Here is a 54,969-nt window from a genome sequence, read left to right as displayed (position 1 = left end):
TGCGTGGGGCGGGACGCGGCGTGCGGGTGAGTCATGGGCGCACTGTACGCGGCGCCGGTGTACGTGCCGTAAGAGGTACCCGTGGGCGGCCCCGGGCGGTCCCCCGCCCGGTCGGGGAGGGGGAGCCGCGCCGAGGGGTGGGGGGTCAGCTGTGGGCCGTGAGGACGCCCGAGGCGAAGGAGGTGTCGCAGACCGGGCGGGCGTAGGACTGCGCGCGTGAGGGGCCGTAGATGCGGACCGCGGCGCGGCCCAGGGCGCGGGCGATGGACGTGCAGTGCCTCGCCAGCGACGGCTTGCCGTTCACGGCGGCCTGGAGGTGGGTCAGGGCGGTGCCCGGGTCCTTCTCCTGGAGCTCGGTCAGCAGGTGGTCGCGCAGGACGTCCTGCGGAGCCTGCGGGGCGCCGTGGGAGGTGCGGTGGGCGGTGGAGACGTCGGAGGCGGTGAGCACCGAGTCCGAGGGGTCTCCCGACCAGTTGACCCGGGTGACCGCGAGGGTTCCCGAGAGCACCATGACGACGGGCAGGACGAGGGCGAGCGAGCGGCCGATCCGGCGGGCTGGGCCGCCCTGGCCGCGTCGCGTGCGCTGGGTGGAGTGGTTCGCGGAGTGCTTCACGCGTGTGAGGGTAGCGCCCCGTAATCATTCGGCGACATTTCGTCACTCGGACGGGGGATGAAGTGGTGTCTCTTGTGGGGTAGTGGGTTGACGGTCACTGGTCCGGTCGGGGGGAAATGTCCGGTGTGCCGGTGTCGGGCCGGGTAGCGAGAAGGGCCCCGCAGCGGTCTGCGGGGCCCTCGTCGTCAACCGGCCCGGAATATCCCGTTTTCTCGGGTTCTCGGGCGCTCGGCTTCTCGGGTTCTCGGGTTCGCCGTTTCTGTGGGTCAGTCGGAGAGGCGCGCACCCGTGGAGGTGGAGAACACGTGGGTCTCGCCGGCGCGCGGGACGACGTGCAGCGTGCTGCCCTTCTCCGGGACCTCGCGGCCGCCGACGCGGACCACGAGGTCCTTGGCCTCGCCGCCGACCTGGGCGGTGCCGTAGACGAAGGCGTCGGAGCCGAGCTCCTCGACCACGTTCACGACGACGCCGAGACCGGTGTCGGAGTCGGTGGTCACGTCGAAGTGCTCCGGGCGGACGCCGACGGTGACCGTCTTGTCGGAGGTGGCGGCGAGCGCGTCACGCTGGACCGGGACGACCGAGTTGCCGAACTTCACGCCGCCGTCGGCGACCGGGACCTCGACGAGGTTCATCGCGGGGGAGCCGATGAAGCCGGCCACGAACAGGTTGGCGGGCTTGTCGTACATGTTGCGCGGGGTGTCGACCTGCTGGAGCAGACCGTCCTTCAGGACCGCCACGCGGTCGCCCATCGTCAGGGCCTCGACCTGGTCGTGGGTGACGTAGACGGTGGTGATGCCCAGGCGGCGCTGGAGGGACGCGATCTGGGTACGGGTCGAGACGCGGAGCTTGGCGTCGAGGTTCGACAGCGGCTCGTCCATGAGGAAGACCTGCGGTTCGCGCACGATGGCGCGGCCCATCGCGACACGCTGGCGCTGACCGCCGGAGAGGGCCTTCGGCTTGCGGTCGAGGTACTCGGTGAGGTCGAGGATCTTCGCGGCCTCCTCGACCTTCTGCCGGATCTCCGCCTTGTTGACGCCGGCGATCTTGAGCGCGAAGCCCATGTTGTCGGCGACGGTCATGTGCGGGTAGAGCGCGTAGTTCTGGAACACCATGGCGATGTCCCGGTCCTTGGGCGGCAGGTGGGTGACGTCGCGGTCGCCGATGCGGATCGCACCGCCGTTGACGTCCTCGAGCCCCGCGAGCATGCGGAGCGAGGTGGACTTGCCGCAGCCGGACGGGCCGACCAGGACGAGGAACTCGCCGTCCGCGATCTCGATGTCGAGGCCGTCGACGGCGGGCTTGGTGGAACCGGGGTAGATCCGGGTCGCCTTGTCGAACGTGACAGTGGCCATGGCTCAGAGGCCCCCTTCTACCGGCAGGAACGTGCCGGACGATCCGTTGTAGGAAGGTGGTTGGTGTAGTCCACACGAGTGAACTGGCTCAGGACGCTACCTCGCGTCCGGCGGATCTGTCAGTACCCGGAGGCATGTGAACTTCGCGGAAATTTTCGACAGACCGCCCCGCCGACCTGGGTACACTGCACGGGCGCGGTCGTGAACCCCGCCCGCGCACGCCTCCTTAGCTCAGCTGGTAGAGCACCGCTCTTGTAAAGCGAAGGTCGTCGGTTCGAGTCCGACAGGGGGCTCTTCCCTCGTTGTGGCGCGGCCCCGGACGTTTCGTCCGGGGCCGTTTTCGTGTGCGCCGACCGGCGCGGCTGCGCTGATTCTTGTGATTATTTGCATAGCTTTGCGGCGATCTGACCGATTCATGAACATGCGTTCGTCGCATGTTCGGAAAGGCTCGTGCCTCAGATGCCACGCATCCGCGTATCCCAGGGACTCGCCGCGCTCGCGGTGGCCGCCGCCGTCCTCACCGCCTCCCCGGCCCTCGCCGCCGGCCGCGCCTTCGACGACCCGCCGCCCTCCAGCGGCGCCGTCGACGGCCAGAAGGACCAGGTGGGCAAGGACACCGCCCAGGCCAAGGAGGACATGGCCGCCGCCAAGGGCCAGGCCACCAAGTGCCCGCCCACCTCGAAGCAGTGCATGAGCGACCTCGCGGGGGAGGGCAAGGAGCAGAAGGAGGGCATGGCCAAGGCCGAGCAGGGCCTCAACAACGTCCACCCCGCCCCCGAGAACAACGCCTCGGCGGTCGTCGACGGCGCCTGCGACGACTTCGCCGCCGGGCTGCCCACCGCGCTCACCTCCTCGGCCGACTCCGGCGAGCTGACCCGTGTCTGTGAGCTGATGACCCCATGACGACGGTCAACCGCCGCCTCCTCGCCCTCGGTGCCGCCGTCGTCGTCTCGCTGAGCGTCCCGGCGTCCCCCGCGGCCGCCGACCCTGGCCTCACCCCGCCCGCCGCCCAGGCGTACGACGGCGACAAGCCGTTGACCTCGACGAAAGCGGTGAGTGACTACTGCGCTGAACACGCCGGAGACTGCCGCTTCACGGTCGACCGGCTCGCCTCCAGCGAGTACAACACCGCCGTCAAGTCGATCGGCAACGCGATCGTCAACTGTGGCAAGAAGGACATCAAGGTCACCCGGCAGGTCTCCCTCCAGGTGTCCAGCTCCGACAACCTCGGAGGCGAGATCACCGGACAGATCACGATCGAGGGGCAGCTCGGAGCCTCGGGCTCGGTGACCGCGGGGGTGAGCGGCGAGGCCGGCGGCAACTTCAAGACACCGGACCAGTCGAAGGGACCGAGCGCCGAGGTCAACGCCAAGGGCGGGGCCAACGCCGGCGGCACGATCGGTGGTTCCGCGTCGCTCAGGGCTGCCTTCGAGGGCGCGTTCAAGCTGGCGTATTCCAAGACCTGGAGCACCCAGCAGAGCGAGTCCACCAGCTACGAGACCCTCGTCGAGCCCGGTGACGCCCTGGTGTTCGGCGCCAGCGCCGCCATGCAGCGCGTCGCCGGGAGCATCTCCACCGGGGGCGGGCTCGGCATCCGCAACGTCTTCGTCGACGGCCCGTCCAGCGTCAACACCAGCACTTTCGTCGCCGACACCTTCACCGTCCCCGGCAACACCTGCCAGCGGCTGCGACCCGGCAGCCAGACCGCCGTGGACAACACCGTCAACGCCCACACCGGCACGCGATCCGCGGTCGTGCCGGTCGTCCGAGAGCTGCCCGAGGGCTCCGAGCTGGTCCGACGGGTCGAACTGGCCGGTGAGCTCTCGTGATCGCCCGTGCGCCGAAGGCACCGCGCGCCCTCGCCTCTGAGGAGACGACTGTGAGAAGACGATCCCACGCCCTGCGTCGTCCGGCCGGCGTCGCCCTCTGTCTCGGGCTGGTCGTCCTGCCGGCCGGCCCGGCATGGGCCGAGCGGGCCCAGCAGGAGCCCGTCGAGGTGATCAACGGGGATCTGTCGCTGCCCGCGTTCACCGGCACCGGCCAGAACAACGCCGACGTCACCGGCTGGTCGGTCGGTTCGACCTCGGCGAACAACGGCGCCGGAACCAGCGGCGGTGTCTGGCGCTACTCCGGCGACGCCTCCGGCCACCCGGACAGGCAGGTCGCCGTGATGCTGCGCGAGAACGGCACCGCCTACGCGTTCACACAGCGGCTGCGCGGCGTCCGTCCCGGCGCCAGGGTCACCGTCACCTTCGACGACAGCCCCGGTGTCTCCATCTACTGCACCGCGCGCACGGTCGAGCAGGGCCAGACCTACACGGTCCAGGGCGAAGGCGGAGCGCCTCAGGAGGAACTGACCGAGCCCGACCCCGACAAGGAGTTCAACACCCTCGGCTCCGGCGTCTGGCGCACGGGACGGACGTACACCTTCACCGCCGACGCGTACGAGCCCCTGCTCACCTTCGCCTCCACGGTCCCCGTGAAGCCGTACGGCGCCGCCGCGGGCACCGGGACGAACGGCGGATACTGCGGCCCGATGGTCGCCGGCATCAAGGCCGTCCAGGTCCCGCCCCCGCTCGACAAGACGATCCGCGGCAACGAACTGCCCCCGTCGGTCGCCTTCCGGGGCAACGACAAACGCACGGTCGCCGACGCCGTCGCCGAGTGCAACAAGGCCGCCGCCCAGTGCGCGTTCACCCCCGAGGGCGACTACTCCTTCGCCTACTACGAGCCCGCGCGCCAGGCCGGTGAGAACTACGTCAACTGCACCCGCGCCACTCTCAATCGCGACCGCCCGCTGAAGTACTCCGCCCGTACGATCAGCGACCTGCCGACCGCCGCCGGGCTGCCCCCGGCCAACGCGACCGCCGCGCCCTCCAACATGAACGGGCAGTTCACCGGGGGCACCGGCACCACCCCTGCCTGGAGCCCCACCGCCGAACGCACCGTCAAGGAGATCATCAGCCCCGGCGAGGTCTCCTGGATCGAGACCCAGACCGGCCGTCAGCGCACCGAGGGCTGGTTCAGGTCCAGTCCCACACCCGCCGACCCGAACCAGGACTGGCGCCTGTACACCGTCGTCGACTACCCCTCCCCGCAGCTCGCCGACCGCTTCTACCAGCGCACCGGCCCCCTCACCCCAGGCGAGCAGGCGCGCTGCCGCTCCAACCGCCCGTCCGCCGAGACCCCCGTCGACGCCGGTGCCCCGGCAGAGGGAGCCGACCGTGGCTGACCCGACCCCCGCGCCCCCGAGCGCCGAGCGAAACGGACGCAATCCCATGCCGACGACCCGACGTCCGTACGGCCGACGCCGCTGGGCGCCACCGGCCGCACTGACCGCCCTGGCCGCGGTCTGCGGACTGCTGACCCTCACCCACCCCGCAACCGCCGTGCCCCGGTCGTCCCTCCAGCGGCTCGCGGCGACCGACTGGGACACCCTCTCCTGGGGCGACGACACCTACGGCCAGAAGACCGTCACCGAGGAGGCGCTGACGGGGGCGAGTGCCGTCTCGGCGGGCGACTTCCACTCGCTGGCGGTCAAGGACGGTGCCGTCCTCGCCTGGGGCAGCGCCCTCTACCGGCAGACCGAGGTGCCCGGCTCGCTCTCCTCGGGGGTCACCGCGGTCTCCGGCGGCTATCTGCACTCCCTCGCCCTGAAGAACGGGTCCGTCGTCGCCTGGGGCAGTGACCGCTACGACTCCACGGTCGTCCCGCCCGCCGCGAAGGCCGACGTCAGCGCCATCGCCGCGGGCCAGTTCTTCTCCCTGGCGCTCAAGAACGGCGCGGTGCTCGGCTGGGGCGACAACCGTTACGGCCAGACGGACGTGCCCGAGACGGCCCACTCCGGCATCACCGCGATCGCCGCCGGCTCCTACCACGCCCTCGCCCTCACCGACGAGGGCAAGGTCATCGCGTGGGGCGACAACCGCAACAAGCAGACGGACATCCCCGCGCAGGTCAAGAGCGGCACCGTCACCGCGATCGCCGCCCGCAAGGACCTCTCGGTCGCCGTGGTCGGCGGCCGGGTCTACGCCTGGGGCGCCAAGGTGGCCAACCAGTCCGTGCCGTCCCTCGCCCAGTCCAAGGTCACCGCGGTGGCCGCCGGATACGGGCACATCGTCGCCCTGCTCGACAGCGGCCGGGCCATCGAGTGGAAGGCGAACAGCACCGCCCTGAACACGGTCCCCGCCACCGCCAACACCAAGGTCCAGGCCATCACGGCAGGCGCCTACCACTCCCTCGCCCTACGCGGCGACCCACCCCCGACGGCCCCCTGACGCCACGTCACCGCCCCATCACCCGGCGGCCGATCTCCCCCTCGGCCGCCGCCCGGCCGTTCGCCGCAGCCCGGTGACGAACGCCCGCCCCGCCGTGCCGTTGATCTTTACCTGTTCTGGCGCCAGTGCGCCCAGGATCCTGATCACCTCCCGGACGATACTTGCGAGTGTGAATCGGCTCCCGCGGTTTTCCGGTGTGCGGCGGGTGGTGTGGGCCTACGTGCGCAGCGCGCCCGGCACCTATGTGTGGCTTGCCGTCCTGTTCTTCACCACGGTTGCGCTGCACCACATGTCCCCGGAGTTCGAGCAGGAGTTCCTGCGGCAGCGGTCGACCAACCTGCACGAGCTGTCCCGGCATCCCGTGCGGGTGCTGATCGCGAGTGCGATGTGGATCGACGGCGGGTACTGGCTGCCGTACGCGGTGCTGTACTCCGTCTTCCACGCCCAGGCCGAGCGCTGGCTCGGGACCTGGCGCTGGCTGACGGTGTGCGTGGCGGCGCATGTGCTGGCGACCCTGGTCAGCGAGGGCACGCTGCTCAAGGCGATCCGGGACGGGATGGCACCGGCGTCCTCGGTCAACACCCTGGACGTGGGCGTGAGCTACGCGCTCGCCGGGGTGGCGGCGGTGCTCGGCTACCGGATCCGCACGCCGTGGCGATGGGGCTATCTGGCCGTCGTGCTCGCCTTCTTCGCGCTGCCGCTGACCGCCGGGCCGACCTTCACCGACTTCGGCCACTTCGTCGCCGCCCTCATCGGTCTCGGCTGCTATCCGCTGGTCAGAGGCCGCACGGGAGGGCGGCCAGGAGCACGGAATCCGAAGGAGACACGGGCCGTTCCGCCGGGTTAACGTCCGGCCATGAGCACCTTGGCGAGCGGTGTCGTGAACGGCGGGATCTCCTACTGGTACGCGGACGACGGACTCCCGGCCGTACGGGAGCCGCTCGGCGGTGACCGGTCCGCCGACGTCGTGATCGTCGGCGGCGGCTACACCGGACTGTGGACGGCGTACTACCTGAAGAAGGCCGCCCCCGACCTGCGGATCACCGTCCTGGAGCAGCGGTTCTGCGGCTACGGCGCCTCCGGCCGCAACGGCGGCTGGCTCTACAACGGCATCGCGGGCCGCGACCGCTACGCCGCCCTGCACGGCCACGAGGCCGCCGTACGGCTCCAGCGCGCCATGAACGACACCGTCGCCGAGGTGGTGCGGGCGCTCGCCGAGGAGGGCGTCGACGCCGACGTCCACTCCGGCGGCGTCCTGGAAGTGGCCCGCACCCCCGCGCAACTGGCCCGTCTGAAGGACTTCCACGCGCACGAGCTGTCGTACGGCGAGACCGACCGCGAGCTGTACGGCGCCCGGGAGACCGCCGAGCGGCTGCGGATCGCGGGAGCCGTCGGCTCGACGTGGACCCCGCACGGGGCGCGGGTGCACCCGGTGAAGCTGGTCAAGGGGCTCGCGGCGGCCGTCGAGGCGCTGGGCGTCGAGGTGCATGAGTCGACGCCGGTCACCGAGATCCACGCCGGACGCGCCGTGACGCCGTACGGCACCGTGCGCGCGCCGTACGTCCTGCGCTGCACCGAGGGCTTCACGGCCGCGCTGAAGGGCGAGCGGCGGACCTGGCTGCCCATGAACTCCTCCATGATCGCCACCGAGCCGCTCACCGACGAGCAGTGGGCGGCCGTCGGCTGGGCGGGCCGGGAGGCGCTCGGCGACATGGCGCACGCCTACATGTACGCCCAGCGCACCGCCGACGGGCGGATCGCGCTCGGCGGGCGCGGGGTGCCGTACCGCTTCGGCTCGCGCACCGACCACGACGGCCGTACCCAGCCCGAGACCGTCGAGGCGCTGCGGGAGATCCTCGTGGCCTTCTTCCCGGCGCTCGCCGGGGTGCGGATCGCGCACGCCTGGTCCGGGGTGCTCGGCGTGCCGCGCGACTGGTGCGCCACGGTCACCCTGGACCGGGCCTCGGGGCTCGGCTGGGCGGGCGGTTACGTCGGCTCGGGCGTCGCCACCACCAACCTGGCCGGCCGGACCCTGCGGGACCTCGTGCTGCTGGACTCGGGCCGGGGCGGCAACACCGACCTCACCGTGCTGCCCTGGGTCGGCCACCGGGTCCGCCGCTGGGAGCCGGAGCCGCTGCGCTGGCTGGGCGTCCAGGGCATGTACGCCACCTACCGCACCGCCGACCGCCGTGAGACGCGCACCCACAGCGCGGGTTCCTCACGGCTGGCGCGGCTCGCGGACCGGGTGGCGGGGCGGCACTGAGGGCTCCGCCGGAAGGGGCTGCTGAGGTGTCGTCGTTCGTCTGCGGCGCGTCGTGGCTGGTCGCGCAGTTCCTCGCGCCCCTTCAGGGCGCTGCGCCACTGGCGGTAGTCAGCCCGCCCGGGCGTTCAGCCCACCGACTCCGGGACCGCCTCCTGGGAGGGGAGTTCGTGTCTCGGGGGTTTCGCCGTCACCATCAGGCCGGCGATCAGGCCCGCCAGGAGCATGATCCCGGCGGCCCACCAGATGGCGACCGTGTAGCCGTGGACGATGCCCTCGCGGGTGACCGCGGCCCGTTCGGCGGGGCCGGTGAAGTGGGCCGTGATGTAGGCGGCGCTGCTGGTGGTGGCGATGGTGTTGAGCAGCGCCGTCCCGATGGAACCGCCTACCTGCTGCGAGGTGTTCACGGTGGCCGAGGTGACGCCCGCGTCCCGGGGGGCGACGCCGGCGGTGGCCGTGGCGAAGACCGGCATGAAGGTCAGGCCCATGCCGAGGCCCATGAGCAGCAGCGCGGGCAGGATCTCGCTGGTGTAGGAGGAGTCCACCGATATCTGGGTGAGGATCACCATGCCGCTCGCGGCGAGGATCATGCCGGGGACCATCAGGGCGCGCGGCTGCACCCGGCTCATCAGGCGGGCCGAGATCTGGGTGGAGCCGACGATGATCGCGAGGGTGAGCGGCAGGAAGGCGAAGCCGGTCTTCATGGGCGAGTAGCCGAGGATGACCTGGAGGTAGTAGGTCATGAACAGGAACAGGCCGAACATGCCGATCACGGCGAGCATCATCGTCAGCAGGCAGCCCGCGCGGTTGCGGTTCCTGAGGATGTGCAGCGGCAGCAGCGGGCTCGGGGCGCGGGTCTGCCACCACACGAAGGCCGCGAGCAGGACGGCTCCGGCCGCGAACAGCGCCAGCACGAACGGATCGCTCCAGCCGCGCGACTCGGCCTCGCTGAAGCCGTAGACGATCGTGAACAGGCCGCCGCAGCCCAGGACCACACCGGGCACGTCGAGCCGGGCCGGGTGGCCGGGGGAGTCGTGCAGCAGGACGGAGGCGCCGAGCACCGCGACGATCGCGATGGGCACGTTCACGTACAGGCACCAGCGCCAGTCCAGGTACTCGGTGAGCACTCCGCCGACGATGAACCCGATCGCGGCGCCGCTGCCGGCCAGGGCGCCGTAGATGCCGAAGGCCTTGCCGCGTTCCTTGGGGTCGGTGAACGTCGTGGTGAGCAGGCTGAGCGCGGAGGGCGCGAGGACGGCGGCGAAGGCGCCCTGGAGGGCGCGGGCGCCGAACAGCATGCCCGGATCGACGGCCGCGCCGCCGAGCGCGGAGGCGCCCGCGAAGCCGATCAGCCCGATGACGAAGGTGCGTTTTCGGCCCACGAGGTCGGCGATCCGGCCGCCGAGCAGCAGCAGACCGCCGAAGGCGAGGGTGTAGGCGGTGATGACCCACTGGCGGTTGCCGTCCGAGATGCCGAGGTCCCGCTGGGCGGAGGGGAGCGCGATGTTCACGATCGTCGCGTCGAGGACGACCATCAGCTGGGCGAGGGCGATGATCACCAGCCCCCACCAGCGGCGGGGGTCCGGCTCGGTCGAGGTTTCACCTGTCCGGGTGACACTCATTTGCCCAGAAGACCATGAATCGGGAGGTAATGCATCCCTGGTCGACGGCTTGGGGGTGAGGTGGCGGGGGTGGCGGCGGTCACTGGGGTGGTGGGGAAGCCGCAGTTCAGGGGCGTTGTCAGTGGTGGGGTGCACGATGGGGGCATGGCGAGGCGAGCGAGCGGTGGCACGGGAGTGAAGGGGGCGCGGCGGCCGGAGGTGCGGCTGCCCACGCTGGAGGCGTACGCCGGAGGGGGACTGGAGCCCGACGGGGACTACGACGGGGTGGAGTTCCGCGAGCTGGACCTCGCCGGGCAGGACGGCGCGGGGGCCCGCTTCATGGACTGCGTCCTGACGGAGTGCGCACTGGACGGCACGGCGCTCAGACACGCCCGCTTCCTCGACTCGGTCCTCACCGGCGTCCGGGGCGTCGGCACCGATCTCGCGGAGGCGACCCTGCGCGACGTCGAGCTGGTCGAGGCCCGGCTGGGCGGTACGCAGCTGTACGGCGCCGTGCTGGAGCGGGTGCTGATCCGGGGCGGGAAGATCGACTTCCTGAATCTGCGGCAGGCGCGGCTGCGGGACGTGGTGTTCCAGGGCTGTGTGCTCGTCGAGCCGGACTTCGGCGGGGCCCGGCTGGAGCGGGTGGAGTTCGTGGACTGCGCGGTGCGGGCGGCGGACCTCACCGCGGCGACCCTCACCGACGTCGACCTGCGCGGCGCGGCGGAACTGGGGATCGCCTCGGGCGTGGACCGGCTGTCGGGCGCGGTGATCAGCGCGGCCCAGCTCCTGGACCTGGCCCCGGTGCTGGCGGCGCAGATGGGGCTGAGGGTGGAGGGCTAGCAGGGGCTGGAGCCGGGGACGCGGGCGCGGACCCGCCCGGCGGGCGCGTCCGGGGACGCGAACAGACCCGCCCGCCGGGCGCGGAGAGGCCCGTGGTCCCTGGGGTCAGCCGATGCGGGGGAAGCGGGCCTGGAGGGTCCAGATCGCCGGGTTCTCGCCCAGGTCCTCGTGCAGGTCGATCAGATCGGCGAGGAGGTCGTGGAGGAAGTCGCGGGACTCGCGGCGCAGCTCGGTGTGGGAGAAGGTCAGCGGGGGTTCCTCGGCCGGCATCCAGTCGGCCTCGACGTCCACCCAGCCGAAGCGGCGCTCGAAGAGCATGCGGTCGGTGGACTCGGTGAAGTCCAGCTCGGCGTACTGGGGGCGGGAGGCGCGCGAGCCCGCCGGATCCCGGTCGATCCGCTCCACGATGTCGCACAGCGCCCACGCGAAGTCCAGCACCGGCACCCATCCCCAGGCTGTGGACAGCTCCCGGTCCGCCTTGGTGTCGGCGAGGTAGACGTCACCGCAGAACAGGTCGTGCCGCAGCGCGTGCACGTCCGCGCGCCGGTAGTCGGTCTGCGGCGGGTCGGGGAAGCGGTTGGAGAGGGCGTAGCCGATGTCGAGCACGAGGGTGATGGTGTCATGCCCTCGTAGGATCGCGGTCGTGCCCCGATACGTGCGCTCGGTCCTCGTACTCCTCCTCCTCACCGCATGCTCGGGCGGCGGCGGCCGGAACGCCGACGGGGCGGCGGGCGTCGGCGACCCGTACTTCCCGAAGGCCGGCAACGGCGGGTACGACGTCACGCACTACGACCTCACCCTCGCCTACGACCCGGGGGGCCGGCCGGTGCTGACCGGCTCGGCGGCGATCACGGCCCGCGCCACGCAGGACCTCGACTCCTTCCACCTGGACCTGAAGGGACTGAGCGTCCAGAAGGTCACGGTCGAGGGCAGCAGCGCCGACTGGAACCGGGACGGCCAGGAGCTGAGCGTCCGCCCGTCCCGCGCCCTGGACCGGGGCGAGACGTTCCGCGTCACGGTCGACTACTCCGGCACCCCGCGGCCGGTCACCGACCCCGACGGCTCGCAGGAGGGCTGGCTGCGCACGGCCGACGGCGCCCTGGCCCTCGGGGAACCGGTCGGCTCCATGGCCTGGTTCCCCGGCGACCACCACCCGTCCGACAAGGCCACGTACGACATCGCGGTCACCGTCCCGAAGGGCCTGACGGCCGTCTCCAACGGCGAGCCGGCCGGGGAGCGGACCGAAGGCGACCGCAGCACCTACACCTGGCACACCGCCGAGCCCATGGCGAGCTATCTCGCCACCCTCGCCATCGGCCGCTACACCGTCACCCGCTCCACGACGAAGGACGGCCTGCCGGTGTACGTCGCGGTCGACCCGACACAGGTGGCCGCGAGCCGCGGGGTCCTCGCCCGGCTGCCGGAGGTCATGGACTGGGCGCGGAACAACTTCGGCCCCTACCCCTTCGCCTCCACCGGTGCGATCGTCGACCGCCCGGAGGACTCCGACTACGCCCTGGAGACCCAGAACCGCCCCGTCTTCCCCGGCGCCCCCGACACCGCCACCCTCGTCCACGAGATCGCCCACCAGTGGTTCGGCGACTCCGTCACCCCGAGGACCTGGCGCGACATGTGGCTCAACGAGGCCTTCGCGACCTACGCCGAATGGCTGTGGGAGGAGGACGAGGGCGGCGCCACCGCGGAGGAGACCTTCACCGGACTCTACGAGCACGGCGAGGACGACTACCCCGGCCTGTGGGACTTCCCGCCGGGCGACCCGCCGACCGCCGAGGACATCTCGGCCGATCCCGTCTACCAGCGCGGCGCGATGGTCGTCCACCGGATCCGGCAGACCGTCGGCGACGACGCCTTCTACGACCTCGTCCAGGGCTGGACCGCCGCCCACCGCCACGGCAGCGCGGACGCCGACGACTTCATGGCGTACGTCGAGCGGCAGGCGCCGGACGAGGACTTCGAGGAGATCTGGGACGACTGGCTGTACGGGGACGGAAAACCGCACCTGAAGGTCTGAGCACCGGCTCGGCGGGCGCCCGCAGTTCGTCCCGGGGCCACCAGCGCCGGCGAGGACTTCGGGTTCCGCGCGTGGGGTGATCCCCCGGCCCCCTGACACGCACGAGGGGCCCCTGGCGTGAACCGGGGCCCCTCGGTGGCTCGATCAGGTGCTGGATCAGACGTTGACGCCGAAGTCCTGGGCGATGCCGACCAGGCCGGAGGCGTAACCCTGGCCGACCGCGCGGAACTTCCACTCCGCGCCGTTGCGGTAGAGCTCGCCGAAGACCATGGCGGTCTCGGTCGCCGCGTCCTCCGAGAGGTCGTAGCGGGCGATCTCGGCGCCGCCGGCCTGGTTCACGATGCGGATGTAGGCGTTGCGGACCTGGCCGAAGTTCTGCGAGCGGTTCTCCGCGTCGTAGATCGAGACCGGGAAGACGATCTTGTCGATGTCGGCGGGGAGGCCGGCCAGGTTGACGTTGATCGACTCGTCGTCGCCCGCGCCCTCGCCGGTGCGGTTGTCGCCGGTGTGGACGATCGTCTGGTCCGGGGTCTGCTTGTTGTTGAAGAAGACGAAGTGGGCGTCGGAGTAGACCTTGCCCTGGTTGTTGACCGCGATGGCGGAGGCGTCGAGGTCGAAGTCCGTGCCGGTGGTGGTGCGGACGTCCCAGCCGAGGCCCACGGTGACGGCGGTCAGGCCCGGAGCCTCCTTGGTGAGCGAGACGTTGCCACCCTTGGACAGGCTTACAGCCATGGTTTGGGACCCTTCCCTCGGTTCAGGTACGGCAGAAAGCTACAGCTACCGGTATGAACGCCAAGAGGGGTACGCAAGGTTCCTGGTCCCTTTGCTTTCTTTACCGGGGAATTTCGGATGACGCGAGCATGCCCGGCGGGCGACCATGGGGGACATGTCCGGTCCCTATCTCATCCGCGGTTCCGTCCCGCTCCCCGAGGCCGAGCTGGCGTGGCGTTTCTCGCGGTCCTCGGGGCCGGGCGGGCAGCACGTCAACACCAGCGACTCGCAGGTGGAGCTCCGCTTCGACCTCGCCCGCACCGAGGCCCTGCCCGAGGTGTGGAAGGCGCGTGCGCTGGAGCGGCTCGCCGGCCGTCTGGTCGACGGCGTGATCGTCGTACGCGCCTCCGAGCACCGCTCGCAGTGGCGCAACCGGGAGACCGCCGCCGTACGCCTCGCGGCGCTCCTCGCGGAAGCGACGGCGCCGCCGCCCAGGCCGCGCCGCCCCACCCGCATCCCCCGCGGCATCAACGAACGGCGCCTGAGGGAGAAGAAGGCCCGCTCCGACACCAAGCAGGGCAGGTCCGGCCGCAACTGGACCTGACCCGTCCCGACCCGTCCTGACCGGTCCCGGCCCGCCCGGCACCCGGTACGGCTCTCCCCACCTCGCCGCCCACCCCCAGCGATGTGACATTGGACCGCGGGGGCCGGCAACGAGGAGCGACATCATGGCCGTACGGCACGCGGAGCAGGTCCGGCGGGTCGAGCTCGACGGCGGGGACGTCCCGCTGTCCGGTCTGCTCGCGCTTCCCTCGGACGGCGGACCGCCCCGCGCCGTCCTCGTCGCCCTGCACGGCAGCGGGATGGCCGCCGGCTACTTCCACGGCCCGGCCGACGCCTCCACCTCCCTCCTCTCCCTCGCCGCCGACGCCGGCTACGCCGCGCTCGCCCTCGACCGCCCCGGTTACGGCCTCTCCGCCCGTTCGCTGCCGCACGGCCAGTCCCTCGCCGAACAGGCCCGGTGTGTGCGGGCGGCGGTACGGGCGTACGCCGACGGACACGACACGGGGGCGGGGACCCTGCTCGTCGGCCACTCGCTGGGCGGCAAGGTCGCGTTGACAGCGGCGGCCACGGCCACCCCGGAGGACCGCCTCCTCGGCGTGGACGTCTCCGGTGTCGGCGCCCGCTGGGCCGTGCCGCCCGACCGGCTGGCCGCTCTGCGGCACCGTCCCGACCCCCGGCTGCACTGGGGCCCGCTCACCCTCTACCCGCCCGACACCTTCCGGCTCGCGCGCCGCTTCCTCGCGCCCGTACCGGCCCGGGAGGCCGAGGAGATCCCCGACTGGCCCGGCCGGTACGCCGACGTGGTCCGCCGTATCCGCGTCCCCATTCGGTTCACCTTCGCGGAGTACGAGCGCCTGTGGGCCTGGGACCCGCCGGCCCTGCGCGAGCTGACCCGCTCCCTCACCGCCCCCCTCGTCCGCGTCGACCACGAACCGGACGCCGGCCACAACATCAGCCTCGGCCACTCCGCCCGCCGCCACCATCTGCGCCTGCTGGACTTCCTGGAGGAGTGCCGGGCCCGGGCGGCCGCCTGACGCCCAGTCCAGGTCCAGCACGATTGCACGGCGAAACGGCCGTAACCGCGGCCCTGTTCTGCGGAGGCGATGTTCAGGCGCCACAGACCGGAGCGGAACAGCGTGCCGTCGAGGCGCCAGTCGATGTCGAAAAAGGCCATCAGGAAGCCGACCGGACGGTCACCGTCCATGATCAGTCGGGGCCAGGCGACACCGGGGTGCACAGAGGCCTCGGCGAGTGACTTCACCACGGGTGCGACTGCGAATTCCTGCTCGGGCGCGACCTTCACCGCGAGAGCCGCGTCGAGATGCGCGGCGGTGATTTCTTCGAGCCTGAGAGAAGTCCCCGATGTGTTCGTCATCCGGGGAAAGCAAGTCGGCCGGGCACCGTCCGGCCACTGAATTCCGTTCAGCCCAACTGCCGGTACCGGCCGCGGAAATACAGCAGCGGGCCGCCGTCCGCGCTCGGCATCCTCGCCTTCAGCACCCGCCCGATCACGAGCGTGTGGTCGCCCGCCGCCACCCGCTGCTCGGTCCGGCACTCCAGGGTGCCGAGCGCCCCGCCCACCAGCGGCGCCCCGGTCGCCTCGCCGCGGACGTACGGGATGTCCTCGAAGAGCAGCCGGTCGCTGAGCCGGCCCTTCATGGCGAAGCGGCCCGCGATGTGCCGCTGGCTCTCGGAGAGCACCGACACCGCCCACAGCGGCTGTTCGTCCAGCAGGTCGTCCATCCGGGAGCCCGTGCGCAGGCTGACCAGCACCAGGGGCGGGTCCAGGGAGACCGAGAGGAACGCCGTCGCCGTCATGCCGGCGTACTCGCCGTCCGGCGCCCCGGGGTCGTCCGGGTCCAGCGGCGGCTCCTGCGCGGTCACCAGGACCACCCCGCCGGCCAGCCGGGACATCACCGCGCGGAACTCTTCGCTGCTCACTCCCCCAGAATGCCCAAAGGCGGGGAGGGCGGAAGTCTTCAGTACGTCGGTAGCCATGTCGGGAACGCTAGTGTCGATGGCGGAGCCGCCACATCGGACCTCGGTCCGAGTAGGGTCGTAGGTCCGTGGACCGATTTGCCGTGTGCTCGGTTGTGCACTTCCTGTGTGTTGGGGAAACACCCAGGGAAAACGCGGAAACCCCCCGCAAATGTTCAGGTTCGTCTGTGACTTGAGTCACAAGACGCATTAATTGTTGACCCTGTGTACCGAGTGGGCAGCGCGCTGTGATTCAGTGGCGGAGGTGTCACTAGGACATACGCAACGGACTGGAACGACAGAAACGAACGTTACGCCGAAGACAACCCTTGATTCGCTGCGAAGTCTCGGGGGGAGGGCGAAGCATGGAGACCGAGTCGGAACCGTACGTCCGCCTTGCGTCCCTGCGACAGCTGTACCAGGTCATGGCCGAGATGAACACGGCCCGCAGCCTGGCCGAAACACTGCAGACCGTCGCCGACGGCGTGGTCACCGCGCTGGGCTACGAGCTCGCGTGCGTCAACCTCGTGCGCCCCGACGGGGACCTCGTGGTGGCCGCCTTCTCCGGCAACCCCGCCGCCGAGGCCCTCATCACCGGCCGGGTCGGCTCCCGTGAGTCCTGGGAACGCCGGCTGGGCATGGGCGAGACCTGGGGCGACCTGATCTTCATACCCCACACCGAGGGCTGGATCCTCGACGACGACGACGTCCCGCAGTGGTACACCGACGGGCCCGCCCCCCGCTTCGAGGACGAGTGGCACCCCTCCGACCGGCTCTTCGCCCCGATGTACACCCCCGCCCCGCCCGGCAGCGGCGGCACCTGCGGTGAGCTGATAGGCGTCCTGTCCGTGGACCGGCCGCGCAACGGCCGCCTGCCCGGCGCCTGGGGCCGCGAGGCCCTCCAGATGTACGCGTTCCAGGCCGCCATCGCCATCAGCAACGCGCGTCTACGTGCGAACATGCAGCGGGCACTGGTCCGCCTCGAACGCGAGCAGCAGGCCCTGCGCGCCAGCGAGGAGTCCTTCCGCCAGGCCTTCGAGTACGCCCCCTCCGGTATGGCGATAGCCGAGATGGGCGGCGACCAGCACGGGCGGATCCTGCGCACCAACGACGCCCTGTGCCGGCTGCTCGGCCGCCCCGCCTCCGCGATGCGCCGCTACTCCTTCTCCGACCTCGTCCACCCCGAGGACATAGGCACCCTGCTCCGCACGTCCGCCGAGGGCGGGCGCGCCGAGCTGCGGCTCGGCCGCCGGGACGGCACCTACGTCTGGGTCAGCCTCCGCAACTCCGTCGTCGCCGACGCGGCCGACGGGCCCCGCTTCCTCCTCACCCACGTCGAGGACATCGAGGAGCGCAAGCGCCGCGAGCTCCAGCTCGCCCACCGCGCCTCCCACGACTCCCTCACCGGCCTGCCGAACTCCGCGGAACTGCGCTCGCGGCTGTCGGCCCGGATCTGTTCGCGCCCCCAGTCGACCCACTCGGCCGCCGCCGATGCCATGGACCAGACGTACGGCCACCCCGCCTTCGACGCCAACGGCCACGGCTTCGACTACCGCCCGGCCGGCGCCGAGTCCTACGACGGCTACGACCACCACGTCCACACCGCCGCCCCCGAGGACGCCGCGCGCGACGAAGGGACCAAGGGACTCGCGGTCCTCTTCTGCGACCTCGACGGCTTCAAGTCGATCAACGACCGGTTCGGGCACAACGCGGGTGACGCGGTCCTCATCGAGGTCGCCCGGCGGCTGTCGCGGGCCGTCCGTGACGGCGACACCGTCGCCCGGCTCGGCGGCGACGAGTTCGTGATCCTCGCCGACGGCCTCGGCCGTGCCGACGCCGCCGACCTGGCGGTACGCCTGCGCAACGAGATCATCCAGCCGATCCGGGCCGAGGGCCGGGCCGTCCGGGTGGGCGCCAGTTTCGGCATCGGGTGGGCGCACTGCGGGATGACCGCCGACGAAGTCCTGAAATCCGCTGACGAGCGGATGTACGTCGAGAAACGATCTCGTCCCAAACAGCACAGACGTGCGGGCTGAAACCGCGATGAACGGCCAGGTCAGCGCCCGCGTCCCCGCGGTGGTGCGATCCGGGTCACCCGTTCGGGGCAGTTGGACCGGGTAGGCTCGCCATTCGCACCTTGCAACGCATCAGCCCCGCACCTGTTGAGGAGTACGAAGGGATGACGCCCGGCAACAACGGCGCGAGTACGCCCGAGGACGACGACCCGTTCGGCTACCTCTACGCCGACGGCCAGGCCAACGGCGCCCAGCCGCCCTCCGGTGGCTACGGCTACCCGGGCTCGGTCAACAGAGTGCGTCCGGTGGGTGAGCGCCAGTACGGCCAGCCGCAGCAGCAGACCGCGCAGTACGGCCAGTACGGCCAGCCCACGGTCCCCCAGCAGGGCGCCTACGGCCAGCCCCAGGCGCCCTACGGCGGGCCCGAGACCTTCCCCGGCGCGGGCGCCCCGACCGGCCGTCAGCAGCCCGTACCGGGTGGCGGCGGCCGGGGCCGCGGCCCCAACACCAAGGGCCTGCTGATCGGCGCGGTCGCGGTGGTCGCCGCGGTCGTGATCGGCATCGCGGTGGCCATGGCCAACGGCGACTCGGACACGGGCGACAACAACCAGGCGGGCAACGAGGTCTCCCCCTCGACCTCCACGTCGGCGAGCGCCGCCCCGAGCGAGTCCTCCACCAGCAAGGCGGCGGCGGAACTCCCGACCATCGACGCCAAGGCCCTGAAGCTCGGCGGCGGCGCGTCGCTGGCCTCCGACGTGCAGGGTGCCGCGGCGGACGGCGGGATCTACGTCAACAACCTCAACAACCAGGGCGCCTCGGTGACCTGGACGGTCAATGGGATCCCCTCGGACGGCACCTATACGGTCTTCGCGCACTACAGCACCGCCGGCGAGGACCAGTCGATGACGCTCACCGTCAACGGCAAGAAGTTCGGCAGCCCGATGAGCCTGGAGAACTACGCCCACGCCAAGGACGGCGACTTCGCCAACGGCTGGACGACGACGTACTCGTGGCCCACCCTCACCAAGGGCACGAACACGATCAGCCTGTCCTGCGAGAACGGCGACAAGTGCAACGTCCTGCTCGACCAGCTGTACCTGAAGGCCGGTCAGGTCAGGCGCTGAGGCGCTCAGGCCGCCGTGGCCTCCCCCGTCACCGTGACGGTTTCCAAGAGGTCCTCGTACGTCGTGCGGTCGAAGTCGTCTGCCGTCGGGGCGTGGGCCGTTGCCGCCGAGAGGGCCACGGCCCGGGTCAGGCGGGCCGGCCAGGGGAGGCCCTCGGTCAGGGCCGAGAGGAGGCCGGCCGTGGCCGAGTCGGCGGCGCCACGCGGGTTGCCGGGGACGCGGGTGGGTGGGGTGGCGCGCCAGCGGCCCTCCGGGGTCGCTGCGAGCAGGCCGTCGGGGCCCAGGGAGACCACCACGGCCTGGGCACCCCGGCGGCGGGCGTCCTGAGTCGCCCTCAGCGGCTCGTGCGAGCCGGTGAGTTCGGCCAGTTCGTCGGCGTTCGGCTTGATCAGGTCAGGGCGCGCGGCCACGCCCCGGCGCAGCGGCTCCCCGCTCGTGTCCAGCAGCACCGGCACCCCCGCCGCCCGCGCCTTGCGCACCAGCCCCGCGTACGCCCCCACCGGCACCCCCGGCGGCAGACTCCCGCACAGGGCCACCGCGTCGGCGTCGGCGACCAGGTCCTCGTACGCCTCCTGGAAGGCGGACCACTCGGCCGGGGTGATGAGCGGCCCGGGTTCGTCGAGCCGGGTGGTGTCACCGGTGCGGGTGTCGACGACGGTGACCGTGCGGCGGGTGGCGCCCGAGATGGGCAGGAGCGCGTCGGCGACCACCATCGGGAGCCGTTCCCGGACGGCCCGCCCGGTCGCCCCGCCCGCGAACCCGGTGACCGTCACCTCGTGGCCCAGCGCGGCCAGTACCCGCGCCGCGTTCAGCCCCTTGCCGCCCGGACGCTCCGTCACCTCCGTCACCCGGTGCGCGGTGTGCGGCCGCAGCGCCGGGACGCGGTACGTGATGTCGAGAGCGGTGTTCAGTGTGACCGTGAGGATCACCTGTGCCGACCTCCCCCGAAGCGATGCCGCGTGCGCGTGACTGTTCCGTGGCCCGATCATGCCAAAAGGACGGCGACCGGCCCAGACCCCCGGTCGGCCACCGTCCTCGGCGGCGGGGACGTTTCAGCCCAGTTCGGGATCCACCAGCCAGTCCCCCTTGCGCATCACGCCCTTGACGTCGAAGTTCTCGTCGAGAAGGACCAGGTCGGCGTCCTTGCCGGGCTCCAGGGAGCCCACGGTGTCGAAGAGGCCGAGCACGCGGGCCGGGGTCGCGGACAGCGCGGTGACGGCGTCCTCCACCGGGATCCGGTCGACGGTGACCGCCCGCTTGAAGGCGCGGTCCTGGGTCAGTGTCGAACCGGCGATCGAGCCGCCCTCCACCAGCCGGGCCACCCCGTCGCTGACCTCGACCTCCAGCGGCCCCAGCAGATAGCGGCCGTCGCCGATGCCGGCCGCGTCCATCGCGTCGGTGATGAACGCCACGCGGCTCGCCCCGGCGTGACGGAACGCCAGCTCCAGGGCGGCGGGATGCAGATGGGTGCCGTCGTTGATGAGCTCCACCGTGACCCGCTCGTCCTCCAGGAGGGCGGCGATCGGGCCGGGCGTGCGGTGGCCCAGCGGCGGCATCGCGTTGAAGAGGTGGGTGGCGACCGTCGCGCCCGCCTCGATGGCCTGAACCGTCTGCTCGTACGTCGCGTCGGTGTGCCCCACCGCCGCGATCACGCCCTGCTCGACGAGCAGCCGTACGGAGTCCAGGCCGCCCGGGAGTTCGGTGGCGAGGGTGACCATGCGGGCCGCGCCGCGCGCCGCGTCCAGCAGCTTGCGGACGTCCGCCGGGTCGGGGTCGCGCAGCAGCGCCTCGGAGTGGGCTCCCTTGCGGCAGGGCGAGATGAACGGGCCCTCGAAGTGGATGCCGGCCAGGTCGCCCTGCTCGGTCAGCTCGCTGAGCAGGCCGGCCTGACGGACCAGGACGTCCATGTCGTCGGTGACGGTGGAGGCGACGAGGGTGGTGGTGCCGTGCCGGCGGTGGGTGCGGATCGCCCGCTGCACGTCGTCCGCCGTGCCGGAGAAGGAGGCTCCGCCTCCGCCGTGGTTGTGGAGGTCCACGAAGCCGGGGACCAGCCAGTGGCCTCTCGCGTCGATGACGTGGGCGTTCGCCGGGGAGGCGCCGGTGATGAGCCGGCCGTGGACGGCTACCTGGCCGTCCTTGACCGTTCCGGTGGGCATGACCACGTTGGCGCCGGTGAGGAGCAGGGGCGTGCCGGCCGTCGCGGGGCGCGGGAGCGTTGTGGTCGGTTGCGCCCCGCGGCGGAGCCGCATGTCGGCGCTGTCCCGCGCCCCTGAGGGGGTTGCCATCAGGTCGATACCTCCATGCCGTCAGTGGTGTCGAGGAGATCCCAGGCCAGCAGGCCCGCGCCGCGGCAGCCCGCGGTGTCGCCCAGGGCCGCCGGGACTATCTCCGGGAGTTTCTGGAAGGTGAGCCGGGCGCGGACGGCGTCCCGGAGGGGGGTGAACAGGGTGTCGCCTGCCTCCGCGAGGCCCCCGCCGATGACGAGGGTGCGCGGGTCCAGCAGGGTGAGGGCGGTGACCAGGCCGTCGGCGAGGGCGTCCAGTGCCCGCTGCCAGACCCGGACGGCGTTCGGGTCGCCGGACGCGACCGCCTCGGCGCAGTCCGCCGCGTCCGCCTCCGGGTCACCGCAGGCCGCCGCCCAGGCCTCGGACACCGCCGCCGCCGAGGCGAACCGCTCCAGGCAGCCGCGCTGCCCGCAGGGACACGGGGTGCCGCCGGGCCGTACGACGACGTGCCCGATCTCACCGGCGAAGCCGTGCGCCCCCGCCTCCACCCGGCCGTCGACGCCGATCGCGCCCGCGATGCCGGTGCCGAGGGCCACGAACAGGAAGCGGTCCGCGCCCCGGCCCGCGCCGACCCGGCCCTCGGCGAGTCCGCCGGTGCGGACGTCGTGGCCGAGGGCGACGGGGGCGCCGAGCCTCTCGGTGAGGAGCGTGCGCAGGGGGACGTCCCGCCAGCCCAGGTTGGCCGCGTAGACGGCGGTGCCGTCCGTCTCGTCGACGAGGCCGGGCACCGCGACACCCGCGGCGGCCGCGGGTTCGCCGAGCCGCTCGACGCCGAGTGCGCGCAGGTCGGCGGCGAAGCCGAGGATGGCGTCCACCACCGCGTCGGGGCCGCGCTCCCGGCCGGTGGGCCGGCGGTCCTGGTGCAGGAGGGTGCCGTCGGCGCCGACCAGCGCCGCCTTCATCCCGGTGCCGCCCACGTCGAGGGCGATGACATGTCTCACGGGACCAGTGTGGACCGAGGAACCGCAAGAGGTCTAGTCCACTTACCCGTCTTGGCGGTACGGTGCCGCCCCATGAGACCCGAAAGAGGTCTAGTCCACCCTTGTGGTGTAGACCTTGATCCGCATATCGGACCCATTGGTATGAGCAATCAGTTCGGGAGTGAGGGGCGACACGTGCACCGGCGGGCAGGCAGGTCACTGACGACGATCGTGGGCGGACTGTCCACCCTGGGCCTGGCGGCGGTGCTGTCCGGCTGCGGACTCACCCCCGGCTCCGACCACACCACCCTCAGACTCGTCGCCGCCGACTACGGCGACAGCGCCTCCAACAGCTCCAGCAAATACTGGGGCGCGCTCGTCGAGGCGTACGAGAAGAAACACCCCGACGTCACCGTCGACGTCACCGTCTCCTCCTGGAACGACGTCGACGCCGAGGTCAAGGCCATGGTCGACGCGGGCGACCCGCCCGACATGGCGCAGATCGGCTCGTACGCCGACTACGCGGCCGCCGACCAGCTCTACACGGCGGACGACCTGCTCTCCGTCACCGTCCAGGCCGACTTCGTGCAGCAGCTCGCCACCGCAGGCAAGGTGCGCGGCGTGCAGTACGGCATGCCGTTCGCCTCCTCCACCCGGCTGCTCTTCTACAACAAGACCCTCTTCGCCGAGGCCGGGGTCACCCCGCCGACCACCTGGGCCGAACTCGCCGCGGACGCCGCGAAACTGAAGGCCGAGGGCGTGAAGTACCCCTACGCGCTGCCCCTCGGGCCCGAGGAGGCGCAGGCCGAGACCCTCCAGTGGCTGCTCAGCGGCGGAGGCGGCTACGCCCGGAGCGCCGGCGGCTACAGCATCGACTCGACCGAGAACGTCGAGACGTTCGACTGGCTCAAGGACAAGCTGGTCGGCAAGGGACTCACCGGGCCGGTCGCACCGGGCTCGCTCAACCGCGCGGACGCCTTCGCGGCGTTCGCCGACGGACAGGTCGGCATGCTCGACGGGCACCCCTCCCTGATGAAGATGGCCCAGAAGACCGGCGTGAAGTTCGGCATGGTGCCGATGCCCGGTGTCGACGGCCCCTCCAAGGTCGCCATGGGCGTCGCCGACTGGATGACCGCCTTCCGCAAGAACGGGCACGCCGAGCAGATCGGCCGGTTCCTCGACTTCGTCTACAGCGAGCGGAACGTGCTCGGCTTCTCCCGCGAGTACGACCTGCTGCCCGTCACCACCTCCGCCTCCCAGATCATGAGCACCTCCCCGCGGGACGCCGCGCTGCGGCCCTTCCTGGAGGAACTCCCGCTCGCCGAGGTCTACCCCGTCGGACGGACCTCCTGGGCGCAGGTCAGCGCGGCCGTCAAGAAGGGCATCGGCAAGGCCGTGACCCGCTCCGGCGACCCGGCGGCCGTCCTCGCCGACCTCCAGGCGAAGGCGAGGACCGCGCAGAGCGCCGCCGGGGAGTGAGCCGGCTGTCGGTGGCCGGGGTTACGGTGCTCGGGTACGCGGGAGCGCCGGAGGTGCGGGCAGTGCCAGAACAGCTGGAGACCAGGGAACGCGACATCCTCGCCCTGGAGCGCCGCACCTTCCCCGGCCCCGGCGCCAAGGAGCGCGCCATCCGCGAGGAACTCGACCTCTCCCCGGTCCGCTACTACCAGCTCCTCAACGCCCTCCTGGACGACCCGAGGGCGCTGGCCCACGACCCGGTGACGGTGAACAGACTGAGAAGGGTCCGCGAGACCAGGCGGGGCGACCGATAGTGTCGCCGTATGGGCACCCAGGAGACGCACTCAACGGACCCCGTACCCACGACCCCGGCCGGCCGTGAGGCCCTCGCCGCCATGCTCGCCCGGCCCGCGGCCACCCTCGTCGGCCTCGACTTCGACGGCACGCTCGCCCCGATCGTCGAGAACCCCGAGGACGCCCGCGCCCACCCCGACGCCCTCGACGCCCTCGCGGCCCTCGCACCCAAGGTCGCCGCCGTCGCCGTCATCACCGGCCGCCCCGCCGAGGTGGCCGTCCGCAACGGCGGCTTCGCGGGCGCCCGGGGACTGGACCACCTCACCGTCCTCGGCCACTACGGCGCCGAACGCTGGGAGGCCCGCACCCAGGAGATCACCGCCCCCGCCCCCCACCCCGGCGTCGCCGCCGTCCGCGCCGAACTGCCCGCCGTCCTGGAAGCGGCCGACGCGGGGCCGGGCGTCCGGGTGGAGGAGAAGGGCGGCCGGGCCGTCGCCGTGCACACCCGCCGCGCCACCGACCCCCTCGCCGCCTTCGAGACCCTCCGCGAGCCCCTCGCCGCCCTCGCCGCCCGCCACGGCCTGATCGTGGAACCCGGACGGTACGTGCTGGAGCTGCGCCCGCCCGGCATGGACAAGGGCGTCGCCCTCCTCGACCACGTCCGCGCCACCGGCGCCGGGGCCGTGCTCTACGCCGGCGACGACCTCGGCGACCTCCCCGCCTTCGCCGCCGTCGAGAAACTCCGCCAGGACGGCGTCCCCGGCCTCCTCGTGTGCAGCGGCTCCACCGAGGTGACGGAACTCGCCGCCCGCGCCGACCTGGTCGTCGACGGCCCCGCCGGCGTCGTACGCCTCCTGCGGGACCTGGCCGGTCAGCTGGGCTGAAGGTCCCGCAGGGCCGTCAGCTGGTCCAGGAACCACTGGGCCGGAGGCAGCGCGGTCGCGGCGGCGGCCAGCCGTTTGACGCGCTCGGCGCGCTCCTCCGGCCTCATGGACAGGGCCTCGTGCAGGGCACGGGCCGTCTCCAGGATGTCGTACGGATTCACCACGATCGCGTCCTCGCCCAGCTCCCAGTACGCCCCGGCCTCCCGCGACAGCACCAGCGCGCACCCCTGGTCGGAGACCACCGGGACCTCCTTGGCGACCAGGTTCATCCCGTCCCGGATGGGGTTGACCAGCGCCACGTCCGCGATCCGGTACGCGGCGAGGGAGCGGGCGAAGTCGTCCTCCAGGTTCAGCAGGACCGGGGTCCAGCCGGGGGTGCCGTACCGCTCGTTGATCTCCGCCGACAGCCGCGAGACCTCCGCCGTGTAGGCGCGGTAGACGGCGAGATCCTGCCGGGAGGGGTAGGCGAAGGCGATGTGGACGACCCGCTCGCGCCACTCGGGGTGGTCGTCGAGGAGCTGCCGGTACGCCAGCAGGCCGCGCACGATGTTCTTCGACAGCTCGGTGCGGTCGACCCGCACGATGGTCCTGCGGTCCGTCCCGCCGATCTCCTCGCGCAGGGCGACGATCCGCTCCTCCACGTCCGGCCGGTGCGAGCGCTCGCGCAGGAAGTCGGCGTCCGCGCCCAGACCGTGCACCCCGATCTGGGTGCCGCCCGTGCCGCCCACGTACTCCGCGCAGCACGCGGTGAACGCGTCCGCCCAGCGCCGGGTCAGGAACCCCAGCCGGTCCGCGCCGAGCATGCCCCGCAGCAGCTGCTCACGGATGTCCGTCGGCAGCAGCCCGAAGTAGTCCACCGGCGCCCACGGCGTGTGCGAGAAGTGCCCGATGCGCAGGTCAGGGCGGAGTTCGTGGAGCATCCCGGGCACCAGACAGAGGTGGTAGTCCTGCACGAGGACCGCCGCGCCGTCCGCCGCCTCCTCCGCCAGCGCCTGGGCGAAGGCGCGGTTGTACGTCTCGTACGACGCCCACTGGCGCCGGAACTCCGCGTCGAACGACGGTTCCAGCGGGGTCTGGTAGAGGAGGTGGTGGATGAACCACAGGACCGAGTTCGCGATGCCGTTGTAGGCGTCCTCGTGCACGTCGGCCGGGACGGGCAGCATCCGCACGCCCTCCTCGCCGACCCCGCGCCGGACCGCCTCCCGGTCGCCGTCGGACAGCGCGGAGCACACCCACAGGGCGCCCGCGTCGGGGCCGATCGCCGACAGACCGGAGACCAGCCCGCCGCCCCCGCGTTTCGAGTGCAGCGAGCCGTCCTCGCCGATCGTGTAGGAGACCGGGCCGCGATTGGACGCGACCAGCACCTGAGCACCCCGAGCAGCAGTGTCGTGCGTGGAAGCCATACGCCTCAACCTAGCCCGGCCGGGAAACGCTCAAACGTACGGTGGCGCTGTGTGCGGGGGTCGTATCCAGCCGTATACGACCCGTCCCCCCGCACGGCGCAACAGGCCCTCGGAAAGCTCAGGCGACCTTGCGGGACCGGTACTCCGCGATCTCCGCCATCGGTGGCCGCTCCTCCGTGTCCACCGCGTAGGTCCGCGGCTCGAAACCGTCGGCGCCGCGTTCGAACTGGGTGAGGACGGGGCGGACGAGATGGCCGCGGGCCAGCCGCAGCTGGGCGGTGCGGTAGATCGCCGCCGCCATCCGGCCGAGGGCCTGCCCGTCCTGGTGGCGGTGCTTGCGCACCCCGAGGTCGACCTGCGCGAGCGCGTCGAGGCCCACCAGGTGCAGCGCGTCGATCAGCATGCCGAGCTCCACGCCGTAGCCCACCGGGAACGGCAGCTGTTCGAGCAGGGAGCGGCGGGCCGCGTACTCGCCGCCGAGCGGCTGCACGAAACCGGCCAGCTGCGGCCAGTGCAGGTTCAGCAGCGGGCGCGCCATCAGCTCGGTGACCCGGCCGCCCTGCCCGGCGGCGCCGCCCAGGGGACGGTCGTACATCCCCTTCACGAGGTCCACCGCGGGGTCGGTGAGCAGCGGGCCGACGATGCCGGAGACGAAGTCCGAGGAGAACTCCCTGAGGTCGGCGTCGACGAAGCAGACGATGTCCCCGCTGGTGACCAGCAGGGACCGCCACAGGACCTCCCCCTTGCCGGGCACGGCCGGGATGCGGGGCAGGATCGTGTCGCGGTGGACGACGCGCGCGCCGGCCGCCGCCGCGACCGCGGCCGTGCGGTCGGTCGAACCCGAGTCGACGACCACGAGCTCGTCGACCAGCGGGACCTGCTGCATGAGGTCGTGCCGGATGACCGCGACGATCTCGCCGACGGTCTCCTCCTCGTTCAGCGCGGGCAGGACGACACTGACCCGCTGCCCCGAGGACCGTTTGGCCGCCATGATCCGGTGCAGCGGCCGATCGGTCATGGTCCAGGAGCGGGTGGTCAGCCAGCGCTCAGCTTCTTCCAGCACGTAGGCGGCTCCTTCACCTGTGATCCGTCTCGCGGTTCGGACGACTATCTCAACTGTCCTGGTTGTCGGTTACAGTCTTGAACAACGCGGGTGACCATCGCATGTCCTCGGTGGCCCGCCGTCCACAACTTCATACCGCTCATCCAGAGGGGCAGAGGGAAACGGCCCGATGAAGCCCCGGCAACCCTCCAGCCGGTCTCGTTCACGCGAGGCTCCCGGCTAGGGAAGGTGCCAAATCCGTCTCACGGCGAGATGCGTCGTGAGGAAGATGAGGAGAAAGGGCCTCGCCTCACATGGCTGCGCAGACTGTTGCAACCGAATCCACCGTAGACCTGGGTCCCGCCACGGCACTGAGCTGCCGCGAGTGCGGGCACCGCGTACCCCTCGGCCCGGTCTTCGCCTGCGAGGAGTGTTTCGGCCCGCTCGAGATCGCGTACGACTTCTCCGCCTACGACCCGGAGGAGCTCAGGAAGCGCATCGAGGCGGGACCCGCGAACATCTGGCGTTACGCGCCGCTGCTGCCCGTCCCGGCGGACGTGGCCGACAAGCCCAACATCAACCCCGGCTGGACCAAGCTCGTCAAGGCCGACAACCTGGCCCGCGAGCTGGGTGTCGAGCCCGGCAGGCTGTTCGTCAAGGACGACTCCGGCAACCCGACCCACTCCTTCAAGGACCGGGTCGTCGCCCAGGCCGTCGAGGCCGCGCGTGCCTTCGGCTACACGACCCTGAGCTGCTCCTCGACCGGCAACCTCGCCGGTGCCGTCGGCGCCGCCGCCGCCCGGGCCGGCTTCCGCTCCTGTGTGTTCATCCCGCACGACCTGGAGCAGGGCAAGGTCGTGATGGCCGCGATCTACGGCGGCGAGCTGGTCGGCATCGAGGGCAACTACGACGACGTCAACCGCTTCTGCTCCGAGCTCATCGGCGACCCGGCGGGCGAGGGCTGGGGCTTCGTCAACGTCAACCTGCGGCCCTACTACGCCGAGGGCTCCAAGACGCTGGCGTACGAGATCGCCGAGCAGCTCGGCTGGCGGCTCCCCGACCAGCTGGTCGTGCCGATCGCCTCCGGCTCCCAGCTCACGAAGATCGACAAGGGCCTTCAGGAGCTGATCAAGCTGGGGCTCGTCGAGGACAAGCCGTACAAGATCTTCGGCGCGCAGGCGGAGGGGTGCTCTCCGGTGTCGGTGGCCTTCAAGGCGGGGCACGACGTGGTCCGCCCGCAGAAGCCGAACACCATCGCCAAGTCGCTGGCGATCGGCAACCCGGCGGACGGGCCGTACGTCCTCGACATCGCGCGCCGCACCGGCGGTGCGGTGGAGGACGTGACCGACGAGCAGGTCGTCGAGGCGATCAGGATCCTCGCCCGCACCGAGGGCATCTTCGCGGAGACCGCCGGCGGTGTGACGGTCGGCGTCACGAAGAAGCTGATCGAGAACGGGCTGCTGGACCCGGCGAAGACGACCGTCGTGCTGAACACCGGTGACGGCCTGAAGACGCTGGACGCGGTGGCCGGTACCGGACTCACCGCGACGATCCGTCCTAGCCTCGAGTCCTTCCACGAGGCCGGGCTCGCGTAAGCGTCGTTGTTCGGCTGCGGGCCGGTGGGGGCCGGTCGCGCGGTTCCCCGGCGCCCCTTGAAAGCACGCACCTGACCGGAGGTCACCCAGTGAGCGTCACCGTCCGCATCCCCACCATCCTGCGCACCTACACCGGTGGCCGGGCCGAGGTCACCGCCGAGGGGTCCACCCTCGGCGAGGTCATCTCGGACCTGGAGAAGAACCACACCGGGATCGCCGCCCGGGTCCTGGACGACCAGGGCAAGCTGCGGCGGTTCGTGAACGTGTACGTGAACGACGACGACGTCCGTTTCGAGCAGGGGCTGGAGACGGCGACCCCGGACGGCGCGGGCGTGTCGATCATCCCGGCCGTCGCCGGCGGCTGAGCGGTGGTTGACCCCCGGTCGGTACCCGCCAGTAGTACCCGCCAGTAGTAACCGTCGGTAACATCGATTACCGAGTGTTCATCGAATTGCCCCCTCCGTGAGAGAAGCGGAGGGGGCAATTCAGTGTGGTTGAGCGAGGTACAGTTGGGGAACCGGGTTGCGAAACCCTGATCCGGAATCTTTGATTTCCGCCTGGCGCCCGACAAGAAGTAGCCAAAGTGCGAGCCTCTTGCGTGGCATTTGCGGCTTTTGCGGGGCCCGACTTGCCCTGAATTCTGGCGAATTCTCGCCACATTCCGGATCGCGTGCGTCCAGAATTCTCGTCCGAGTGACCTGTTGCAGACGGCAGTTGGACAGATACATTCGGCCGCGGTCGACGCGTTCCGGCGCACGCCCCCAAACCAACTGGGGGGTGAGGTCTGACCCGGATCCGCGAAGTGTGGATCTGTGCAAGGGCCAGTAATAGGGGAGTTAGGCATGGCTCAGGGCACCGTCAAGTGGTTCAACGCGGAGAAGGGGTACGGCTTCATCGCGGTCGACGGTGGTGCGGATGTTTTCGTCCACTACAGCGCGATCCAGATGGACGGGTACCGCACCCTGGAAGAGGGCCAGCGGGTCGATTTCGAGATCTCGCAGGGTCAGAAGGGGCCGCAGGCGGACATGGTCCGACTCGCGGCCGGCTGAAGCACGCGCCGACTGAAGCGTCGTTCTTCTGTTTCATCTTCGAAGGGCTCGTACCTCCCGGGGTACGGGCCCTTCGGCCTGCCCCGGGCCCCCCGGTCAGGGGCGCGCGGGGGGCCCGGGGCAGGCCGTGTCCACCTGCGGATCGGGCGGAGGCGCTTGCACTCGACCATGCCGAGTGCTAATCATTGGCGTTAGCACTCTGAAGGTGAGAGTGACAAAGAAGGACCGGGTCGGTGAGGCCCGCAGGCCAGGTGGGGCAAGGAACCACGCGGCATGCGAGCCGTCCGTCGCGGGCGCGGGCGCGGTCCGAAGGAATCACCCCCAGTCCTGGAGGGACCACTTCACATGGCCAAGATCATCGCGTTCGACGAGGAGGCGCGGCGCGGCCTCGAGCGCGGCATGAACCAGCTCGCGGACGCCGTCAAGGTGACGCTCGGCCCCAAGGGTCGCAACGTCGTCCTCGAGAAGAAGTGGGGCGCCCCCACGATCACCAACGATGGTGTGTCCATCGCCAAGGAGATCGAGCTCGAGGACCCGTACGAGAAGATCGGCGCCGAGCTGGTCAAGGAAGTCGCGAAGAAGACGGACGACGTAGCCGGTGACGGCACGACGACCGCGACCGTCCTGGCCCAGGCCCTGGTGCGCGAGGGTCTGCGCAACGTGGCCGCCGGCGCCAACCCGATGGCTCTCAAGCGCGGCATCGAGAAGGCCGTCGAGGCCGTCTCCGGCGCCCTGCTGGAGCAGGCGAAGGATGTCGAGACCAAGGAGCAGATCGCTTCCACGGCCTCCATCTCCGCCGCCGACACCCAGATCGGCGAGCTCATCGCCGAGGCGATGGACAAGGTCGGCAAGGAAGGCGTCATCACCGTCGAGGAGTCCCAGACCTTCGGTCTGGAGCTGGAGCTCACCGAGGGTATGCGCTTCGACAAGGGCTACATCTCGGCGTACTTCGCCACCGACATGGAGCGTATGGAGGCCGTCCTCGACGACCCGTACATCCTGATCGCGAACTCCAAGATCTCGAACGTCAAGGACCTGCTCCCGCTCCTGGAGAAGGTCATGCAGTCGGGCAAGCCGCTGCTGATCATCGCCGAGGACGTCGAGGGCGAGGCCCTGTCGACCCTGGTCGTCAACAAGATCCGCGGCACCTTCAAGTCCGTCGCGGTCAAGGCCCCGGGCTTCGGCGACCGCCGCAAGGCGATGCTGAACGACATCGCCATCCTCACCGGCGGCGAGGTCATCTCCGAGGAGGTCGGTCTCAAGCTCGAGAACACGACCCTCGACCTGCTGGGCAAGGCCCGCAAGGTCGTCATCACCAAGGACGAGACCACCATCGTCGACGGTGCCGGCTCCTCGGACCAGGTCGCGGGCCGTGTGAACCAGATCCGCGCCGAGATCGAGAACAGCGACTCGGACTACGACCGCGAGAAGCTCCAGGAGCGCCTGGCGAAGCTCGCCGGCGGTGTCGCGGTCATCAAGGCCGGTGCCGCCACCGAGGTGGAGCTCAAGGAGCGCAAGCACCGCATCGAGGACGCCGTCCGCAACGCGAAGGCGGCCGTCGAGGAGGGCATCGTCGCCGGTGGCGGCGTGGCCCTGCTTCAGGCCTCCCAGGTCTTCGAGAAGCTGGAGCTCGAGGGTGACGAGGCGACCGGCGCCAACGCCGTGAAGCTCGCGCTGGAGGCCCCGCTCAAGCAGATCGCCGTCAACGGTGGTCTCGAGGGTGGCGTCGTCGTGGAGAAGGTCCGCAACCTCCAGGTCGGCCACGGCCTGAACGCCGCGACCGGTGAGTACGTCGACATGATCGCCTCCGGCATCATCGACCCGGCGAAGGTGACCCGCTCTGCCCTGCAGAACGCCGCCTCCATCGCCGCGCTCTTCCTCACCACCGAGGCCGTCATCGCCGACAAGCCGGAGAAGGCCGCCGCGCCCGCCGGTGGCGGTATGCCGGGCGGTGACATGGACTTCTGATCGACCTGACGGTTGATCGCCTGTCCTTCGGACCGAGGGCGGTACGTCCAGCTACGGCTGGGGGTGCCGCCCTCGGGCTTTTCAGTCGGCGAACTGCTTGAGCTGCTCCGTGTCGAGAGTGATGCCGACGGGGGCCGGAAGGGGCACGGTGACACCCCAGGGGTAGGACACGGCCTGCTGGTAGCGTCCGTCCTTGGGCTCGCTGTACACGACGGTGGTGCAGTTGTCGCGGTCGATGAGGAGGTAGACGGGGATGGCGGCCCCGGCGTAACCGACGGGCTTGTCGACGCGGTCACGCTGGTCGGTGTCGCGATCGTGGGAGGTGATCTCCACCGCCATGAGCGTGCCGTCGGGGGCTGACCACTCCCCGTCTTCGACGAAGTGATTCACCGGTGCGAGGAAGCCGTCCGTCCGCGCGCGGCCCTTTCGGTAGGCCTCGGCCTTGACGCCCCGCTCGGGTGCGAGGTCCAGATCGGGGCGTTGGTGCATGCACTGGCGCAGCAACCACATGAAGATCGACGTGTGCTTGCCGTCCGGCATCGCCTTGACTACTACCTTTCCGTTGACATATTCGAGCCGCACGGTCTCGGGAGCCGCCTCGGCAAGCTCCTCGAACTCCTCGACGTCGAGCGGCCCGTGCCGGATGCAGAGCCTGCCGCCGAGAAATTCCAATCGGTTCCGGAGCTCCCTCGGAGCCCTCTCGACGAGTTCCTCGAAGTCCTCGACGGACATCTGCGGGCGGTCTTCGGTGTCAGGGGTCATGGCGTCGCCTCCTCCCTCCCATCGTGCCCCGCCGTGATGTCGTCGGACGGTAGGAGCGGTCATACGGGTGTCCTGTCTCGTGTCGGTAGCGCCATTGCCGCACGGATCCCGGCCGCGCGGGCGTGAACGGCGGTGGCGGGAAGGGGCGCGTGAGGATGCGCGGGCGCGCGCTCACCGCGGCAGCCGCGACACACGCCCCCGGGGAGCGCTTCGGGCTGACCCGGCACTCCGCACTCCGCGCACTCCAGGATCCGGCGGGGCGCGGGCAGGGCCGGTGGCGGCGGCGGGAGCTTGTCCGTCAGGCGGCGGTGGAGGAGGGCTGCGGGGCTGTGCACGGGCGTCGGCAGACCGGCGGTGAGGGAGGCGGTGACCGTCTCCTCGGTGGCGCCCCGGACGAACCACTCCTCCACGAGCGGAGCGAGCCGTGCGCATTCGGCGGCGGAGAGGGACAGGGAGGGGGCGGTGCGCCCCAGGGCCGCGAGGAGGGTGTGGGCGCGGGAGCGAGTGGGAGGGGGAGGAGGGGCCGCAGGTACCTCGCCGCGCGTGAAGCCCGCCCACCAGCCGTCGTCACGTGGCGTACGGGACCACCACGAACGGGTGATCCAGCGCGAGCCACCGTCCTCGGCCGCCACCCGCTCCCGACCCCGGCGCAGATGGCCGGCCGCCTGGATCCTGTTGAGCGCGGTCCGGAGCGCGCACTGCCCGTACGGCAGCGTCTTGGCCAGTGTCTTCACGGAGATGTCGGCGCCGTCGGGAAGCCGGTCGACGTAGACGGCGACGGCAGCCTCGCGGGGCGGGAGATGCGTGAAGTCGTCTGCGGTGCGGCGGAGTTGGCCGGGCGCGGAACGTTTTCCGTAACCCGGATTGGCCATCGGGTGCGGGGAAGCGTGCGCGGGATGCGGGGTGGCACTAGGGTTGGCCTCAGCCATGGGATCGACCTTTCAGCTAGCGATCTCGTTGGTTAAGCCCCCGCGGGTGTTGTGAGCACTTTGCGGGGGCTGTTGCGTTATGTGCACGCTAGAGGCTCGTGACTGTCCGTCGCAACTCGATCGCCCAAAGTCAACTCCAAGGGTGGGCGGGTGGGTTGAGACCCCCCACCCATTCCTTGAAAAGAAGGCTCAAGGCTCGGCTCTTGAGCTTCGGACGCCCTCGCTACATCCGGTTCGAGATCAGGTGTTCGACGAACGCCGCCCAGGCCTCCGGCCGGAACGTGAGCCTCGGGCCGTGCGGGGCCTTGGAGTCACGGATGAGGGTGGGGTGGGTGAGGGCGGCTTCGAGGCAGTTGCCGCCGTCACCTCCGCTGTAGCTGGACTTGTGCCAGGTCAGAACCTCACGAGTGGTGTTCTCCATGCTCGTAATCCTGCGCCACTGATTCCAGCAGGGCCAGCGATTCCTGCGGCGAAAGTGCCGCGGCCTGAAGCAGGTTGAACATCAGTGTGTGCCGGCCGACGGTGGCGGGGTCGTCCAGCAGTTTGCCCATGTCCGGCGCCTCCACGAAGGAGAGCGGCGGCGCGTCCTCGAACTCCATGAGCTTCAGGGAGCCGTGCATGGCCGCGTGCACCCCGGCGGCGAACGGCAGTACTTGCACGATGATCCGGTGTCTGCGGGCCAGGTCGGCCACGTGACGCAGGGCTTCCGCCATCACCGCTGCTCCGCCGACCGGTCGCCGGATCGCGGCCTCGTCGAGGATGGCCCACAGCAAAGGCGTTGTCGGATCGTCGAGGAGATGCGCCCGTTCGAGGCGAGTGGCCACCAGGTTGTCGATCTCGGTGTCCGGTGCGGTGGGCTTGTAAGCGCGGCAGACCGCTTCCGCGTATGCCCGCGTCTGCAACAGACCCGGGATCAGGAGTTGGGCGTATTCCCTGATCGCCGTCGCGACCGCCTCCGCCTCCGCTGCCTCCGCGAAGTGGTCCGGGTACTTCGACTTGGCCAGTGCCCGGCAGTTCCGTTCGAAGAAGCCGTTCGTGCCCAGGATCTCGTCTATCTGGACGGCGTATTCGAGGTGCAGGCGCCGTGTCCCGGCCTCCAGTCGGGCGATGAACGAACCGCTCACGAAAAGGGGTTCGCCCAGTTCGGCCTGGCTGAGGCCGGCTCGCTCGCGGGCGTGGCGCAACTCCGCCCCCAACAGCGCGCGCGGGGACGATGACGGATCGAGGTCCTTCGGGCCGGGCATGGCAACTCCCTTGTCGCACAGGAGGGGTTGGTCGGGGTGCCGTCTTCGGCCAGGTTAGGGGGGTGGTGGCCACGCTGTGTGGTGAACTCGCATACTCAGCGTGGAGGGCGCCCTCTTGCCCGGGGCGGCCACGCTCCCGGTAGGGTGCTGGCATGAACACCGGACCGGCCTCGCGCCACACACGGATGGGCGATCCGGTGGAGAGCTGACCGCCCGCGGACCCCCGCAGTGCTCGCGCACCGAGAACCCTTCTTCGTGTCGAGCGCCAAGCGAGGTCAGTCGTATGTCAGTCACCTTCAACCACACCATCATCGCCGCCAAGGACCGCAACGAGTCGGCCCGGTTCTTCCGGGAGCTGCTGGAGCTGGCGGAAGCCCCCTCGTGGGGGCCCTTCACCAACATCCAGCTCGACGACGGCGTCCTGCTCCAGTTCGCCGAGCCGCCGGTGGACATCCAGATGCAGCACTACGCCTTTCTCATCGACGACGAGCTCTTCGGCCGGGCGTACCGGCGGCTCTGCGAGCAGGGCGTCGTGCACTGGGCCGATCCGCAGATGCGGCGGCCCGGCGAGATCAACCACGAACACGGCGGCCGGGGCGTCTACTTCAAGGACCCCGGCGGTCATGCGATCGAGCTGATCACCCGGCCGTATCTGTGACCGTCCGGGAGTAGTGGGAGCCGACCGCCGGCTGGCCCGTGTAGTTGGGGCCGGCCGCCGGATCGGCTCCCAGGTAGGTGAAGGGGAGGGTGGTGGTCCGGGCGCCCTGGAGGGTGAGCAGGTGGCGGCGGGTGTCGTACGTGAATCCTGCCGCTCGCAGCGCCGCGAGCACCGCCCTGCCCGCGGCCGTGCCGTCGGCCCAGTGGATCGACTCCGGGTCGAAATGGGCGAGGAGGAGGCCGTCCCGGGTCAGCCAGGAAGCGGCCCGGCTGAGCAGGCCGAGCTGGTCGCCCACGTAGTGCAGCCCGTGCACACAGGTGATCAGGTCGTACGCCCGGGTCGGCACCCAGGTGGAGACCGAGGCGGTGATCTCTTCCAGGGTGGGTGGGGTGGGGAGCGGCACCAGCGGTCCCACCAGGTCCACGGCGGTGAGGACCGCGTCGGCGGGGAGGGCCGAGGCCGCTTCCCGCAGGGCGCGCCCCTCGCCGCTGCACAGGTCCAGCCAGGACGGGGCGGGCCCCGCCAGCCGGGCCAGCGGGTCCACGCCCAGTTCGCGGGCGTAGCTGTTGACCCCGGCCAGCCCGCGTTCGCGGTTCATCGCGTTGTTGGCGACCACGGAGGACCGCTCCAGGTCGGACGTGCCCACCAGCACGGGCCTCGTCATGACGTCCCCCACCCCTCTCGCGTCTCCCATGCCGAAACGCTAACCGGCACCGCTGGCGACGCTGACAACGCGCCGCGTGGCCGGGATCACAGGGCCTTCGGGGGTGCGGGCGGAATGGGGCGGGTGGCGCGCTGGTTCTCTGTGGAGAGTCACTCAATGCATGTGCACATACTGATCGGTCTCCAAGGCCGCATACTTCACGAGGAGCCCCCGCGTGAGCGTCACCGAGCCCACCCCCACCCGAGCCGCCGAGATCCTCTCCCGGCCGGTGAACATCAACGGTCTGACCGTCCCGAACCGGATCGTCATGGCGCCGATGACCCGGATGTTCTCCCCGGACGGCATCCCGGGCGAGGACGTGGTCTCGTACTACTCCCGCCGCGCCGCCGCCGGTGTCGGTCTGATCGTCACCGAGGGGACGTACGTCGGACACGAGTCGGCCGGGCAGAGCGACCGGGTGCCCCGGTTCCACGGTGAGGAGCAGCTCGCGGGGTGGGCCAGGGTCGCCGAGGGCGTGCACGCGGCGGGCGGGACGATCGTGCCGCAGCTGTGGCACATCGGCATGGTCCGCAAGCAGGGCGAGCCGCCGTACGCGGACGCCCCCGCCGTCGGTCCGTCGGGGCTGCGCGTGGACGGCACCGAGGGCACCGGCCGGGCGATGACCCAGCGTGACCTGGACGACGTGATCGGCGCGTTCGCCGAGGCCGCGGCCGCCGCCGAGCGCATCGGGTTCGACGGTGTCGAGATCCACGGCGCCCACGGCTACCTCGTCGACCAGTTCCTGTGGGCCGGCACGAACCGCCGTACCGACGCCTACGGCGGTGACGCGGTGGCCCGTACGAAGTTCGCGGCCGAGGTCGTCGCGGCCGTCCGCGAGACCGTCTCGGCCGAGTTCCCGATCATCTTCCGGTACTCGCAGTGGAAGCAGGAGGCCTACGAGGCGCGGCTCGCCGAGACCCCGGAGGAGCTGGAGGCCATTCTCACGCCGCTGGCCGCCGCCGGTGTCGACGCCTTCCACGCCTCCACCCGCCGCTACTGGACCCCGGAGTTCGAGGGCTCCGACCTCAACCTCGCGGGCTGGACGAAGAAGCTCACCGGCAAGACCGCCATCACGGTCGGCTCGGTGGGTCTCGACGGCGACTTCCTGCGGGGCTTCGCCGGGGAGGGGGCGCCGGTCAAGGGCACCGAGGACCTCCTCGACAGCCTGGAGCGCGACGAGTTCGACCTGGTGGCCGTGGGGCGTGCGCTGCTCCAGGACCCGGAGTGGGCGGCCAAGGTCCTCGCGGGGCGTACGGACGAGCTGAAGGCGTACGACGCGGCCGCGCTGCGCACCCTGAGCTGAACCGGGGGTCGGGGCGAGGGGAGTGGGCCCGCACTGGTGGCGGACTTGGCCTGCGTCGTCCTCGCCCGGCTGGTCACCGATTTCGGCGGGCGTCGTACGGTGGCACGGCGCCCGGCTAGAGGTTGCCGAGGGGCTCGATGTCGACCTTCACCGGGGTGCCCCAGATGCGCAGGACCTCGTAGTCGGTGAACTCGTGGACCAGGCGGTACGCCATCGCGGGGCGGGAGCCGCGGCGCAGGGCCGCCAGGTACAGCTCGGCCTCGCGCCGGTCCCGCCGGGGCGTGCCGCACAGTTGCCACTCCTGGCCGTTCCACAGCTCGGGCAGCCAGCGCTGCTGGGGCTGGGGGCGGTCGCCGCGGCTGCCGTAGCGGGAGGGGGCGTGGGAGGCGGGCGCGCCCTGCGGGGCGGGGCCGTTGAACTCGGCCCGGCGGGCCGCCCGGCGCCGGGTCTCGCAGAGCAGGCAGAGATCGGGGGCGGCCTCGTCGACGGGGCCGTGGGGATGCTCGGCGCACCGGGTGGTGGGGACGGCGCTGGTGACGCTGTCGTCGAGCAGTTCCAGGGCGCGCCGCAGATCGGCCTTGACCTCGTGCAGCCGGGCGTCGGGGGTGTCGGCGGACAGGGCCTCGCCGTGTTCCCCGAGCAGTCGGAGGGCACGGCCCAGGGCGGTGGACTGGGCGTGGTTCATGCCACCCAGGGTAGGGCGGGCCCGCACGGAGCGGCCCGGCCGGCCCGGCAGGCCCGGGGCTTCAGGTGCCGGACTCGGATCGGGTGGGTGCCGGGGCAGACGGGGCGTCGGGGAGCGTGGCCGCCGCCGCTTCCCGTACGCCGCCGAAGGCGTAGGTCGTCGCGAAGCCGACGCCGTAGCCCGTGAGGAGGCCGCCCGCGTAGATCGCGGCCGTGACGCCCAGCCCCCTGTTCCCCGCGAGCAGCGGGAACAGGGCCCACCCCGAGGGGCCGATGGCCATCGCGCCGACCCGGTCCCCGAGCATCGCGAAGAAGCCGATGAACGCACCGCCGGCCGCGCCGCCCGCGCAGGCGGTCAGGAAGGGCCGGCCGAGGGGGAGGGAGACGCCGTAGATGAGGGGTTCGCCGACGCCGAGCAGGCCCGCCGGGAGGGCCGATCTGATCGTCGTACGGAGAGAGGCGCCGAGGGAGGTGTCGTGGCGCAGCCGGACGTACACCGCGACGGCCGCCCCCACCTGGCCCGCGCCCGCCATCGCCAGGACCGGGAGCAGGACGGTGTAGCCCTGCTGGTCGATGAGGGTGGTGTGGATCGGGATCAGGGCCTGGTGGAGGCCGAGCATCACCAGGGGGAGGAAGAGGCCGCCCAGGACCAGGCCGGCGAAGGCGCCCGTGGTGGCCAGCAGCCAGTCGGCCGCCGTACCGATCGCCGCGGAGACCGCGCCGGCCGCGTACATGATCCCGTACAGCGTGCCCAGGCCCGCGACGAGGACGGTCAGGGCGGGGGTGAGGAGGACGTCGAGGGCGTCCGGGACCCTGCCCCGGCACCACCGTTCCACGCCGGTCGCCAGCAGGGCCGCGGCCAGTGCGCCGAGCACCCCGCCCTGGCCGGGGGAGAGGTGCACCCCGAACGCCGTCACCTTCGCCACGCCGGGGAGGACGACGATCGCCGCGACCGCGCCGCCGAGGACCGGGGTGCCGCCGAACTCCTTCGCCGTGTTGACGCCGACGAACACGGGGATCAGCGCCATGAAGCCGGAGGCGACGGCGGTCAGGGCGGGCGTCAGACCGGGCAGCAGGCCCGCGTTGACGAGCAGACCGTTCAGCCCCGCGAGGATGCCGCAGCCGATCAGCGCGGGAATGAGCGGCACGAACACGGCGGCGAGCCGGCGCAGGGCCGCCTTGACCGGGGTGGCGTTGCGCCGCCGCCGCTCCTCCCGCAACACCGCTCCCCGCGCGGCGAGCCGCCCCGCGGCGGTCGGCTCGACGGGCGGCTCGGCAGTCTGTGCGGCGGTGCTCCCCTCCGTTTGCGTCAGCTGTCGGAACGCGGTCGTCACCCTGGTCACCGCACCCGGTCCCAGCACCACCTGCCAGGTGTGGTCGGCCGTGACCACGCCGAGGACGCCGGGCAGGGCCCGCAGGGCCGGTTCGTCCGCGCGCGACGGGTCGGTGAGGGTGAGGCGCAGACGGGTCATGCAGTGGGCGACGGAGGTGACGTTCGCGGGGCCGCCGACCAGGGGGAGGATCGCGGCGGCGAGGTCGGGGGCGCTGTCCTTCGGGGTGCTCACCCACCGAGCGTGCGGCTCAGCCGGCCGCCGCGGCGAGCGCGGCACGCAGATGACCGCCGGACTCCTCCAGAAGGCGGGCGGCCGCCGCCCCGTCCACCCCGGCGAGCAGCACCAGGATCGCGTGCTTGGCCCGGCCGTCGGTGGCCGCGAGCGCCGCCTCGACCTCCCGGTCGCCGGCCCCCGTCGCCAGCGCGACGATGTGCCGGGAGCGGGCGCGCAGCTTGTCGTTGGAGGCGCGGACGTCGACCATCAGGTTCCCGTAGGTCTTGCCCAGCCGGATCATCGTGATCGTCGACACCATGTTGAGCACCAGCTTCTGTGCGGTGCCGGCCTTCAGCCGGGTCGAGCCGGTGAGCAGCTCCGGCCCGACCACGACCTCGATCCCGTGCTCGGCGGCGGCCGCCAGCGCGCTGCCCGCGTTGCAGGACAGCCCCACGGTCAGCGCACCCCGCGCCCGGGCGTACCGCACCGCGCCGACCGCGTACGGGGTGCGGCCGGACGCGGAGACGCCGATCACCGAGTCGTCGGCGGTCAGCCGGAGGGCCTGAAGGTCGGTGACGGCCAGCTCGGGGGAGTCCTCGGCGCCTTCGACGGAGGTGGTCATCGCCGTGGGCCCGCCGGCGAGGACGCCGACGACCTGCCCGGGGGCGGTGTCGAAGGTCGGCGGGCACTCGGAGGCGTCGAGCACACCGAGCCGCCCGGCGGTCCCGGCGCCCGCGTAGACCAGCCGCCCCCCGCGCGCCATCCGTGCCGCGACGGCGTCGATCACGGCGGCGATACGGGGCAGCTCGGCGGCGACGGCCGCCGGCACCCCGGCGTCCTCGCCGTTCATCAGCCGGGCCAGATCGAGGGTGGCGAGCCGGTCGATGTCGGCGAGCTCGGGCCGGAAGGCCTCGGTGGTGAGGGAGGGGAGCTGACGGCGCAGGGCGTCGGGGGAAGCGGCGCCGGAGGACGAGGCGGAGGTCATGGCAGACGGTTCTTTCTGACGCGGGTCCAGTGCAACACCACTACCTGTGCCGGTGCGCCAACGCCTCGTACGACGCGGCCAGCGCGGGCCCCGCCACCTCGTAGGTCCGCTGGGCCACGCCCACGAACAGACAGTCCACCACCAGCAGCTGCCCGGTCCGGGAGGACATCGCCGCGGGCCGCAGCTCGCTCTCCCGCGCCGTCGACGTGGTCAGGACGTGATCGGCGTACTGGGTGACGGGGCTCCGCGGCCGTCCGGTGAGGGCGATCGTGGTCGCCCCCCGCTCGAACGCCACCCGCAGCGGCTCGATGACGTCCCCGGTCGACCCGGAGTGGGTGATCGCGACGGCGACGTCCCCCGCGCCGAGCTGCACCGCGTTGGTCACCGCGAGGTGCGGGTCGCTGTGCGCATGGGCCACGCGCCCGATCCGAAGCAGCTTCTGGGTGAGGTCCTGGGCGACCAGCCCGCTCGCGCCGACGCCGTACACGTCGATCCGCCGCGCGCCCGCCGCCGCGCCGACCGCCCCCTCCAGCTGCGCGGTGTCGAGGCAGGCCGCGGTGTCGGCGAGGGTCTGCCGCTCGTCGTGGGCGAGTTTGGCGACGACGTCCGCGAGCGGGTCGTCGACGGCGATGTCGGTGGTGAGGGCGGGCGCGCGGCCGGACTGCTGCTGGGCGGCGAGCCCGGCGAGGGCGAGGCGCAGGTCGCGGTAGCCGGGGTAGCCGAGGACGCGGGCGGTGCGGACCACGGTGGCCTCGCTGGTGCCGGTGCGTTCGGCGAGGCCGCTGACGGTGAGGGCCGCGCAGCCGGCCGGGTCGCTCGCGACGGCCTCGGCGACGCGCTGCATGGAGCGGGTCAGGGAGGGCGCGAGGGTACGGACCTTGCCGGCGAGCGCGCCGGACGGACGGAAGGTTTCCTTCACTTCCCGGGTCACCTCTGAAAGGTATTTTCACACCGGGGGGTGGTCAAGCTCGCGCACAATGGGTGCATGGATTCTTCCGGCCTCCCCGTCAGCACCCTCGAACAGGCGCTGCACACCGCCCGCGCCCTCGTGCTGGCCGATCTGGCCTCGGGCGAGGTGGCCGCGGCGGACGTCGTGTCGATGGTCGAGGAGTCGGTCGTACAGCGCCGCTGGTGGGTGGAGCAGTGGCCGGACGGGATGGCGTACGTGGCCGGGCTGGTGGCCCAGGACGTGCAGGACGCGCTCCTCGAACGGTACGGCCGCTGGCCGCTGTGCCCGGTCTGCGGCTCCGGCGACCCGCACGCCCTGGACGTCGAGCCCGAACTGGGCCCCGATCCGCACTGGGTGTGCCACAAGGCGGGGGTGAAGGTCGCGGCCGTGGGGGCGCTGGGCTCGGCGACGGGCGGGGCGCGTTCCTCATGAGGCCGTCGTGACGCTCTACATCGACCCCCCGAACTGGCCGGGCCACGGCCGGATGTGGTCCCACCTCGTCAGCGATGTCTCGTACGACGAACTGCACGCGTTCGCCGACGCGCTGGGCGTGCCCCGGCGCGCCTTCGAGCGGGACCACTACGACATCCCCTCCCACCGGTACGCGGAGGTGGTCGCCGCGGGCGCGGTCGAGGTGGGCAGCCGGGAGGTGGTGCGGCTGCTGCACGCGGCGGGGCTGCGCCGGCGCAAGGGCGGGGTCAGTCGGTGAAGACCGGCTCCATGGTGTGCCACCAGGCGGTGAGGCTGCTCTGGTCGGGGCCGGTGATCTGGACCAGGGCGGGGCGGTCGTAGTAGCTGCACAGGAAGACGTACTGCCCGGTGGTCGACAGGAAGCAGACGACGTCGCCCGCCGCCCGGCCGGTGTTGTTCTCGGACCAGCTGCCCCGCACGTTGATCTGCGCCTCGCAGTTCCCCTCGGGCAGGGTGCCCGCGTAGCTCTGGAAGACCCGGTCCCGGTCGGTCTTCGTCTCGTACATCACGACGCTGGCCTTGCCGGTGCCGGTGACGCCGAACCGGTCGACGGTGGTGACCGTGCAGTACAGGGCGGCGGTGGCGCCCTGCCACAGGGTGTGCGAGCAGCTGTCGGGCGACCACTGGTCGGTGTTGAGCGAGTCGCGCAGGTCGTGCTCGGCGAGGGTGAGGCCGTCGTCGCCGGAGTACGGCGAGGGGCTGGAGTCGTCCGGGCCCTCCCCGTCCGGACCGGAGTCGTCCGGACGGGAGGCTCCGGGCGTCGGTGAGGGTGGATCACCGCCCGGGCTCTCGCCGACGGGCGCGGGCCCCGGCCCGACGGGGGAGTCGGCGACGGGGCTGGGCGGCGGGTCCGCGATGTCGCCCTTGGACTGCTGGGCCTGGAAGTAGAGGCTGACCAGGGCGATCACCGTGCTGATCACGATGCCGATGATGGTCCAGCGCACGCCCCGCCGGGCATGGGGGTCCGGTACGGGCGGTCCGGGCGGCGTGGCCGGGCCGTTCTGACTCATGACGCTCCCCGCTTCCCCCGGCGTACACGGCCCGTGCGCGGCGCGGCCGTGCCGGAATTATCCGAAGCGCGTGGGGTGCGGGGGGAGCCGAAGGGCGGAAGATCGCCCCAGGCTACGCCAGGACGAGGTCAGCCGCGCAGCTCATACGCGTATGCGCCCTCGCCCTCCCAGACCCGGACGAACCCGGTCCGTTCGAGTACGGCGCGGGAGGCGGCGTTGGCCTGATCGACCGTGGCGAACAGCCGGCGTACGTCGTCTCGGGCGAGCGCCCAGCCCGCCAGGGTGCGCAGCGCCTCGGTGGCGTAGCCGTGGCCGCGGGCGGCGGGGACGAGGTCGTAGCCGATCTCGGTGCGCCCGTCCTCGTCGGGCGCGGCGTGGAACCCCATGCTGCCGATCGCCCGGCGGTCCTCCCGGCGTACGACGACGTAGAGCCCGAAGCCGGGCCGCAGGACGCCGTCCTCATGGGCCCGGAACACCATTCCGGCGGCGTCGCGCGTGCCGTCGTACGGGCTGCCGCCGAGCCAGTCGTAGCCGCCGTCGCCGCCGGACCAGAGATCGGCGAGGGCGGTGGGGGAGGCGCCTTCGAGGGTGAGCCGGGGGCCGGGGATACGCGTCACGACGCGAGCAGCTCCAGTTCGGACCGCAGGTTGTAGCGCGCGGTCGCCTCCCACCGCTCGGCCCCGTACGGCGTCCTGAAGAGCCGGGGCAGATCGAGGAGCTGACGCAGGACCGCGGCGCGTCCGGCGCGGAAGGCGTCGTTCGGCACGAAGTGGTACTCCTCGCGGACGGCGGCCGTGTAGGCGGCGTACGCGGAGGGCGGCGCGGCGAGGATCGCGAGGTCGGCGTCGCACAGCACCTGCCCGTCGCGGTCCTCGTCGGCGGGGTCGTGGGTGACGGTCAGCCGCACCAGCCGCGCGACCTCGGCGGTCCTCGCCTCCCCGACCCCCGCCTCGGGCAGGGCCCGCTCGGCCAGCCGGGCGGAGCGCTCCTCGTTCTCGGAGCGGTCGGGCAGGTACACGGCGTCGTGGAACCAGGCGGCGAGCCGTACGGCGGCCGGGTCGTCCGCGTGCTCGTGCAGGACGTCGATGTGGTCCAGGACCGCCGAGAGGTGCTCGACGGTGTGGTACCGGCGCTGGGGTTCCCGCCAGCGGGTGAGGAGGGCGTCGGCGTAGGGCGCGGGGTCGGGGCCGTCGGCGGCCGGGTCCCTGGCTGCCTCCAGGGCGTGGGCGAAGCGGGCGCGCAGGGCGTCGAGGTCGGCCATGGGCTCATTCTCGCGCGGAGTCCGTCCGTATGGTGCAATTGGACTAGACAACTGGACTAGACCTGTTGTGGCGATGTTCCGCGGTGCTTCTCGATGCTTCTCGATGAATGGGGTCCCATGAGCGAGCGTGCAGTGCTTGAGGTGATCGCCCTCGACGCCGAGGACGCGATCGCGGCCCGAGCCGGAGGCGCGGACCGCCTCGAACTGGTCACCGACATGGCCGCGGACGGCCTGACCCCACCCGTGCCGGTCTTCACCGCGATCCGGGCCGCCGTGGACATCCCGCTGCGCGTGATGGTGCGCCTCGCGGACGGCTTCGCGGCGGGGGACGTCGACCGGCTGGTGCGGGTCGCCCGCGAGCTGCGGGCCGCGGGGGCGGAGGAGTTCGTCCTCGGCTTCCTCGACACGGCGGGTCAGGCCGACCTGGACGCGGTGGAGCGGGTCGTGGCGGAGCTGGCCGGCTGCCGCTGGACGTTCCACCGGGCGATCGACCACGCGACCGACCGCGACGCCGTACGCAAACAACTCGCCGACCTCCCCGGTCTGGACACCTACCTCACCGCGGGCTCGCCCGCGGGCGTCGACGCGGGCCTGCCGACCCTGCTGACGGAGGCGTCCCGGACGAGCGACCAGCAACTCCTGGTCGGCGGCGGACTGCGCCTGGACCACGTACCGACCCTGAGGAAGGCGGGCGTGACGGCCTTCCACATCGGAGGGGCGGCGAGGCCGGGAGGCTGGTCGAGGCCGGTAGCGGCCGAGGCGGTCCGGCAATGGCGTGAAGTGCTCGACGAACGCTGACCGCGGGCGCGCGCAACCGCGCGACCAGCCATGACGCACCCGCACCCGACCTACCTCTACACGAGCTGCCCGGGCAGAGCCGCCGCATACGCCACGATCAGCCCCGACACCGCCCGGGTCAGCGCCACGTACAACCGCCGCAACCCCGTCCGCTCGTCCGGCTCCCCCTCCACGACCGCCCGGGGCTCGTCCAGCACGACGTAGTCGTACTCCAGACCCTTCGCCAGCGACGCGGGCACCAGCGTCAGCCGGGTCTCGGCGGTCGTCTCCTCGCCGGGGTCCAGATACGAAAGCCCCGCCGACGTCAGCGCCGAAGCCAGCGCGGCGACCCGCGCGTCCGCGGCGATCAGACCCACCGACCCTTCACGGCGCAGCAACTCCGCACAGGCGGCGACCACGTCGGCGGCCCCGGCCACCGGCCGGAGATCGAAGAACCCGGGGTTCTCCCGCACCGAGGCGACCGGAGCGAGCCCGGGAGCGATGTGCGGGAGCAGCCGGGAGGCGTAGGCGATGACGTCGGTGGGCACGCGGAAACCGGCCGTCAGCTCCTCGATCACACCGTCCGCCTTGCCGAGATGGGCCAGGGCCTCGCCCCAACTCCGCGTCGCCCAGGGCGTGGTGCCCTGCGCCAGATCGCCCAGGACGGTCGCCGAGCCCGTGGTGCAGCGCCGCCCCACCGCCCGGTACTGCATCGGCGACAGATCCTGCGCCTCGTCCAGCACCACATGGCCCAGCGAGTGGGTGCGCTCCACGATGTCGGCCGTCTCGTCGATCAGCACGGCGTCCGCGGCCGACCACCTGGCGGACTTCACGCTCCGGACCGGCTTCGCCCACAGGATGGTCCTCTGCTCGTCCTCGTCGAGGATGCCGTCCGCGTGGGCGGCGAGGAAATCCGCGTCGGTGAGCAGCCGCAGCACCAGTTTCGCCGGGTCCACGGGCGGCCAGATCTCCTTCACCGCCGCCTTGACCGCGCTGGTGCGGGCCACCGCGTCCTGCACCCGGTCGTCCGGGGCCTCCCCGGACCGCTCCATCTGCACCAGCACGGCATGCGCGATGCGCTGCGGAAGCGCCTCGCGGGCGGCGCCGTAGCGGATGTTCCGGTCGAGCAACTCGCGGACGATGTCCTCCAGTTCGTACGCGGGGACCCGCCAGCGGCGGGAGCCGCGCACCACGACGACCGGCTCGGTGGGCATCCGGACATGGGAGTACACGGCCCGCCGCAGGACCTCCGCCAGCCTCGCGTCGCCCTTGACGACCGCGGCGGGCGCCTCGTCCGTGCCGCGCACCTCGACGTGCGCGACCAGGTCGTCCACGGTGGCCTGGCGGACCGTCAGCTCGCCGAGGGCGGGCAGCACCTGCTCGATGTAGTGCAGGAAGGACTTGTTCGGCCCGATCACGAGGGTGCCGGTGCGGGCCAGCCGCTCCCGGTGCGCGTAGAGCAGGTAGGCGACCCGGTGCAGGCCGACGGCGGTCTTCCCGGTGCCCGGACCGCCCTGGACGCACACGGTCCCGCCGAGCCCGGACCGGACGATCTCGTCCTGCTCGGGCTGGATGGTGGCGACGATGTCCCGCATCGGACCGACACGCGGCCGCTCGATCTCCTGCTGGAGCAGCCTGCTGGTGCGGGCCGCCTCCTGCGGGTCGGAGAGGTGCTCGTCCTCGTACGCGGTGAGGTCGCCGCCGGTGTAGCCGAAGCGGCGCCGCAGCGCGACGTCCATCGGGTCCTTCTTCGAGGCCCGGTAGAACGGCTGCGACACCGGGGCGCGCCAGTCGATGACCATGGGGTCGCCTTCGCCGTCGTGCACATGCCGGCGCCCGATGTAGAAGCGCTCGCCCTCGGCGCCCTCGGCCTGTTCGGCGCCCGGGGCGTGCAGATAGTCGAGGCGGCCGAAGAACAGCGGGGTGTCGCTCAGGTCGGCGAGCGCCTTGATGCGTTCGTCGATCTGGCGCGAGAGGACCTCGGCGTTCACCCAGTTCGCGGTGACGTCGCTGATGTCGAGCGCCTCGACGTCCTCCCGCATGGCCCGCAGGGCGGCCCGGGAGGAGGTGAGGTGTGCGCGCTCGCGGCCGAGGGGGTCGTCGTGGACGGACGTGGACAAGGAGGTGCCTCCGGGCCTGCTGGGGGTGGGCTACGGCGATGCCGTCCGGTTTCCGTCCGGGCGGCGGCACTCCGTGAAGGGAGGCGGGCAAGAGCGGAGATTTTAGGGGAGGGGGAAGGGGAAGGCGAATGCTTTTCCGTCTCCCCCGGGCTCGGGCCGCGCTCCGGTCGGGCCCCGGTCCCCCGGGTCGCACCCCGGCGCGCTCCGGACGCGCTCCGACCCCCCGCCCCCTAGGGGAAGCCGTACCGCGCGGCTGTACTCAGGTAGTACGCCAAGTGGGGACCTGGGGCCGATGCCCCCTTTATGCCTCTCCCGGCACCATGGAGACATGAGTGCAGCGACCCTCACCTCAGCCCCCGGTCGCCCGTCCGGCGCGACTCCGCTTTCCGACGCCCACCGTCACCCCGTCGGCGACGCCCTGCACGCGATCAGGGTGTTCGTGGGCGCCGCCTTCGACGTCGTCATCCTCGGCGAGTACGGCGAGGAGGCCGGAGTCCGCCGCCGGCGGTGACCGCTCAGCCCCCGGCCAGCAGCTCGTCCGCGTCCATGATCCGGTAGGCGTACCCCTGCTCCGCCAGGAACCGCTGCCGGTGCGCCGCGAAGTCCTGGTCGATGGTGTCGCGGGCGACGACCGAGTAGAAGTGCGCCTGGTGACCGTCCGCCTTCGGCCGCAGCACCCGGCCCAGCCGCTGGGCCTCCTCCTGGCGGGAGCCGAAGGTGCCGGACACCTGGATGGCGACCGTCGCCTCGGGCAGGTCGATCGAGAAGTTCGCCACCTTCGACACCACCAGCACGCTGATCTCGCCCTCCCGGAACGCGTCGAAGAGCTTCTCGCGCTGGGCGTTGGACGTCTCGCCCTTGATGACCGGAGCGCCGAGGTGCTCCCCCAGCTCGTCGAGCTGGTCGATGTACTGGCCGATGACGAGGATCTGCTGGCCCGCGAAGCGCCGCACGATCGCCTCCGTCACCTTCCGCTTGGTCGCGGTCGTCGCACAGAAGCGGTACTTCTCCTCCGCCTCGGCGGTCGCGTACGCCAGCCGCTCGGAGTCGGTGAGGTTGACCCGTACCTCCACACAGTCCGCCGGCGCGATGTAGCCCTGCGCCTCGATCTCCTTCCACGGCGCGTCGAACCGCTTGGGGCCGATGAGGGAGAACACGTCCGACTCACGGCCGTCCTCACGGACCAGCGTCGCGGTCAGACCGAGGCGGCGGCGGGCCTGGAGGTCGGCGGTGAACTTGAAGACGGGCGCGGGCAGCAGGTGCACCTCGTCGTACACGATGAGCCCCCAGTCCCGGGAGTCGAACAGCTCCAGGTGCGGGTAGACACCCTTCCGCCGGGTCGTGAGCACCTGGTAGGTCGCGATGGTGACCGGGCGGATCTCCTTGCGCGTCCCGCTGTACTCGCCGATCTCGTCCTCGGTCAGCGAGGTCCGCTTCACCAGCTCGTGCTTCCACTGCCGGGCCGAGACCGTGTTCGTGACGAGGATCAGCGTGGTCGACTTCGCCTGCGCCATCGACCCCGCGCCGACCAGCGTCTTGCCCGCCCCGCAGGGCAGGACCACGACCCCGCTCCCGCCGTGCCAGAAGTTCTCCACCGCCTGCTTCTGGTACGGCCTGAGCGCCCAGCCGTCCTCCGCCAGCTCGATCGGGTGCGCCTCGCCGTCCACGTACCCGGCGAGGTCCTCGGCCGGCCAGCCCAGCTTCAGCAGGGTCTGCTTGATCTGGCCGCGCTCCGAGGGGTGCACCACGACCGTGTCCGGGTCGATCCGGGCGCCCACCAGCGGGATGATCCGCTTGGAGCGCAGGATCTCCTCCAGCACCGGCCGGTCGGTCGTGGTCAGCACCAGCCCGTGCGCCGGGTGCTTGGACAGGGTCAGCCGGCCGTAGCGGTCCATCGTCTCCGCGATGTCCACGAGCAGCGCGTGCGGCACCGGGTAGCGGCTGTACTGCACCAGCGCGTCCACCACCTGCTCGGCGTCGTGCCCGGCCGCCCGCGCGTTCCACAGGCCCAGCGGGGTCACCCGGTAGGTGTGGATGTGCTCGGGCGCCCGCTCCAGCTCGGCGAACGGCGCGATGGCGCGACGGCAGTCGTCGGCCTGCTCGTGGTCGACTTCCAGGAGCAGGGTTTTGTCCGACTGGACGATCAGGCAGGACACGCATACCTCCGCGGGTTGGATTTCCAGCGTGACAGACACCGCACCTGCCACGGCTCGGGCCATGCCCCGTGCCCGGCGCCGAAAGGGCGTTCCGGCCAGCGCGCCGGGGATGCGCGCCGCTATCCATGTTCGCCTATCGCGTGAAACGGCGAAGGTGATCGCGGTCTTCACCGAGCTGGAGTCCGAGGCCATCGGGGGTTCGGCCTGTCCGGTGCGGTGCCGTCGCAGCCGGCGCACGCGTCGGGGAAGCCGTCGGGGCCGCGGAGGGGGCCGCGCCCGGCGCGGGGGCGGCACATCAGCGTGCGGTCTACGGTGCCGGTGCCTTCGGCGCTCTGGGTGACGTGTCCTCGCCGCATGGCTGTTTCCGTGCCATGCGGAGGCTGTGACGAAGGGCCCGGCCGTCACCGAAGACGGGCAACAGGAACACAGCGTGTGCGAGGTACCACCAGGCCAGGGGCCGGTCCAGGTCCGAGAGCCATATGAGGGCGCCGACGACGACGCATGATCCGGGCCCGACCAGGGCCACACCTGCCATCTGGCGTGCCGTCATGGTTCCTTCAGGGATGACCGACGTACGCCATGCCGCGCGGTCCATCGCGATGTGGGTCACTGAGTGAATCCGTTTGAGGGCGATCGCGTGGGCTGACTCGTGCAGGGCGAAGGAAGCCGTCAGGCCCAGGGCTGCCGGTTCGAACAGTCCCCACGCCATCTCAGTCGGCACCTGGTCACCCGAGCGCGCGAGATAGGCCAACGCCGTCGCCAGGAAAAAACCCAGAAATGCCAGCAGTGGCCACACCTGGGAGACCACCGCTACGGCGACTGTACCGATCCGGAGTTCGTCTCTTTCGTAGACCTTGCGTTCAGTTTTCGGCCATCTCCCTGATGAGCTGCTCACGGCGCTGCTTCAACCCCCGGTAAGTGATCTGGGTGAATGTCAGGATGACGGTGAACACGAGGAACATGAAGATCAGTGCCGTGGGGTTTGCCACTCCCATGGTGACGCCGATCGCTCCGCCGGCCTTCTCCTTCTGTTCGAAGAACAGCGACCCGAAGAGGGCCTCCTTGCGGATCGTCCCGTCACCGTCCGTTGAGAACATGAGGTACAGGAGCGTTGCCGCCACGGTCACCATGGTCAGCAGGGTGGCCCCTACGACGGACTTCACGACCGACTGTGCCTGTTTCATTCCTTCTCCTCGACTCGCTTGTCTGAATTCCCTGAACCGCGTACCAGACGAACAGGAGCGACGCTCCGGAAAGGGTTCCCCATACCGCCCATGAGGGAAGATGCAGCATGCCCAATCCGATGGCTGAGACCGCCAGAATGATTCCGACCACGGAAAGTCCCAGGAATACGGAGAGTGGATTGTCTTTCTCTGCGGGGAACACCACGCTGATGCACGTGGTCATGATCGCACCGCCGAGACAGCCCAGAAGAGCCGATCCGCTCCCGGTGAAAAGGTCCGGATCGACGGCGAGGACAATTCCTAGCCCCGGTACGGCGAACACGGCGAGCAGGACGACCTGCGCCTTTACCAGATGCCCGTAGATCTGCCAGGCCGAGGACGATGCACCGGGCAGCAGCCTCAGCGGCTGGGTAGCGGTGAACTGGTACAGCCCGCCCAGGGACAAGACGGTGAAGCTCCACATCGGGTTCACCGACGGATGCAGGAGCAGGAACACGAACAGGGCGACGGCCATCGCCGCGCCGGCCACGGTCTGCGAGCTGCGCAGGAGACACCAGTCGTACGGCCCCAGAGCGCCGCTCAGCCGCTGGCCGCCCGCGACGTTCACGTAGCGCGACTGGCGGACGTGCTGGTTCGGAGCGAGCGCGAGTGTGAGGATCACGAGGATCGCCACGAGGAGCACCGTGGCGGCGAGGGTCGGAGCACCGCCGTACCGATGCCATGCCCAGGACACGGACGTGACCCACTCGTACCGGGTCCGCTTGTGCAGATACGCCTGGCTGATGTCCGGGATCATCGCCGTCATCTGCACCGAGTACACGGCCAGCAGAGCGAACAGCGCGAGGACGGACAGCACGTTCGAGATCCGTGTCAGCCTCATCAACGTCCATAGTCGGGCGAGCAGTTGAAAGAGGATGCTCAGAGCGAGGTAGGTCAGCGCGACGGGCAGCACCACGGACGCGGTGATGTAGGGGACGGCGGAGGGCCCCAGAAGAAACAGGGCGCTCACCGAGAGGGAGACCAGACCCGCGCCGGCCACGACCACCGTCATCGTCGCCTCGTACATGAGGAATGCCGCCGAGCGCTCGCGGTTGGTGACCGGCAGTTGGTAGCTGAGCTCGAGCATGCCCTCCGCGTTGATGAAGAGGACCTTCACCAGAAGGAAGGCGATCTGCACCCACAGCACCAGGGAGACCGTCGAGGTGTCGAACAGCAGACGCCACACGGCGTTGTTCCCGGTCAGCGGCTTGAGGAAGAAGTAGGCGGAGGCGCACATGGTGGCCAGGAGCAGGACCGCCAGCGAGATCACGAACACCCGCACGGGGGTGGAGCGGAGGACTCCGGCCCTCAACACCCTGCGTCGGAAGAAGACAAGGAGCATCCGGGCCAGGACGGCGGCATGCCGCAGCCGTAGGGTCATCGCTCGTCCGATCCGATGTAGTCGAACACCATCGTGGCCAGCGAGCCGTGTTCGGACATCAGGTCTTCCGTCGACTCGTCGTACACCACATGCCCGAGGTCGAGGAAGACGATGCGGTCGGCCAGCCGTTCCAGGACGGCGAAATCATGCGTGCACAGCAGGATGGAGCGGCCCTCGTCGCGGACGCGCCTGAACTCCTGCTCGCTGAGGTGGAGCGCTTCGAGATCGATTCCGTTGAGCGTCTCGTCGATCACGGTGAGCGGTCGGCGCATGACGAGCGCGGAGACCAGCTGGGTCTTCTTGCGCATGCCGTGTGAGTAGTCCTCGATGAGGTGGTCGTAGCGTCCCTCCATCGAGTACTTGCGGAACAGGCCGACGGCTTCGGCGTGATCCACCTCGACGCGGAACAAGTCCCCCATCAGGGAGACGTATTCACGGGCGGTGAGAAACTCCGGCAGGTAGTCGTTGCTGGACAGATACATGCCCAGGGACTTCGCTCGCGCGGAGGCGTGCTCGTGTCCGCCGATGCGGAGTGATCCCGACTGTAGACGCACAAGATCGAAGATGTTCTTGATGAGCGTCGACTTGCCCGATCCGTTGGGGCCGACCAGGCCGACGATCGTCCCTTTCCCGACCGAGAAGGACACGTCTGCAAGGACGTTGACGATGCCGTCGTAGGAGTAGCTGACGTTCTTGACGTCCAGGAGGGTCACAGTCGATTCGCTCTTTCGCTGAGTCCGGCAATTCAGATGGTGTCCAGGCGGCCTGAGACGGTCAAAAAAACGGGATTCAGGCCGCCTGGGCACCGTGCTGAGAGGACGTCAGCCAGCTACCTGGCGGCGTCCGCTACCTGCACTCGAAGTAGACCTTCAGGCCGAAGTTCTTGTACTCCCAGTTACCGGTGAACGTCTTGCCCTTGTAGACGACGCACCACACCGCCATGCCGGCGAGCAGGGTGGCGCCGAGGGCGATGATGACGGCGATGAACACCAGGAACCAGGCGTCGTAACGGACCAGCGCTCTGTCGACCTTGGCCTGCACCGACTCGACGGCACGCGAGGTGATCCGGTGCGTGTGCGCAACGGACTCCGGTACCAAGGTGGATACGGACATGTCTTCTCCTCCGTTCGGGTTTCGTGCTCGACCGAAGGTGTCACGCTCACGATAAACACACTAGTGTCCACTAGGACACCGTGTTGCCTGGAGCTCACGTTTCCTGCACGTCGCTATGACGGCGGCTTCCGCGCGCGACGAAATCTCCAACTTGCAGAAGATGCTCGCGACATGCTTTTTTACCGTTCGCTCTGTGATGTGGCAGCGGCTGGCTATAGCCGTGTTCTGCAGACAGTCGCCCAGGGCGACGAGGATTTCGCATTCACGCACTGTAAGAAGGGACATGTCTGCGTCCAGTACCCATCGCGGTACATCGAGCAGGCGAAAGTAGTGGTCCCCTCGTCCTTTGTGGTCGGTGTTCTGTCTGATGGCAGGGTCAAGCCCGTTCCCCCGTGGCAACACGATCCCCCGATCGTTCGACTGGTCGTGCTCCGGTGGTCCTCCGGAGCCGATGGTCGCGGCGGACATTGTCCTCACACCGTCAACTATTGGGGCAAGAGGTCGGGGTGGGGTGGCGTGAATTGACTCTGCTGGTTCGATCAAACGGAATGGATCAGTACCCCTGTAAAACGCGCTTGGATTGCGTGTGGCTGCCGTGAAGCGGAAGGTGTGAGGACGTGTTCGCTTGTGTCGGTATGGCTCAAAAATGACGGTGCAGCCCCGTCCCCTGTCCGGCGCATGCAACCCCGAGCGCCTCTCGACGGTCTTCCCAGGGGAAGCCGCGCAGCGCGCGCGGCTCGGTGAGGAGTTCGCGGTGACTTCGGTACGCATCTGGGGACCCGGCGTCGGCGCGGTGGTGGTGCTGGTGGCGACCGGCGCGTGGGCGCGGGGGTCGAGCGCCGTGGACGCCGGTCTGTGGGCCTCCGTGCGCCCCGCGATCGAGGAGCGGCTCGTGGCGCAGGCCCGGGGGGACGGGCCCGGCGAGAGCGAGCCCGCGCTGGAGGCGCGCTGGTTCTGCGAGGCGCAGGCCCTGGATCTGCGGCAGGAGGGGGACCGGGTGCGGGCCGGGGTCGACACGCTGTGCATGGAGTACGGCGTGCGGGACGGGGCGCTCCAGGAGTGCGGTGGGGCGCACTACCCCCAGGTGATGCGGCTGGCCCGGGAGGGCGGGGGGTATCGCGTCGTCGCCCAGGAGGAGCCGCCGGACGGGGCCGGGTACGCGCGGTGGGAGAAGGACCACTTCTCGGTCTTCGCCGCGTCCCGGCTGGAGCGGCGGGAGGTCAGCTCGGCGGGGCTGGAGAGCGCGGCTCGGCTGCATTTCGGGCTGAGCGCGGAGGGAGTCGTGGGGGACTGCTAGTCGTCCCGCCAGGCTTCCGCCGGTCGTCCGAGGCCTCCGCCGGTCGTCCGCCGGTGGTCCGCCAGGCTTCCGCCGGTCGTCGGCCCGTCCTCCGCTGGTGGTCCGCCAGGCTTCCGCCGGTCGTCCGCC

Annotated in this window: 58 protein-coding genes, 1 tRNA gene, 1 pseudogene and 1 riboswitch (1 of these 61 only partly in view); of the genes and pseudogenes, 27 read left to right on the top strand and 33 right to left on the bottom strand. The window is 71.1% G+C overall.

Features of this window, described 5'->3' with window-relative positions:
• From AQJ58_RS19095 to AQJ58_RS19085, 3 genes are all read right to left on the bottom strand, one after another.
• A protein-coding gene (locus AQJ58_RS19095) for a nucleotidyltransferase family protein (RefSeq protein ID WP_067251622.1) crosses the window boundary here: on the bottom strand, window positions 1-35 show its 5' portion. It extends 697 nt beyond the left edge of the window; the window shows 35 of its 732 coding nt (coding positions 1-35); the start codon lies at window positions 33-35; its stop codon lies beyond the left edge, outside the window.
• 110 nt (window positions 36-145) lie between these two features.
• Window positions 146-613, bottom strand: coding sequence for a hypothetical protein (locus AQJ58_RS19090; protein WP_067251620.1), 468 nt, complete (start codon window positions 611-613; stop codon window positions 146-148).
• 266 nt (window positions 614-879) lie between these two features.
• Complete coding sequence (locus AQJ58_RS19085) at window positions 880-1,965, bottom strand: ABC transporter ATP-binding protein (RefSeq protein WP_067251618.1); 1,086 nt, start codon at window positions 1,963-1,965, stop codon at window positions 880-882.
• Window positions 1,966-2,185: 220 nt separating this feature from the next.
• Between AQJ58_RS19085 and AQJ58_RS19080 the strand changes: the two genes are divergently transcribed.
• From AQJ58_RS19080 to AQJ58_RS19050, 7 genes are all read left to right on the top strand, one after another.
• A tRNA-Thr gene (locus AQJ58_RS19080) sits at window positions 2,186-2,258 on the top strand.
• A gap of 166 nt (window positions 2,259-2,424) precedes the next feature.
• Window positions 2,425-2,868, top strand: coding sequence for a hypothetical protein (locus AQJ58_RS19075; RefSeq protein ID WP_067251617.1), 444 nt, complete (start codon window positions 2,425-2,427; stop codon window positions 2,866-2,868).
• Window positions 2,865-3,794, top strand: a complete 930-nt coding sequence (locus AQJ58_RS19070; protein WP_067251615.1) for a hypothetical protein — start codon at window positions 2,865-2,867, stop codon at window positions 3,792-3,794. Before AQJ58_RS19075 ends, AQJ58_RS19070 begins: the two co-directional genes overlap by 4 nt.
• Before the next feature lie 50 nt (window positions 3,795-3,844).
• On the top strand, window positions 3,845-5,197 hold the full coding sequence (locus AQJ58_RS45375; RefSeq protein ID WP_067251613.1) for a hypothetical protein: 1,353 nt from the start codon (window positions 3,845-3,847) through the stop codon (window positions 5,195-5,197).
• 46 nt (window positions 5,198-5,243) lie between these two features.
• The gene (locus AQJ58_RS19060; RefSeq protein WP_067251611.1) at window positions 5,244-6,242 is read left to right on the top strand and encodes an RCC1 domain-containing protein; all 999 of its coding nucleotides are present in this window, start codon (window positions 5,244-5,246) and stop codon (window positions 6,240-6,242) included.
• Between the two features lie 169 nt (window positions 6,243-6,411).
• Window positions 6,412-7,089 (top strand): rhomboid-like protein, encoded by a 678-nt coding sequence (locus tag AQJ58_RS19055; protein ID WP_079079030.1) that lies wholly within the window; start codon window positions 6,412-6,414, stop codon window positions 7,087-7,089.
• 9 nt (window positions 7,090-7,098) lie between these two features.
• Window positions 7,099-8,505, top strand: a complete 1,407-nt coding sequence (locus AQJ58_RS19050) for an NAD(P)/FAD-dependent oxidoreductase (protein ID WP_199844614.1) — start codon at window positions 7,099-7,101, stop codon at window positions 8,503-8,505.
• Window positions 8,506-8,630: 125 nt separating this feature from the next.
• Here AQJ58_RS19050 and AQJ58_RS19045 read toward each other — a convergent pair whose 3' ends face one another.
• Window positions 8,631-10,124 carry an MFS transporter gene (locus AQJ58_RS19045; protein WP_067251610.1) on the bottom strand — a complete coding sequence of 498 codons (1,494 nt, stop codon included), beginning with the start codon at window positions 10,122-10,124 and terminating at the stop codon, window positions 8,631-8,633.
• A 144-nt stretch (window positions 10,125-10,268) separates the two neighbouring features.
• Between AQJ58_RS19045 and AQJ58_RS19040 the strand changes: the two genes are divergently transcribed.
• Window positions 10,269-10,946: a pentapeptide repeat-containing protein gene (locus AQJ58_RS19040; protein ID WP_079079029.1), complete on the top strand. Its 678-nt coding sequence runs from the start codon at window positions 10,269-10,271 to the stop codon at window positions 10,944-10,946.
• A gap of 105 nt (window positions 10,947-11,051) precedes the next feature.
• On the opposite strand, the gene AQJ58_RS19035 is transcribed toward AQJ58_RS19040, so the two are convergent.
• On the bottom strand, window positions 11,052-11,552 hold the full coding sequence (locus tag AQJ58_RS19035; RefSeq protein WP_067251606.1) for a hypothetical protein: 501 nt from the start codon (window positions 11,550-11,552) through the stop codon (window positions 11,052-11,054).
• A 7-nt stretch (window positions 11,553-11,559) separates the two neighbouring features.
• Between AQJ58_RS19035 and AQJ58_RS19030 the strand changes: the two genes are divergently transcribed.
• Window positions 11,560-12,978, top strand: a complete 1,419-nt coding sequence (locus AQJ58_RS19030; RefSeq protein ID WP_067251604.1) for a M1 family metallopeptidase — start codon at window positions 11,560-11,562, stop codon at window positions 12,976-12,978.
• 156 nt (window positions 12,979-13,134) lie between these two features.
• On the opposite strand, the gene AQJ58_RS19025 is transcribed toward AQJ58_RS19030, so the two are convergent.
• Window positions 13,135-13,710 carry a TerD family protein gene (locus AQJ58_RS19025; RefSeq protein ID WP_067251602.1) on the bottom strand — a complete coding sequence of 192 codons (576 nt, stop codon included), beginning with the start codon at window positions 13,708-13,710 and terminating at the stop codon, window positions 13,135-13,137.
• A 145-nt stretch (window positions 13,711-13,855) separates the two neighbouring features.
• Here AQJ58_RS19025 and arfB point away from each other — a divergent pair, with 145 nt between their 5' ends.
• Entirely contained in the window at window positions 13,856-14,293 is a 438-nt protein-coding gene (gene arfB / locus AQJ58_RS19020; protein ID WP_067251600.1) for an alternative ribosome rescue aminoacyl-tRNA hydrolase ArfB, read from the top strand.
• A gap of 124 nt (window positions 14,294-14,417) precedes the next feature.
• On the top strand, window positions 14,418-15,287 hold the full coding sequence (locus AQJ58_RS19015) for an alpha/beta fold hydrolase (protein ID WP_067251599.1): 870 nt from the start codon (window positions 14,418-14,420) through the stop codon (window positions 15,285-15,287).
• 20 nt (window positions 15,288-15,307) lie between these two features.
• On the opposite strand, the pseudogene AQJ58_RS44490 reads toward AQJ58_RS19015, so the two are convergent.
• Together AQJ58_RS44490 and AQJ58_RS19010 are read right to left on the bottom strand one after the other, a co-directional pair.
• Window positions 15,308-15,628, bottom strand: a pseudogene (locus AQJ58_RS44490) (GNAT family N-acetyltransferase); the annotation flags it as partial.
• Between the two features lie 47 nt (window positions 15,629-15,675).
• Window positions 15,676-16,251: a flavin reductase family protein gene (locus AQJ58_RS19010; RefSeq protein ID WP_199844613.1), complete on the bottom strand. Its 576-nt coding sequence runs from the start codon at window positions 16,249-16,251 to the stop codon at window positions 15,676-15,678.
• 344 nt (window positions 16,252-16,595) lie between these two features.
• On the opposite strand from AQJ58_RS19010, the gene cdgB reads away from it, so the two are divergent.
• Entirely contained in the window at window positions 16,596-18,266 is a 1,671-nt protein-coding gene (cdgB, locus tag AQJ58_RS19005; protein ID WP_067251594.1) for a diguanylate cyclase CdgB, read from the top strand.
• 143 nt (window positions 18,267-18,409) lie between these two features.
• A complete protein-coding gene (locus AQJ58_RS19000) occupies window positions 18,410-19,369 on the top strand; it encodes a carbohydrate-binding protein (RefSeq protein WP_067251592.1) in 960 nt (319 codons plus the stop codon).
• Window positions 19,370-19,374: 5 nt separating this feature from the next.
• On the opposite strand, the gene AQJ58_RS18995 is transcribed toward AQJ58_RS19000, so the two are convergent.
• The 3 genes from AQJ58_RS18995 to AQJ58_RS18985 form a co-directional block, all read right to left on the bottom strand.
• Window positions 19,375-20,298 (bottom strand): 1-phosphofructokinase family hexose kinase, encoded by a 924-nt coding sequence (locus AQJ58_RS18995; protein ID WP_067251590.1) that lies wholly within the window; start codon window positions 20,296-20,298, stop codon window positions 19,375-19,377.
• 123 nt (window positions 20,299-20,421) lie between these two features.
• Entirely contained in the window at window positions 20,422-21,525 is a 1,104-nt protein-coding gene (gene nagA / locus AQJ58_RS18990) for an N-acetylglucosamine-6-phosphate deacetylase (protein WP_067251858.1), read from the bottom strand.
• A 128-nt stretch (window positions 21,526-21,653) separates the two neighbouring features.
• Complete coding sequence (locus AQJ58_RS18985) at window positions 21,654-22,595, bottom strand: ROK family protein (RefSeq protein ID WP_079079026.1); 942 nt, start codon at window positions 22,593-22,595, stop codon at window positions 21,654-21,656.
• 174 nt (window positions 22,596-22,769) lie between these two features.
• Here AQJ58_RS18985 and AQJ58_RS18980 point away from each other — a divergent pair, with 174 nt between their 5' ends.
• The 3 genes from AQJ58_RS18980 to otsB all read left to right on the top strand — a co-directional run bounded on the left by AQJ58_RS18980 (window position 22,770) and on the right by otsB (window position 25,210).
• Window positions 22,770-24,053 carry an extracellular solute-binding protein gene (locus AQJ58_RS18980; RefSeq protein WP_420712161.1) on the top strand — a complete coding sequence of 428 codons (1,284 nt, stop codon included), beginning with the start codon at window positions 22,770-22,772 and terminating at the stop codon, window positions 24,051-24,053.
• A 62-nt stretch (window positions 24,054-24,115) separates the two neighbouring features.
• Window positions 24,116-24,346 carry a DUF3263 domain-containing protein gene (locus AQJ58_RS18975; RefSeq protein WP_107122091.1) on the top strand — a complete coding sequence of 77 codons (231 nt, stop codon included), beginning with the start codon at window positions 24,116-24,118 and terminating at the stop codon, window positions 24,344-24,346.
• A 9-nt stretch (window positions 24,347-24,355) separates the two neighbouring features.
• On the top strand, window positions 24,356-25,210 hold the full coding sequence (otsB, locus tag AQJ58_RS18970; protein ID WP_067251588.1) for a trehalose-phosphatase: 855 nt from the start codon (window positions 24,356-24,358) through the stop codon (window positions 25,208-25,210).
• Here otsB and AQJ58_RS18965 read toward each other — a convergent pair.
• Both AQJ58_RS18965 and AQJ58_RS18960 read right to left on the bottom strand, forming a co-directional pair.
• Window positions 25,198-26,613, bottom strand: a complete 1,416-nt coding sequence (locus AQJ58_RS18965) for an alpha,alpha-trehalose-phosphate synthase (UDP-forming) (protein ID WP_067251586.1) — start codon at window positions 26,611-26,613, stop codon at window positions 25,198-25,200. The genes otsB and AQJ58_RS18965 overlap by 13 nt on opposite strands.
• 118 nt (window positions 26,614-26,731) lie before the next feature.
• Complete coding sequence (locus tag AQJ58_RS18960) at window positions 26,732-27,676, bottom strand: glucosyl-3-phosphoglycerate synthase (RefSeq protein ID WP_067251584.1); 945 nt, start codon at window positions 27,674-27,676, stop codon at window positions 26,732-26,734.
• A gap of 136 nt (window positions 27,677-27,812) precedes the next feature.
• A riboswitch (SAM riboswitch) is annotated at window positions 27,813-27,951 on the top strand.
• A gap of 18 nt (window positions 27,952-27,969) precedes the next feature.
• On the opposite strand from AQJ58_RS18960, the gene thrC reads away from it, so the two are divergent.
• The 4 genes from thrC to groL all read left to right on the top strand — a co-directional run bounded on the left by thrC (window position 27,970) and on the right by groL (window position 32,267).
• The gene (gene thrC / locus AQJ58_RS18955; RefSeq protein WP_067251582.1) at window positions 27,970-29,250 is read left to right on the top strand and encodes a threonine synthase; all 1,281 of its coding nucleotides are present in this window, start codon (window positions 27,970-27,972) and stop codon (window positions 29,248-29,250) included.
• An 89-nt stretch (window positions 29,251-29,339) separates the two neighbouring features.
• Entirely contained in the window at window positions 29,340-29,615 is a 276-nt protein-coding gene (locus AQJ58_RS18950; protein ID WP_067251580.1) for a MoaD/ThiS family protein, read from the top strand.
• Window positions 29,616-30,092: 477 nt separating this feature from the next.
• Window positions 30,093-30,299, top strand: coding sequence for a cold-shock protein (locus AQJ58_RS18945; RefSeq protein ID WP_016436693.1), 207 nt, complete (start codon window positions 30,093-30,095; stop codon window positions 30,297-30,299).
• A 345-nt stretch (window positions 30,300-30,644) separates the two neighbouring features.
• Window positions 30,645-32,267: a chaperonin GroEL gene (groL, locus tag AQJ58_RS18940; protein WP_067251579.1), complete on the top strand. Its 1,623-nt coding sequence runs from the start codon at window positions 30,645-30,647 to the stop codon at window positions 32,265-32,267.
• An 81-nt stretch (window positions 32,268-32,348) separates the two neighbouring features.
• On the opposite strand, the gene AQJ58_RS18935 is transcribed toward groL, so the two are convergent.
• From AQJ58_RS18935 to AQJ58_RS18920, 4 genes are all read right to left on the bottom strand, one after another.
• Window positions 32,349-32,999 (bottom strand): Uma2 family endonuclease, encoded by a 651-nt coding sequence (locus AQJ58_RS18935; RefSeq protein ID WP_079079048.1) that lies wholly within the window; start codon window positions 32,997-32,999, stop codon window positions 32,349-32,351.
• Between the two features lie 89 nt (window positions 33,000-33,088).
• Window positions 33,089-33,958 carry a hypothetical protein gene (locus tag AQJ58_RS18930; protein ID WP_420712160.1) on the bottom strand — a complete coding sequence of 290 codons (870 nt, stop codon included), beginning with the start codon at window positions 33,956-33,958 and terminating at the stop codon, window positions 33,089-33,091.
• Between the two features lie 223 nt (window positions 33,959-34,181).
• Window positions 34,182-34,379, bottom strand: a complete 198-nt coding sequence (locus tag AQJ58_RS18925) for a DUF397 domain-containing protein (protein ID WP_067251575.1) — start codon at window positions 34,377-34,379, stop codon at window positions 34,182-34,184.
• Window positions 34,360-35,202, bottom strand: coding sequence for a helix-turn-helix domain-containing protein (locus AQJ58_RS18920; protein WP_067251574.1), 843 nt, complete (start codon window positions 35,200-35,202; stop codon window positions 34,360-34,362). The genes AQJ58_RS18925 and AQJ58_RS18920 overlap by 20 nt, the downstream gene beginning before the upstream one ends.
• A gap of 283 nt (window positions 35,203-35,485) precedes the next feature.
• Here AQJ58_RS18920 and AQJ58_RS18915 point away from each other — a divergent pair, with 283 nt between their 5' ends.
• Window positions 35,486-35,860, top strand: a complete 375-nt coding sequence (locus AQJ58_RS18915; protein WP_067251572.1) for a VOC family protein — start codon at window positions 35,486-35,488, stop codon at window positions 35,858-35,860.
• On the opposite strand, the gene AQJ58_RS18910 is transcribed toward AQJ58_RS18915, so the two are convergent.
• Window positions 35,841-36,554 (bottom strand): methyltransferase domain-containing protein, encoded by a 714-nt coding sequence (locus tag AQJ58_RS18910; RefSeq protein ID WP_234360094.1) that lies wholly within the window; start codon window positions 36,552-36,554, stop codon window positions 35,841-35,843. The genes AQJ58_RS18915 and AQJ58_RS18910 overlap by 20 nt on opposite strands.
• Before the next feature lie 184 nt (window positions 36,555-36,738).
• Between AQJ58_RS18910 and AQJ58_RS18905 the strand changes: the two genes are divergently transcribed.
• Entirely contained in the window at window positions 36,739-37,866 is a 1,128-nt protein-coding gene (locus AQJ58_RS18905; protein WP_067251570.1) for an NADH:flavin oxidoreductase, read from the top strand.
• 115 nt (window positions 37,867-37,981) lie between these two features.
• Here the strand turns inward: AQJ58_RS18905 and AQJ58_RS18900 are convergent, their stop codons facing one another.
• The 4 genes from AQJ58_RS18900 to AQJ58_RS18885 all read right to left on the bottom strand — a co-directional run bounded on the left by AQJ58_RS18900 (window position 37,982) and on the right by AQJ58_RS18885 (window position 42,013).
• On the bottom strand, window positions 37,982-38,551 hold the full coding sequence (locus tag AQJ58_RS18900) for a hypothetical protein (RefSeq protein WP_067251568.1): 570 nt from the start codon (window positions 38,549-38,551) through the stop codon (window positions 37,982-37,984).
• A gap of 61 nt (window positions 38,552-38,612) precedes the next feature.
• Window positions 38,613-40,115, bottom strand: coding sequence for a PTS transporter subunit EIIC (locus tag AQJ58_RS18895; protein WP_067251849.1), 1,503 nt, complete (start codon window positions 40,113-40,115; stop codon window positions 38,613-38,615).
• A 16-nt stretch (window positions 40,116-40,131) separates the two neighbouring features.
• Entirely contained in the window at window positions 40,132-41,082 is a 951-nt protein-coding gene (gene murQ, locus AQJ58_RS18890) for an N-acetylmuramic acid 6-phosphate etherase (protein WP_067251566.1), read from the bottom strand.
• Between the two features lie 40 nt (window positions 41,083-41,122).
• Window positions 41,123-42,013: a MurR/RpiR family transcriptional regulator gene (locus AQJ58_RS18885; RefSeq protein WP_067251564.1), complete on the bottom strand. Its 891-nt coding sequence runs from the start codon at window positions 42,011-42,013 to the stop codon at window positions 41,123-41,125.
• A gap of 54 nt (window positions 42,014-42,067) precedes the next feature.
• On the opposite strand from AQJ58_RS18885, the gene AQJ58_RS18880 reads away from it, so the two are divergent.
• On the top strand, window positions 42,068-42,463 hold the full coding sequence (locus AQJ58_RS18880) for a hypothetical protein (RefSeq protein ID WP_067251562.1): 396 nt from the start codon (window positions 42,068-42,070) through the stop codon (window positions 42,461-42,463).
• Between the two features lie 7 nt (window positions 42,464-42,470).
• A complete protein-coding gene (locus AQJ58_RS18875; RefSeq protein ID WP_067251560.1) occupies window positions 42,471-42,740 on the top strand; it encodes a DUF4031 domain-containing protein in 270 nt (89 codons plus the stop codon).
• On the opposite strand, the gene AQJ58_RS18870 is transcribed toward AQJ58_RS18875, so the two are convergent.
• The 3 genes from AQJ58_RS18870 to AQJ58_RS44480 form a co-directional block, all read right to left on the bottom strand.
• Window positions 42,730-43,512, bottom strand: coding sequence for a hypothetical protein (locus AQJ58_RS18870; protein WP_067251558.1), 783 nt, complete (start codon window positions 43,510-43,512; stop codon window positions 42,730-42,732). The two genes, AQJ58_RS18875 and AQJ58_RS18870, sit on opposite strands and share 11 nt — an antisense overlap.
• A 128-nt stretch (window positions 43,513-43,640) precedes the next feature.
• Window positions 43,641-44,129, bottom strand: a complete 489-nt coding sequence (locus AQJ58_RS44485; RefSeq protein ID WP_067251556.1) for a GNAT family N-acetyltransferase — start codon at window positions 44,127-44,129, stop codon at window positions 43,641-43,643.
• Entirely contained in the window at window positions 44,126-44,773 is a 648-nt protein-coding gene (locus AQJ58_RS44480; protein ID WP_067251554.1) for an HD domain-containing protein, read from the bottom strand. The genes AQJ58_RS44485 and AQJ58_RS44480 overlap by 4 nt, the downstream gene beginning before the upstream one ends.
• A 117-nt stretch (window positions 44,774-44,890) precedes the next feature.
• Between AQJ58_RS44480 and AQJ58_RS18855 the strand changes: the two genes are divergently transcribed.
• On the top strand, window positions 44,891-45,571 hold the full coding sequence (locus AQJ58_RS18855; protein WP_067251552.1) for a copper homeostasis protein CutC: 681 nt from the start codon (window positions 44,891-44,893) through the stop codon (window positions 45,569-45,571).
• Between the two features lie 56 nt (window positions 45,572-45,627).
• On the opposite strand, the gene AQJ58_RS18850 is transcribed toward AQJ58_RS18855, so the two are convergent.
• On the bottom strand, window positions 45,628-47,592 hold the full coding sequence (locus AQJ58_RS18850) for a HelD family protein (protein WP_420712165.1): 1,965 nt from the start codon (window positions 47,590-47,592) through the stop codon (window positions 45,628-45,630).
• 406 nt (window positions 47,593-47,998) lie between these two features.
• Here AQJ58_RS18850 and AQJ58_RS18845 point away from each other — a divergent pair, with 406 nt between their 5' ends.
• Window positions 47,999-48,181, top strand: a complete 183-nt coding sequence (locus AQJ58_RS18845) for a hypothetical protein (protein WP_199844611.1) — start codon at window positions 47,999-48,001, stop codon at window positions 48,179-48,181.
• 4 nt (window positions 48,182-48,185) lie between these two features.
• Here AQJ58_RS18845 and AQJ58_RS18840 read toward each other — a convergent pair whose 3' ends face one another.
• The 7 genes from AQJ58_RS18840 to AQJ58_RS45890 all read right to left on the bottom strand — a co-directional run bounded on the left by AQJ58_RS18840 (window position 48,186) and on the right by AQJ58_RS45890 (window position 53,828).
• Complete coding sequence (locus AQJ58_RS18840) at window positions 48,186-49,826, bottom strand: DNA repair helicase XPB (RefSeq protein WP_067251546.1); 1,641 nt, start codon at window positions 49,824-49,826, stop codon at window positions 48,186-48,188.
• Between the two features lie 307 nt (window positions 49,827-50,133).
• A complete protein-coding gene (locus AQJ58_RS43355) occupies window positions 50,134-50,634 on the bottom strand; it encodes a zinc metalloprotease (protein WP_067251544.1) in 501 nt (166 codons plus the stop codon).
• A gap of 52 nt (window positions 50,635-50,686) precedes the next feature.
• On the bottom strand, window positions 50,687-50,956 hold the full coding sequence (locus AQJ58_RS18830) for a hypothetical protein (protein WP_067251542.1): 270 nt from the start codon (window positions 50,954-50,956) through the stop codon (window positions 50,687-50,689).
• Complete coding sequence (locus AQJ58_RS18825; protein ID WP_159056265.1) at window positions 50,904-52,331, bottom strand: hypothetical protein; 1,428 nt, start codon at window positions 52,329-52,331, stop codon at window positions 50,904-50,906. Before AQJ58_RS18825 ends, AQJ58_RS18830 begins: the two co-directional genes overlap by 53 nt.
• 95 nt (window positions 52,332-52,426) lie before the next feature.
• Window positions 52,427-53,143 (bottom strand): ATP-binding cassette domain-containing protein, encoded by a 717-nt coding sequence (locus tag AQJ58_RS18820; protein WP_067251539.1) that lies wholly within the window; start codon window positions 53,141-53,143, stop codon window positions 52,427-52,429.
• Between the two features lie 133 nt (window positions 53,144-53,276).
• Window positions 53,277-53,543, bottom strand: coding sequence for a hypothetical protein (locus AQJ58_RS18815; protein WP_079079021.1), 267 nt, complete (start codon window positions 53,541-53,543; stop codon window positions 53,277-53,279).
• A 60-nt stretch (window positions 53,544-53,603) separates the two neighbouring features.
• Complete coding sequence (locus AQJ58_RS45890) at window positions 53,604-53,828, bottom strand: response regulator transcription factor (RefSeq protein ID WP_420712164.1); 225 nt, start codon at window positions 53,826-53,828, stop codon at window positions 53,604-53,606.
• A 469-nt stretch (window positions 53,829-54,297) separates the two neighbouring features.
• On the opposite strand from AQJ58_RS45890, the gene AQJ58_RS18810 reads away from it, so the two are divergent.
• Window positions 54,298-54,840, top strand: coding sequence for a hypothetical protein (locus tag AQJ58_RS18810; protein ID WP_067251845.1), 543 nt, complete (start codon window positions 54,298-54,300; stop codon window positions 54,838-54,840).
• The last annotated feature ends 129 nt before the right edge of the window (window positions 54,841-54,969 follow it).

The sequence above is a fragment of the Streptomyces sp. DSM 15324 genome, assembly GCF_001514285.1.
Lineage (GTDB): Bacteria > Actinomycetota > Actinomycetes > Streptomycetales > Streptomycetaceae > Streptomyces.
This window is presented reverse-complemented; position numbering and strand designations above follow the sequence as displayed.

Bases quoted from the DNA above. Each gene is read 5' to 3' on its own strand.
- AQJ58_RS19085 (WP_067251618.1), bottom strand. From the start codon at position 1,965: ATGGCCACTGTCACGTTCGACAAGGCGACCCGGATCTACCCCGGTTCC.
- AQJ58_RS19075 (WP_067251617.1), top strand. From the start codon at position 2,425: ATGCCACGCATCCGCGTATCCCAGGGACTCGCCGCGCTCGCGGTGGCC.
- AQJ58_RS19070 (WP_067251615.1), top strand. From the start codon at position 2,865: ATGACGACGGTCAACCGCCGCCTCCTCGCCCTCGGTGCCGCCGTCGTC.
- AQJ58_RS19060 (WP_067251611.1), top strand. From the start codon at position 5,244: ATGCCGACGACCCGACGTCCGTACGGCCGACGCCGCTGGGCGCCACCG.
- AQJ58_RS19050 (WP_199844614.1), top strand. From the start codon at position 7,099: ATGAGCACCTTGGCGAGCGGTGTCGTGAACGGCGGGATCTCCTACTGG.
- AQJ58_RS19045 (WP_067251610.1), bottom strand. From the start codon at position 10,124: ATGAGTGTCACCCGGACAGGTGAAACCTCGACCGAGCCGGACCCCCGC.
- AQJ58_RS19040 (WP_079079029.1), top strand. From the start codon at position 10,269: ATGGCGAGGCGAGCGAGCGGTGGCACGGGAGTGAAGGGGGCGCGGCGG.
- AQJ58_RS19030 (WP_067251604.1), top strand. From the start codon at position 11,560: ATGGTGTCATGCCCTCGTAGGATCGCGGTCGTGCCCCGATACGTGCGC.
- AQJ58_RS19025 (WP_067251602.1), bottom strand. From the start codon at position 13,710: ATGGCTGTAAGCCTGTCCAAGGGTGGCAACGTCTCGCTCACCAAGGAG.
- arfB (WP_067251600.1), top strand. From the start codon at position 13,856: ATGGGGGACATGTCCGGTCCCTATCTCATCCGCGGTTCCGTCCCGCTC.
- AQJ58_RS19015 (WP_067251599.1), top strand. From the start codon at position 14,418: ATGGCCGTACGGCACGCGGAGCAGGTCCGGCGGGTCGAGCTCGACGGC.
- AQJ58_RS19010 (WP_199844613.1), bottom strand. From the start codon at position 16,251: ATGGCTACCGACGTACTGAAGACTTCCGCCCTCCCCGCCTTTGGGCAT.
- cdgB (WP_067251594.1), top strand. From the start codon at position 16,596: ATGGAGACCGAGTCGGAACCGTACGTCCGCCTTGCGTCCCTGCGACAG.
- AQJ58_RS19000 (WP_067251592.1), top strand. From the start codon at position 18,410: ATGACGCCCGGCAACAACGGCGCGAGTACGCCCGAGGACGACGACCCG.
- nagA (WP_067251858.1), bottom strand. From the start codon at position 21,525: ATGCCCACCGGAACGGTCAAGGACGGCCAGGTAGCCGTCCACGGCCGG.
- otsB (WP_067251588.1), top strand. From the start codon at position 24,356: ATGGGCACCCAGGAGACGCACTCAACGGACCCCGTACCCACGACCCCG.
- AQJ58_RS18965 (WP_067251586.1), bottom strand. From the start codon at position 26,613: ATGGCTTCCACGCACGACACTGCTGCTCGGGGTGCTCAGGTGCTGGTC.
- thrC (WP_067251582.1), top strand. From the start codon at position 27,970: ATGGCTGCGCAGACTGTTGCAACCGAATCCACCGTAGACCTGGGTCCC.
- AQJ58_RS18945 (WP_016436693.1), top strand. From the start codon at position 30,093: ATGGCTCAGGGCACCGTCAAGTGGTTCAACGCGGAGAAGGGGTACGGC.
- groL (WP_067251579.1), top strand. From the start codon at position 30,645: ATGGCCAAGATCATCGCGTTCGACGAGGAGGCGCGGCGCGGCCTCGAG.
- AQJ58_RS18935 (WP_079079048.1), bottom strand. From the start codon at position 32,999: ATGTCCGTCGAGGACTTCGAGGAACTCGTCGAGAGGGCTCCGAGGGAG.
- AQJ58_RS18930 (WP_420712160.1), bottom strand. From the start codon at position 33,958: ATGGCTGAGGCCAACCCTAGTGCCACCCCGCATCCCGCGCACGCTTCC.
- AQJ58_RS18925 (WP_067251575.1), bottom strand. From the start codon at position 34,379: ATGGAGAACACCACTCGTGAGGTTCTGACCTGGCACAAGTCCAGCTAC.
- AQJ58_RS18920 (WP_067251574.1), bottom strand. From the start codon at position 35,202: ATGCCCGGCCCGAAGGACCTCGATCCGTCATCGTCCCCGCGCGCGCTG.
- AQJ58_RS18915 (WP_067251572.1), top strand. From the start codon at position 35,486: ATGTCAGTCACCTTCAACCACACCATCATCGCCGCCAAGGACCGCAAC.
- AQJ58_RS18910 (WP_234360094.1), bottom strand. From the start codon at position 36,554: ATGGGAGACGCGAGAGGGGTGGGGGACGTCATGACGAGGCCCGTGCTG.
- AQJ58_RS18900 (WP_067251568.1), bottom strand. From the start codon at position 38,551: ATGAACCACGCCCAGTCCACCGCCCTGGGCCGTGCCCTCCGACTGCTC.
- murQ (WP_067251566.1), bottom strand. From the start codon at position 41,082: ATGACCTCCGCCTCGTCCTCCGGCGCCGCTTCCCCCGACGCCCTGCGC.
- AQJ58_RS18880 (WP_067251562.1), top strand. From the start codon at position 42,068: ATGGATTCTTCCGGCCTCCCCGTCAGCACCCTCGAACAGGCGCTGCAC.
- AQJ58_RS18870 (WP_067251558.1), bottom strand. From the start codon at position 43,512: ATGAGTCAGAACGGCCCGGCCACGCCGCCCGGACCGCCCGTACCGGAC.
- AQJ58_RS44480 (WP_067251554.1), bottom strand. From the start codon at position 44,773: ATGGCCGACCTCGACGCCCTGCGCGCCCGCTTCGCCCACGCCCTGGAG.
- AQJ58_RS18855 (WP_067251552.1), top strand. From the start codon at position 44,891: ATGAGCGAGCGTGCAGTGCTTGAGGTGATCGCCCTCGACGCCGAGGAC.
- AQJ58_RS18850 (WP_420712165.1), bottom strand. From the start codon at position 47,592: ATGCGGGAGGACGTCGAGGCGCTCGACATCAGCGACGTCACCGCGAAC.
- AQJ58_RS18845 (WP_199844611.1), top strand. From the start codon at position 47,999: ATGAGTGCAGCGACCCTCACCTCAGCCCCCGGTCGCCCGTCCGGCGCG.
- AQJ58_RS18830 (WP_067251542.1), bottom strand. From the start codon at position 50,956: ATGGTGACCGTGGCGGCAACGCTCCTGTACCTCATGTTCTCAACGGAC.
- AQJ58_RS18815 (WP_079079021.1), bottom strand. From the start codon at position 53,543: ATGTCCGTATCCACCTTGGTACCGGAGTCCGTTGCGCACACGCACCGG.
- AQJ58_RS45890 (WP_420712164.1), bottom strand. From the start codon at position 53,828: ATGTCCCTTCTTACAGTGCGTGAATGCGAAATCCTCGTCGCCCTGGGC.